Annotated in this window: 57 protein-coding genes, 1 other RNA gene and 1 pseudogene (1 of these 59 cut by a window edge); 33 read left to right on the forward strand and 26 right to left on the reverse strand. The window is 60.4% G+C overall.

The window, feature by feature from the left end; genetic code table 11:
- Positions 1-187: 187 nt before the first annotated feature.
- Entirely contained in the window at positions 188-682 is a 495-nt protein-coding gene (locus tag FHT97_RS11015) for an invasion associated locus B family protein (RefSeq protein WP_183862118.1), read from the forward strand.
- Between the two features lie 203 nt (positions 683-885).
- Here FHT97_RS11015 and FHT97_RS11020 read toward each other — a convergent pair whose 3' ends face one another.
- The 8 genes from FHT97_RS11020 to FHT97_RS11055 form a co-directional block, all read right to left on the reverse strand.
- On the reverse strand, positions 886-1,221 hold the full coding sequence (locus FHT97_RS11020) for a cytochrome C oxidase subunit IV family protein (RefSeq protein ID WP_183755716.1): 336 nt from the start codon (positions 1,219-1,221) through the stop codon (positions 886-888).
- 8 nt (positions 1,222-1,229) lie between these two features.
- Positions 1,230-1,958: a heme-copper oxidase subunit III family protein gene (locus FHT97_RS11025; protein WP_183862120.1), complete on the reverse strand. Its 729-nt coding sequence runs from the start codon at positions 1,956-1,958 to the stop codon at positions 1,230-1,232.
- Positions 1,959-1,968: 10 nt separating this feature from the next.
- A complete protein-coding gene (locus FHT97_RS11030; protein WP_183862122.1) occupies positions 1,969-2,679 on the reverse strand; it encodes a cytochrome c oxidase subunit 3 in 711 nt (236 codons plus the stop codon).
- Complete coding sequence (ctaD, locus tag FHT97_RS11035) at positions 2,676-4,451, reverse strand: cytochrome c oxidase subunit I (RefSeq protein ID WP_183755719.1); 1,776 nt, start codon at positions 4,449-4,451, stop codon at positions 2,676-2,678. Before ctaD ends, FHT97_RS11030 begins: the two co-directional genes overlap by 4 nt.
- A gap of 55 nt (positions 4,452-4,506) precedes the next feature.
- The gene (locus tag FHT97_RS11040; RefSeq protein ID WP_183862125.1) at positions 4,507-5,316 is read right to left on the reverse strand and encodes a cytochrome c oxidase subunit II; all 810 of its coding nucleotides are present in this window, start codon (positions 5,314-5,316) and stop codon (positions 4,507-4,509) included.
- Positions 5,317-5,459: 143 nt separating this feature from the next.
- Positions 5,460-5,846: a cytochrome c family protein gene (locus FHT97_RS11045; RefSeq protein WP_183862127.1), complete on the reverse strand. Its 387-nt coding sequence runs from the start codon at positions 5,844-5,846 to the stop codon at positions 5,460-5,462.
- A gap of 184 nt (positions 5,847-6,030) precedes the next feature.
- A complete protein-coding gene (locus FHT97_RS11050; RefSeq protein ID WP_183862529.1) occupies positions 6,031-7,032 on the reverse strand; it encodes an LLM class flavin-dependent oxidoreductase in 1,002 nt (333 codons plus the stop codon).
- A gap of 119 nt (positions 7,033-7,151) precedes the next feature.
- Positions 7,152-9,461 carry a methyl-accepting chemotaxis protein gene (locus FHT97_RS11055; protein ID WP_183862129.1) on the reverse strand — a complete coding sequence of 770 codons (2,310 nt, stop codon included), beginning with the start codon at positions 9,459-9,461 and terminating at the stop codon, positions 7,152-7,154.
- Positions 9,462-9,701: 240 nt separating this feature from the next.
- Here FHT97_RS11055 and ruvC point away from each other — a divergent pair, with 240 nt between their 5' ends.
- The 4 genes from ruvC (at position 9,702) to FHT97_RS11075 (ending at position 12,583) form a co-directional block, all read left to right on the forward strand.
- Positions 9,702-10,214, forward strand: coding sequence for a crossover junction endodeoxyribonuclease RuvC (gene ruvC / locus FHT97_RS11060; protein ID WP_088693257.1), 513 nt, complete (start codon positions 9,702-9,704; stop codon positions 10,212-10,214).
- Between the two features lie 34 nt (positions 10,215-10,248).
- Positions 10,249-10,866 (forward strand): Holliday junction branch migration protein RuvA, encoded by a 618-nt coding sequence (ruvA, locus tag FHT97_RS11065; protein ID WP_183755723.1) that lies wholly within the window; start codon positions 10,249-10,251, stop codon positions 10,864-10,866.
- 79 nt (positions 10,867-10,945) lie between these two features.
- The gene (gene ruvB, locus FHT97_RS11070) at positions 10,946-11,986 is read left to right on the forward strand and encodes a Holliday junction branch migration DNA helicase RuvB (RefSeq protein WP_007527359.1); all 1,041 of its coding nucleotides are present in this window, start codon (positions 10,946-10,948) and stop codon (positions 11,984-11,986) included.
- A 33-nt stretch (positions 11,987-12,019) separates the two neighbouring features.
- Entirely contained in the window at positions 12,020-12,583 is a 564-nt protein-coding gene (locus tag FHT97_RS11075) for a DinB family protein (RefSeq protein ID WP_183755724.1), read from the forward strand.
- Between the two features lie 21 nt (positions 12,584-12,604).
- On the opposite strand, the gene FHT97_RS11080 is transcribed toward FHT97_RS11075, so the two are convergent.
- The 8 genes and pseudogenes from FHT97_RS11080 to FHT97_RS11115 all read right to left on the reverse strand — a co-directional run bounded on the left by FHT97_RS11080 (position 12,605) and on the right by FHT97_RS11115 (position 21,219).
- Complete coding sequence (locus tag FHT97_RS11080) at positions 12,605-13,987, reverse strand: virulence factor family protein (RefSeq protein WP_183755725.1); 1,383 nt, start codon at positions 13,985-13,987, stop codon at positions 12,605-12,607.
- Positions 13,984-16,587, reverse strand: coding sequence for a bifunctional lysylphosphatidylglycerol flippase/synthetase MprF (gene mprF / locus FHT97_RS11085; RefSeq protein ID WP_183755726.1), 2,604 nt, complete (start codon positions 16,585-16,587; stop codon positions 13,984-13,986). The genes FHT97_RS11080 and mprF overlap by 4 nt, the downstream gene beginning before the upstream one ends.
- A 207-nt stretch (positions 16,588-16,794) precedes the next feature.
- Entirely contained in the window at positions 16,795-18,921 is a 2,127-nt protein-coding gene (locus tag FHT97_RS11090; RefSeq protein ID WP_183862531.1) for a mechanosensitive ion channel family protein, read from the reverse strand.
- Positions 18,922-19,027: 106 nt separating this feature from the next.
- Complete coding sequence (gene gnd, locus FHT97_RS11095; protein WP_183862131.1) at positions 19,028-20,047, reverse strand: phosphogluconate dehydrogenase (NAD(+)-dependent, decarboxylating); 1,020 nt, start codon at positions 20,045-20,047, stop codon at positions 19,028-19,030.
- Positions 20,048-20,197: 150 nt separating this feature from the next.
- Positions 20,198-20,281, reverse strand: a pseudogene (locus FHT97_RS11100) (ATPase); the annotation flags it as partial.
- A gap of 52 nt (positions 20,282-20,333) precedes the next feature.
- Positions 20,334-20,492: non-coding RNA, 6S RNA (gene ssrS / locus FHT97_RS11105), on the reverse strand.
- A gap of 60 nt (positions 20,493-20,552) precedes the next feature.
- A complete protein-coding gene (locus tag FHT97_RS11110; protein WP_183862132.1) occupies positions 20,553-20,930 on the reverse strand; it encodes a cell division protein ZapA in 378 nt (125 codons plus the stop codon).
- Between the two features lie 13 nt (positions 20,931-20,943).
- Complete coding sequence (locus tag FHT97_RS11115) at positions 20,944-21,219, reverse strand: DUF4164 domain-containing protein (RefSeq protein ID WP_114714520.1); 276 nt, start codon at positions 21,217-21,219, stop codon at positions 20,944-20,946.
- Between the two features lie 334 nt (positions 21,220-21,553).
- Here FHT97_RS11115 and tkt point away from each other — a divergent pair, with 334 nt between their 5' ends.
- The 8 genes from tkt to FHT97_RS11155 all read left to right on the forward strand — a co-directional run bounded on the left by tkt (position 21,554) and on the right by FHT97_RS11155 (position 31,065).
- Positions 21,554-23,527 carry a transketolase gene (gene tkt / locus FHT97_RS11120; protein ID WP_183862134.1) on the forward strand — a complete coding sequence of 658 codons (1,974 nt, stop codon included), beginning with the start codon at positions 21,554-21,556 and terminating at the stop codon, positions 23,525-23,527.
- A 62-nt stretch (positions 23,528-23,589) separates the two neighbouring features.
- Positions 23,590-24,600 carry a type I glyceraldehyde-3-phosphate dehydrogenase gene (gene gap / locus FHT97_RS11125; RefSeq protein WP_183862136.1) on the forward strand — a complete coding sequence of 337 codons (1,011 nt, stop codon included), beginning with the start codon at positions 23,590-23,592 and terminating at the stop codon, positions 24,598-24,600.
- Positions 24,601-24,761: 161 nt separating this feature from the next.
- On the forward strand, positions 24,762-24,902 hold the full coding sequence (locus FHT97_RS11130) for a hypothetical protein (RefSeq protein ID WP_183755976.1): 141 nt from the start codon (positions 24,762-24,764) through the stop codon (positions 24,900-24,902).
- A gap of 90 nt (positions 24,903-24,992) precedes the next feature.
- Complete coding sequence (locus FHT97_RS11135; protein ID WP_183862138.1) at positions 24,993-25,313, forward strand: hypothetical protein; 321 nt, start codon at positions 24,993-24,995, stop codon at positions 25,311-25,313.
- Between the two features lie 322 nt (positions 25,314-25,635).
- A complete protein-coding gene (locus FHT97_RS11140) occupies positions 25,636-27,486 on the forward strand; it encodes a potassium/proton antiporter (RefSeq protein WP_183862140.1) in 1,851 nt (616 codons plus the stop codon).
- A gap of 70 nt (positions 27,487-27,556) precedes the next feature.
- Positions 27,557-28,759 carry a phosphoglycerate kinase gene (locus tag FHT97_RS11145; RefSeq protein ID WP_183862142.1) on the forward strand — a complete coding sequence of 401 codons (1,203 nt, stop codon included), beginning with the start codon at positions 27,557-27,559 and terminating at the stop codon, positions 28,757-28,759.
- A 223-nt stretch (positions 28,760-28,982) separates the two neighbouring features.
- Complete coding sequence (locus FHT97_RS11150) at positions 28,983-30,008, forward strand: class I fructose-bisphosphate aldolase (RefSeq protein ID WP_183862144.1); 1,026 nt, start codon at positions 28,983-28,985, stop codon at positions 30,006-30,008.
- A 139-nt stretch (positions 30,009-30,147) separates the two neighbouring features.
- Complete coding sequence (locus FHT97_RS11155; RefSeq protein WP_183862146.1) at positions 30,148-31,065, forward strand: PhzF family phenazine biosynthesis protein; 918 nt, start codon at positions 30,148-30,150, stop codon at positions 31,063-31,065.
- Here the strand turns inward: FHT97_RS11155 and FHT97_RS11160 are convergent.
- On the reverse strand, positions 31,062-31,226 hold the full coding sequence (locus FHT97_RS11160; RefSeq protein ID WP_016557171.1) for a hypothetical protein: 165 nt from the start codon (positions 31,224-31,226) through the stop codon (positions 31,062-31,064). The genes FHT97_RS11155 and FHT97_RS11160 overlap by 4 nt on opposite strands.
- Positions 31,227-31,399: 173 nt before the next feature.
- On the opposite strand from FHT97_RS11160, the gene FHT97_RS11165 reads away from it, so the two are divergent.
- From FHT97_RS11165 to FHT97_RS11175, 3 genes are all read left to right on the forward strand, one after another.
- Positions 31,400-32,680: an MFS transporter gene (locus FHT97_RS11165; protein ID WP_183862148.1), complete on the forward strand. Its 1,281-nt coding sequence runs from the start codon at positions 31,400-31,402 to the stop codon at positions 32,678-32,680.
- 21 nt (positions 32,681-32,701) lie between these two features.
- A complete protein-coding gene (locus FHT97_RS11170) occupies positions 32,702-32,893 on the forward strand; it encodes a DUF1192 domain-containing protein (RefSeq protein WP_183862150.1) in 192 nt (63 codons plus the stop codon).
- A 375-nt stretch (positions 32,894-33,268) separates the two neighbouring features.
- Positions 33,269-33,784 (forward strand): DUF1465 family protein, encoded by a 516-nt coding sequence (locus FHT97_RS11175; protein WP_016557168.1) that lies wholly within the window; start codon positions 33,269-33,271, stop codon positions 33,782-33,784.
- Between the two features lie 81 nt (positions 33,785-33,865).
- On the opposite strand, the gene FHT97_RS11180 is transcribed toward FHT97_RS11175, so the two are convergent.
- On the reverse strand, positions 33,866-34,336 hold the full coding sequence (locus FHT97_RS11180; RefSeq protein WP_183862152.1) for a nucleoside deaminase: 471 nt from the start codon (positions 34,334-34,336) through the stop codon (positions 33,866-33,868).
- 166 nt (positions 34,337-34,502) lie between these two features.
- Complete coding sequence (gene rpmE / locus FHT97_RS11185; RefSeq protein WP_007527409.1) at positions 34,503-34,724, reverse strand: 50S ribosomal protein L31; 222 nt, start codon at positions 34,722-34,724, stop codon at positions 34,503-34,505.
- A 192-nt stretch (positions 34,725-34,916) separates the two neighbouring features.
- Between rpmE and FHT97_RS11190 the strand changes: the two genes are divergently transcribed.
- The 3 genes from FHT97_RS11190 to FHT97_RS11200 all read left to right on the forward strand — a co-directional run bounded on the left by FHT97_RS11190 (position 34,917) and on the right by FHT97_RS11200 (position 37,636).
- Positions 34,917-36,719, forward strand: coding sequence for an ABC transporter transmembrane domain-containing protein (locus FHT97_RS11190; RefSeq protein WP_183862153.1), 1,803 nt, complete (start codon positions 34,917-34,919; stop codon positions 36,717-36,719).
- Positions 36,720-36,867: 148 nt separating this feature from the next.
- On the forward strand, positions 36,868-37,311 hold the full coding sequence (locus FHT97_RS11195; protein ID WP_183862156.1) for a hypothetical protein: 444 nt from the start codon (positions 36,868-36,870) through the stop codon (positions 37,309-37,311).
- A gap of 136 nt (positions 37,312-37,447) precedes the next feature.
- Positions 37,448-37,636: a YegP family protein gene (locus tag FHT97_RS11200; RefSeq protein WP_007527415.1), complete on the forward strand. Its 189-nt coding sequence runs from the start codon at positions 37,448-37,450 to the stop codon at positions 37,634-37,636.
- Between the two features lie 29 nt (positions 37,637-37,665).
- On the opposite strand, the gene FHT97_RS11205 is transcribed toward FHT97_RS11200, so the two are convergent.
- Positions 37,666-39,306: an FAD-binding dehydrogenase gene (locus FHT97_RS11205; protein ID WP_183862533.1), complete on the reverse strand. Its 1,641-nt coding sequence runs from the start codon at positions 39,304-39,306 to the stop codon at positions 37,666-37,668.
- Positions 39,307-39,530: 224 nt separating this feature from the next.
- On the opposite strand from FHT97_RS11205, the gene FHT97_RS11210 reads away from it, so the two are divergent.
- Complete coding sequence (locus FHT97_RS11210; protein WP_016557162.1) at positions 39,531-39,869, forward strand: YciI family protein; 339 nt, start codon at positions 39,531-39,533, stop codon at positions 39,867-39,869.
- A 7-nt stretch (positions 39,870-39,876) separates the two neighbouring features.
- On the forward strand, positions 39,877-41,127 hold the full coding sequence (locus FHT97_RS11215) for a DUF6596 domain-containing protein (RefSeq protein ID WP_183862158.1): 1,251 nt from the start codon (positions 39,877-39,879) through the stop codon (positions 41,125-41,127).
- Positions 41,128-41,129: 2 nt separating this feature from the next.
- On the opposite strand, the gene FHT97_RS11220 is transcribed toward FHT97_RS11215, so the two are convergent.
- From FHT97_RS11220 to FHT97_RS11230, 3 genes are all read right to left on the reverse strand, one after another.
- On the reverse strand, positions 41,130-42,161 hold the full coding sequence (locus FHT97_RS11220) for a peptidoglycan -binding protein (RefSeq protein ID WP_183862160.1): 1,032 nt from the start codon (positions 42,159-42,161) through the stop codon (positions 41,130-41,132).
- Positions 42,162-42,164: 3 nt separating this feature from the next.
- Positions 42,165-43,265 (reverse strand): flagellar motor protein MotA, encoded by a 1,101-nt coding sequence (locus FHT97_RS11225; RefSeq protein WP_183862161.1) that lies wholly within the window; start codon positions 43,263-43,265, stop codon positions 42,165-42,167.
- Between the two features lie 100 nt (positions 43,266-43,365).
- Positions 43,366-44,166, reverse strand: coding sequence for an inositol monophosphatase family protein (locus FHT97_RS11230; RefSeq protein ID WP_183755743.1), 801 nt, complete (start codon positions 44,164-44,166; stop codon positions 43,366-43,368).
- Between the two features lie 213 nt (positions 44,167-44,379).
- Between FHT97_RS11230 and FHT97_RS11235 the strand changes: the two genes are divergently transcribed.
- Positions 44,380-44,958 (forward strand): TetR/AcrR family transcriptional regulator, encoded by a 579-nt coding sequence (locus tag FHT97_RS11235; protein WP_183862163.1) that lies wholly within the window; start codon positions 44,380-44,382, stop codon positions 44,956-44,958.
- 72 nt (positions 44,959-45,030) lie between these two features.
- Positions 45,031-45,771, forward strand: a complete 741-nt coding sequence (locus FHT97_RS11240; RefSeq protein WP_183862165.1) for a 3-oxoacyl-ACP reductase family protein — start codon at positions 45,031-45,033, stop codon at positions 45,769-45,771.
- Positions 45,772-45,877: 106 nt separating this feature from the next.
- Here the strand turns inward: FHT97_RS11240 and FHT97_RS11245 are convergent, their stop codons facing one another.
- Together FHT97_RS11245 and FHT97_RS11250 are read right to left on the reverse strand one after the other, a co-directional pair.
- Positions 45,878-46,960, reverse strand: coding sequence for a tetratricopeptide repeat protein (locus tag FHT97_RS11245; protein ID WP_183755746.1), 1,083 nt, complete (start codon positions 46,958-46,960; stop codon positions 45,878-45,880).
- A 10-nt stretch (positions 46,961-46,970) separates the two neighbouring features.
- The gene (locus tag FHT97_RS11250) at positions 46,971-47,624 is read right to left on the reverse strand and encodes a thiamine phosphate synthase (protein WP_183862167.1); all 654 of its coding nucleotides are present in this window, start codon (positions 47,622-47,624) and stop codon (positions 46,971-46,973) included.
- 108 nt (positions 47,625-47,732) lie between these two features.
- Here FHT97_RS11250 and FHT97_RS11255 point away from each other — a divergent pair, with 108 nt between their 5' ends.
- Entirely contained in the window at positions 47,733-48,497 is a 765-nt protein-coding gene (locus tag FHT97_RS11255; RefSeq protein WP_183862169.1) for a sulfite exporter TauE/SafE family protein, read from the forward strand.
- Positions 48,498-48,565: 68 nt separating this feature from the next.
- A complete protein-coding gene (locus FHT97_RS11260; protein WP_016557152.1) occupies positions 48,566-48,826 on the forward strand; it encodes a metalloregulator ArsR/SmtB family transcription factor in 261 nt (86 codons plus the stop codon).
- Between the two features lie 151 nt (positions 48,827-48,977).
- Here FHT97_RS11260 and FHT97_RS11265 read toward each other — a convergent pair whose 3' ends face one another.
- Positions 48,978-49,151 (reverse strand): DUF465 domain-containing protein, encoded by a 174-nt coding sequence (locus FHT97_RS11265; protein WP_016557151.1) that lies wholly within the window; start codon positions 49,149-49,151, stop codon positions 48,978-48,980.
- 229 nt (positions 49,152-49,380) lie between these two features.
- Between FHT97_RS11265 and FHT97_RS11270 the strand changes: the two genes are divergently transcribed.
- The 8 genes from FHT97_RS11270 to FHT97_RS30795 all read left to right on the forward strand — a co-directional run.
- Positions 49,381-49,584 (forward strand): DUF465 domain-containing protein, encoded by a 204-nt coding sequence (locus FHT97_RS11270; protein ID WP_016557150.1) that lies wholly within the window; start codon positions 49,381-49,383, stop codon positions 49,582-49,584.
- Between the two features lie 16 nt (positions 49,585-49,600).
- Positions 49,601-50,095, forward strand: coding sequence for a 5-(carboxyamino)imidazole ribonucleotide mutase (purE, locus tag FHT97_RS11275; protein ID WP_016557149.1), 495 nt, complete (start codon positions 49,601-49,603; stop codon positions 50,093-50,095).
- Positions 50,092-51,168 carry a 5-(carboxyamino)imidazole ribonucleotide synthase gene (locus FHT97_RS11280; RefSeq protein ID WP_183862171.1) on the forward strand — a complete coding sequence of 359 codons (1,077 nt, stop codon included), beginning with the start codon at positions 50,092-50,094 and terminating at the stop codon, positions 51,166-51,168. The genes purE and FHT97_RS11280 overlap by 4 nt, the downstream gene beginning before the upstream one ends.
- A gap of 164 nt (positions 51,169-51,332) precedes the next feature.
- Positions 51,333-51,458, forward strand: coding sequence for a type B 50S ribosomal protein L36 (gene ykgO, locus FHT97_RS11285; RefSeq protein WP_003582204.1), 126 nt, complete (start codon positions 51,333-51,335; stop codon positions 51,456-51,458).
- 101 nt (positions 51,459-51,559) lie between these two features.
- Positions 51,560-52,174, forward strand: a complete 615-nt coding sequence (locus FHT97_RS11290) for a hypothetical protein (protein ID WP_183755750.1) — start codon at positions 51,560-51,562, stop codon at positions 52,172-52,174.
- Between the two features lie 64 nt (positions 52,175-52,238).
- Positions 52,239-53,312, forward strand: a complete 1,074-nt coding sequence (locus FHT97_RS11295) for an alpha/beta hydrolase (RefSeq protein ID WP_183862173.1) — start codon at positions 52,239-52,241, stop codon at positions 53,310-53,312.
- 100 nt (positions 53,313-53,412) lie between these two features.
- The gene (gene ggt, locus FHT97_RS11300) at positions 53,413-55,152 is read left to right on the forward strand and encodes a gamma-glutamyltransferase (protein ID WP_183862175.1); all 1,740 of its coding nucleotides are present in this window, start codon (positions 53,413-53,415) and stop codon (positions 55,150-55,152) included.
- A gap of 123 nt (positions 55,153-55,275) precedes the next feature.
- On the forward strand, positions 55,276-55,642 hold the 5' portion of the coding sequence (locus FHT97_RS30795) for an AraC family transcriptional regulator (protein ID WP_259128927.1). 218 nt of this gene lie beyond the right edge of the window; 367 of the gene's 585 nt are visible here — the first part of the coding sequence; the start codon lies at positions 55,276-55,278; the stop codon falls past the right edge of the window.

Below are 55,642 nucleotides of genomic sequence, written 5' to 3' on the forward strand. Positions count from 1 at the left end.
TCCCGGAAACGTGGCCGGCTCTTTTGTTTTTGGGCTTTCCATTCACATCAGACGATCGATCGGTCACACGTTCGTTACCCCCAACCCGCCATTAAGGTCTCGGTAACCCTCTCCGCCTTGAATGCCCCGCGTTCGCTCCAGCCGGTCTGTTCCAAGGCCAGCACCTCTCACACTTTCGGCGGGGAAAATGCCCATGAAAAGAATAGCTCTCGTACTCTCCTTCACACTTGCCGGTGCAATCTCCGCCAACGCGCAGCCGACAATGGTCAAGCAGTTCGAGGATTGGGGCGTCTATTCCTACAGCAAGGGCGGGCAGACAGTGTGCTATTTGCTGACTGTTCCGACAACCAAGCAACCGGCAAGCGTCGATCATGGCAGCAATTTCTTCGTGATCGGCCGGGCGCCGAGTGCCGGGTATGAGCCGCAGGCAATCATGGGCTACGAACTGAAGCCGGGCTCGCGGGTCAAGGTCGCGATCGGCGACGAGACGTTCACGATGTTCACCAGGGGCAAGTCCGCGTGGGTGCTTGAAGAGTCCCGCGAACCTGACGTCATCGGCGCCATGCGCTCCGGTAGCGACATGACGGTCGAAGCCGTCTCCCAGCGCGGCACTGCGACGACCTACACCTATTCCTTGAATGGGGTGACCGCGGCCCTGAAGCGCATGGCAACCTGCAACTAAGCCATGTCACGATACCCCACAGCACGCCGGCTCGGCGTGCTGGCTGCGGGCTGCTTGCTCGGCATCATGCTCGCCAGCCAACCGACATCAGCCGCTCCAACCCCGCAACAGTCGATCAGGTCCAACGGTTCGTCGGGCGCGAAACGGGGCTTCGCGTGCCCCGTTTCCGAACGAGAAGATCATCTAACCCTCCCATGGTCCACCTAGGGACCAGCGCCGCCGAGGAATGTCAGCCGGGTGAAGATCGTATAATGCGACTCCGATGCCATCATCGCCACGAAGACCAGGACGAGCAGCGGTGGCAGCAAGATTGCGTAGACCAGCGCCAGCCGCTCCCAGGCCATATGCATGAAGATGGCAACGATCAGGCCGGCCTTCAGCATCATGAAAACGATGATGAGCGTCCAGCGCGGGTAGCCCTGGATGCCGAGATAATCGACCAGATAGGAGAACGTGCTGAGGACGAACAGCAACCCCCACACCACGAGGTAAAGCCTGATTGGATGCTGCTGGCCGGAATGCGCTTGTGCCTGTGCCATGATGCGCCTCACCACAGATAGAAGAACGCGAAAATGAAAACCCAGACGAGGTCGACGAAGTGCCAGTAGAGGCCCATGATCTCGACGATCTCATAATTGCCCTTGCGGCTTGTGAAGAAGCCCCGCCGGCCCGTATCGAAGTCTCCGCGCCATACCTTGCGCGCGGTAATCAAAAGGAAGATCACGCCGAAGGTCACGTGCGTACCGTGAAACCCGGTGATCATGAAGAAGGATGATCCGAACTGCGCCGCACCCCATGGGTTCTCCCAGGGGCGCACGCCTTCGGTGATAAGCTTTGTCCACTCGAAAGCCTGCATTCCGACGAAAGAGGCGCCGAGCAGCGCGGTCAAAAGCATCAACGCTGCCGTCTTCCCGCGCTCGCGGCGATAACCGAAATTGACGGCCATGGCCATCGTGCCGCTGCTGCTGATCAGGATGAAGGTCATGATGGCGATGAGGATCAGCGGAACCTGCTGCCCGCCGATCTCAAGTGCAAAAACCTCGCTCGGATTGGGCCATGGGATCGGCGTCGACATCCGAGCCGTCATGTAGGCAAGCAGGAAACAGCCGAAGATGAAGGTGTCGCTGAGGAGGAAGATCCACATCATGGCCTTGCCCCAGGAAACGTTCTTGAACGCTCGTTGATCCGAGGCAAAATCCGCAGCCACACCACTCAGACCGCCGGTATGGCTGCCATGGGCGACGGGTTCTGTTTCAACTCGGGTGAGTTCGGCCATTGTCTGCCCCTTAAGAAACGAGTTGACGGCAGAGGTCGACAAAGTCGTTTGCCCAGCCGGTAAAGAGCGCAAAGAGAAGCAGCCACACGACGAGCATGAAGTGCCAGTAGGTGGCGCAGAGCTCGATGCCGAGGCGCAGCCTGGCGGGCGCCGTGGCGCTGCCCGCGAGCAGCTTCACCCGCGTCCGTGCAAGGACCGCCAGCCCGCCGAGGATGTGGAGACCGTGCAGCCCAGTCAGCATGTAGAAGAAGCTGTTTGCCGGGTTATCGGCAAGCACATAACCGGCCGCAACGAGTTGCAGCCAGGCAACGATCTGCCCCGCAAGAAACAGCACTGCTGTCGCCAGTGCTGCATCGAGGCCCAGTCGTACACCGTCATCGGCGCCCCGCCGCGCTTGAACCACCGTCCACTGCAGCGCCGCGCAGCTCAAGATCAGCACCGCCGTATTCGCCCAAAGAAGCCGTGGAATGGGGATCGCCCACCAATCGGCGCCGCTCATCCGGGCGAGATAGGCGCTTGCCAGCAAGGAAAAGAGGGCCCCGACAACCGCAAGAAAAATACCGAGGCCGATCTTGGCCGTCGGGATCGGCGGCTTAGCCGGTTGGTGGATATCGTCGAGCGTGCCGACCTCCAACCATGGCTTCGACATCAACCGCTGTCCGGACATCCACCAAATGACGATGGCGGCAACGCCTGCGAGGAAAATCAGCACGACGCTCATGCTGGCGCCCTCGACAGTCCAGCCGTTGGCGGCTGGTTCTGCGGTATGAAGTCTTCGGCAGCGCCGGGGACACTATAGTCGTATGCCCAGCGGTAGACGACCGGCAGCTCCTTGCCCCAATTGCCATGGGCCGGCGGCGTCTCGGGCGTCTGCCATTCCAACGACGTCGCCCGCCACGGATTGCCACCCGCCTCTCGACCATGGAACAGGCTCCAGACGACATTGAACAGGAAAACGAGTTGAGCCGCGCCGACAATTAGCGCTGCGACAGAAATGAACATGTTCAAATCGTGCACTGACGGTGGAATGAATACCGTGTCGCCAAGCTCGAAGTAGCGGCGCGGCACGCCGACAAGACCGACATAATGCATTGGGAAGAAAATCGCGTAGGCGCCGATGAAGGTGACCCAGAAATGGATCCGCCCGAGAACCTCGTCGAGCATCCGCCCGGTAATCTTCGGGTACCAGTGGTAGATGGCGCCGAAGACCACCATGATGGGTGCAACGCCCATCACCATGTGGAAATGTGCGACGACGAACATCGTGTCGGACAGCGGCACATCAACCACCACATTGCCGAGGAAAAGCCCAGTCAACCCACCATTGACGAACGTCACGATGAAGCCGATGGCAAACAGCATCGGCAAAGTCAGGTGAATATCCCCCCGCCAAAGCGTCAAGACCCAGTTGTAGACCTTGATCGCCGTCGGGACGGCTATGATGAGCGTTGTCGTGGCGAAGAAGAACCCGAAATTCGGGTTCATGCCGCTAACATACATGTGGTGCGCCCAGACGATGAAGCTCAGCGCCCCGATGATCACGATCGCCCAAACCATCATGCGGTAGCCGAAGATGTTCTTGCGCGCATGCGTGCTGATCAGATCTGAGACAATGCCGAATGCCGGAAGCGCCACGATATAGACCTCCGGATGCCCGAAGAACCAGAAGAGGTGCTGGAACAGGATCGGGCTTCCGCCATCCGATTTCAGCTGTTCGCCCATCTCGACGATTGCAGGCATGAAGAAGCTGGTGCCGAGCAGCCGGTCGAACAGCATCATGACCGCGGCGACGAACAATGCCGGGAAAGCCAGCAGCGCCATGACGGTGGCGGTGAAGATGCCCCAGACGGTCAAAGGCATCCGCATCAAAGTCATGCCGCGCGCCCTTCCCTGCAGCACGGTGACGACGTAGTTCAGGCCGCCCATGGTGAAGCCGATGATGAAGATGATCAGCGATGAGAGCATCAGGATGATGCCCCAGTCGCGCCCGCCCGGCGTACCTGATGTCAATGCCTGCGGCGGATAGAGCGTCCAGCCAGCACCCGTCGGCCCGCCGGGCGCAAAGAAACCGGCGACAAGCACGATCACGGCGAGCAGGTAGAGCCAGTAGCTCAGCATGTTCGCATAGGGGAACACCATATCGCGAGCGCCCACCATCAGGGGAATGAGATAGTTGCCGAAGCCGCCGAGGAAGAGTGCGGTCAGCAGATAGATTACCATGATCATCCCGTGCATCGTGATGAACTGATAGTAGTGGTCGGCGTCGATGAAGGAGAAATAGCCGGGGAAGCCGAGCTGCAGACGTATCAGCCAGGAGAGGACGAGCGCCACGAAACCGATCGCGAACGCCGTCATGGAATACTGGATGGCAATGACCTTGGCATCCTGGCTGAAGACGTATTTCGTCCACCAGCTCCTCGGATGGTAAAGTTCTACATCCGCCACTTCGGCTGGCGGAATGACGTCGGCGGCACTGGTTGGAATATCAACCATCGCATGCTTTCCTTCCTCCTCCCGTTACGACCGCTCCCCCGGTCGCAACGCCGGCCTAGTTGGCCGGTTCAACCGCTGCCATCAGCTGCGAGAACGTCTGCTGCTGCGCGAGCCACGCCTGATAGGCGTTCGCCTCGTCGACAACGACAGTCCCTCGCATCTGCGGGTGTCCAACACCGCAAAGCTCCGCGCATAGCACTTCGAATGTGCCCGTCCGCGTCGGTGTGAACCAGAAATAGGTGACCGAGCCGGGGATCATGTCCATTTTCGCCCGGAACTCGGGAACATAGAAATCATGCAAGACGTCAACCGATCGCAGGTGCACGCGAACCGGTTTTCCGATCGGCAAATGCAGTTCGCCACCTGAAATGATGATGTCATCGAGGCCCGCCGGATCACTCCTGATGACGCCGAGCGGATTGTCTGCTGTCACCGCTCGATTGTCAGCCCTGCCAAGCTTACCATCCACTCCCGGCAACCGGAAATTCCACAGCCACTGCTGCCCGACGACTTCGATTTCCCCAGCATCCGCCGGGACAGTCACGAACTGGTGCCATACGAAGAGACCAGGTGCCAACATCGCACCCACCCCGAGAGCGGTGCTGCCGGCAAGCCACCATTCCAGACGCTTGTTTTCTGGTTCATAGGCCGCCCGGTTGCCCGGCCGATGGCGAAAACGAAAGATGCAATAGGCCATAAAGGAGATCACCGCGACGAAGACAAAGCCAGTGATCCAGAACGTGATGGTGATGGTGTGGTCGATGTAGCTCCAGTTCGAGGCGATCGGAGTCCACCACCACGGGCTGAGCAGATGGAATGCCACCGACCCGACGACGATCAGAACGAGAACCAGCACGACAACCATGCGTTCCTCCCAAACCGCCACAATGTGCGGAAATTACCCGCAATCGTCGGCAGTTGCGTTAGGACTATCTCATAAACAATGCATCACGGCAATGGCGCGAGCGAGCCTCCCAAATCAGTGGGCTCGGTCGCAATCGGCTGATTTCATTTCGAGAATTGTTTAAGGTAGGCGATCAGATTGGTGATCTCGCCATCATCCTTTAGGCCAACGAACACCATCTTCGTTCCCTTTACCTTCAACTTGGGGTCGTGAAGATAATCGCGCAGCGTCGCGTCATCCCAGACCAATCCGGCTGTGCCCGCAGCCTTCATGGCCGACGAATAGGCAAAGTTCGGATGGGTTCCGGCGGTGCGACCGAACACGTGGTTCAGCGACGGTCCGACCTTGTTCTTGTCGGTGTCGGCAATGTGACAGACCGCGCATTTCTTGAATACCGTTTCCCCGGCCGCCGCATCACCCTCTTGGGCAATGGCAGCCGAGGTGGAAAGACAGAGCAGTGAAATCAAAACAGCAAGACCACGGTAACGCATAGCAATCCTCATCCTCCAAAGGTTGCTCGAAACCGGCCGCGCCATTTTTGGCGCGCCGTCCCATCGCACCTGCATCGCCGCAACTCTACGAACGATAGTGCAATCAGACGAAGCTATGGTGCGACTGCGTTAAGTCAATTCGCACAAATGGCTGTGGGGCCCGGCCTGGCCGGGACGCGCGGCATTACGCCGCAGCGCGAAGGAAGTTTCCAAGCCCGGCAAAAAGCTCCACCGACGTCAATCTCGCCTCTATGTCGTGGATAGGCATCGAGATGATGACTTCGTCGGCCTGTGTCTCCGCCAGGAACTCGGTGAGCTTCGCCTCTGCCGTTTTCTGGGAACCGACGACGGCGTACCGCAGCGTATGTTCCACCGTCAGCTTCTCCATCGGCGACCAGAAGCTCTCCATGTCCTTGACCGGGCGCGGGAACTGGCCGCGCACATTTCGGCGCAGATTGACGAACTGCTGCTGGGCAGAGGTGAAATGATATTGTGCCTCCTCGTCCGTCGCAGCAACGGAACCCATGACTCCGACCATGACATAGGGCTTGTCGAGCACGGCGGACGGCGTGAAGCGGCTGCGATAGATATCGATCGCATCAAGCAGCGAATCCGGCGCGAAATGCGAAGCGAAGGCATAGGGTAGCCCGAGCATTGCCGCGAGCTGTGCGCTATAGAGGCTGGAGCCCAGCAGCCAGATCGGCACATTGGAATTCATGCCCGGGACAGCGAGGATCGCCTGGTTCTCGATTGGCGCTCCGAGTAGCTGCTGTAATTCGACCACATCATTCGGGAAGCTCTGCGCCCCGGCGTCCAGATTGCGGCGCAGCGCCTGGGCAGTTCGCATGTCGGTGCCGGGCGCGCGTCCAAGACCGAGATCGACCCGCCCTGGAAACAGCGCCTCCAGCGTTCCGAACTGCTCGGCAATGACAAGCGGTGAGTGGTTCGGCAACATGATGCCGCCGGAGCCGATACGGATGCGCTTGGTCGCCGCGCCGACATGGCCGATGACAACCGCCGTCGCTGCGCTGGCGATCCCCGGCATGCCGTGATGCTCCGCAAGCCAGAAGCGCTTGTACCCGAACTCTTCGGCCTTCTGCGCCATGCGCGCCGAACTCTCGAGCGACTGGCGGATCGTCCCGCCGTCTGGCACCGGAGCGAGATCGAGAATGGAAAAGGGAACCATGGCGAAGCCTGTCGGTGGTTGGAAGGACACGTCTATGTAGGTGTGCTCTTCTTCCATTCCAAACGGGCCGGCAAAGAAAAGGGCCGGTCACCCGGCCCCTTGTTTTGTCAACGCTCGGTTCAGGCCCGACGTCTTAGCCCGTGCACCTCAGCGCTCTGATGCTCATGCGCCAGTGTGAAATTCGCCAGTTGCCGATCCATTTCGACCGCTTCCGTAGCGAGCCGGTGAATAGCCGCGGTGGTTTCCTCGACCATTGCCGCATTCTGCTGCGTCATCGCGTCCAGCTCGGACACCGCCGTGTTGATCTGGCGCAGCGTGTCCGCCTCTTCACGAGTCGTTTCCATGATCTCGCTGATCTGGCCGTTGATCGCCTCGACGTGGCTGCCGATCCCGGTCAACGCGTCTCCGGCGCGCTCGACGAGCGATACGCCCAGCTCAACCTCATGCGTGGATTTTTGTAGCAGGCTCCCGATTTCCTTTGCTGCACTCGACGAACGCTGCGCCAGTTCGCGCACTTCCATGGCGACGACAGCGAAGCCCTTGCCGGACTCCCCTGCTCGCGCCGCTTCGACGCCCGCATTGAGCGCCAGAAGGTTCGTCTGGAAGGCGATCGAGTCGATCACGGCGATGATAGAGTTGATCTGGCGCGACGATGCCTGGATTGCTTCCATTGCAGCGATCGTCTCTTGCATGATCTGGCTGGAGCCGGCCGTTTCGCGCTTGGCGTCACGGGCAATGCGTTCGGCCTGCTCGGCGCGCTCGATCTGAACCCGGACAGACTGGGTGATCGCATCGATTGCGTTTGCAGTCTCGGTGATCGAAGCGGCCTGGCGCTCGGTACGACCGGCAAGCTCGTCGGCGCCGGTGCGCATTTCCTCGGAGCCCGCGCGTACCGCCATGGAGTTGCCGCCGATCGCCGTCATCGTTTCGCTGAGCGCTGCCAGCGCCTCGTTGAAATTGACGCGCAGGCCCTCGAGTTCGCTCGGGAAGCGTGTTTCGATCTGATAGGCAAGATCGCCATTGGCGAGATGGTGCAGACCCTCGTCGATCGCCTGGACGACTTCCTGCAGTGTCTGGGCCTCGGCCTCGCGCTCGGCCATATGTTGCTGGCGATCCCGCTCGGCGCGCGCCCGCGTTTCATTGCTGGCAGCTTCCAGCTCGCGGCCTTCGACCAGCGATTGCTTGAACCGCGCCAGGGCCTTGGCCATCGTGCCGATCTCGTCGCCGCGGTTCTGGCTGCCGATCTCGACGTCGAGGTTGCCATCGGCAACGTCGCGGGTGACGCCGGCAAGACGGGCGAGCGGCGAGAACAGCAGCTTGGTGATCATCCAGGTCGCCACCGCCATGACGACCAGAACGCCAAATGCGATCATCGTCAGCAGGGTCGCGATTTCGAGCGAGCCGGCGTTGAGCTCGCTGAGACGCACACTTTCCACGACGAGGAAACGGGAGCCCTGATAGTCGATGCCACGGACATAGGCGCGCGCCTGACCATCGGCGCGATCGAAGTCGTCGACCGTCATCCCCTTTGCCGAAAGCGCGTCCTTAGCGAACGTGAACGGCGCCGTATCCAGCATGACAAGCTGGCCAGCGCTGTTCACGCCAACAGCCGAGCCATCTTCCGAGATGATCGCGGCCTGTGCGGTGCTGCCGGCCACGATACCCTTGGCGAGGATACTGGTAATGATGTCATCGCGCACCTTGAAGAGCATCACGCCCTTGGGAGCGCCGAGCTTGACGATCGGCACGGCGTAGAAGATTGCCGACTTACCATTTGCTGCATCGACGCGAAGACCTGAAAAGCCGGTCGGCGCGGAATCGTCCTTCGCCTTGGCGGTGTTCTCGATGGCCTTGGCAAAGGCGAGACCGGCGCCGGTCGACTTCCACGCATCGGTCTTCAGGTTTTCGGCGAAGTCGTCGTTCTTCTTGTAGGAATAGAGAACGTTGCCATCGAGATCGGCAATCAGCAGGTCGCTGAAGGCGGTGTTCTCGAGGTCGCGGGCCACCTCGCCCTGCGTCGTTTCGTGATTGGAGAAGTAGAAGCCGCTCGGAGCTTCCGGCTTGATCAGTTTTTCGCGCTGGTCTGCCGGATTGGGATTGCTGGTGATGAACACCTTTTTCAATTCGGCGCGCGCATCGCCTGACGTCTTCTCGATTGTCTTCCAACCGCTCTTCAGGCTCGTGATCGACATCTGCAGCGCTTCGATGCGCGCAATCGAGTTCGCCTGGTTTTCCAGCTGCTGAAGCTGATCCTGCAGCATGTCGCCGCGGAAGATCAGCACGCTCTCCTTTGCCTTGAGCGCCTGCTCGCCGGATATGCGGCTGCTGGCGAAATAAGCGAGGACGTTGATGACCGCGATCGACAGCGCGGTGAGCAGAATGAATGTAGCAATGACCTTAAAGGACAGGGATTGAAATCTCTGAACCATGAACGACGAACCCTTCCGGAACGGCTCATACCGGCGGAACGGGAACGCCCTGCCGGCTGACCTGTAAACAGAACACGGGAGCCTTACCTCCTGAAGAAGGGAGCTCCTCTGACATTTTGTGGATCAAAAGTCGGCTACGGAGCTTAAATTGCCGTAAACAGCGCGGCTGAAAAACAAGGAATGTTTTTGTTTTGTTCACATATCGATGGCAGTTATTTTGCGAGTGCAATAGGGTGAAGCATGCAAAATACGATTCGCATCATCGGCGTTGATCCGGGCCTGCGCCGCACCGGCTGGGGAATTATCGACACACTCGGCAATTCCTTGCGCTTTGTCGCGTCCGGCACCGTCACCTCGGATGGCGACATGGACCTGGCTTCGCGCCTCTGCCAACTGCATGACGGTCTGGCGGATGTCGTCCATAGCTACAAGCCGGATGAGGCCGCTGTAGAACAGACCTTCGTCAACAAGGATGCCGTCGCGACGCTGAAACTCGGTCAGGCGCGCGGCATTGCGATGCTGGTCCCTGCCCGTGCCGGATTGCCGGTCGCTGAATACGCGCCGAACGCGGTCAAGAAGGCAGTCATCGGTGTCGGCCACGGCGAGAAGCAGCAAATCCACATGATGCTGAAAATCCTGATGCCCAAGGTCGAATTCAAAGGCAACGACGCCGCCGACGCGTTGGCGATCGCAATTTGCCATGCGCACAACCGCGGCAGCAACCGCATGCGGCAGGCAGCACTTGCCGGCTAATCTTCACTGACAACCCACCGAACGGACCATTTGCATGATCGGCAAGCTCAAAGGCACCATCGAAGAAATCGGCGACGACTATGTCCTCGTCGATGTCCACGGCGTGTGCTACGTCGCCTTCTGCTCGGCGCGCACCCTGTCTCGCCTCGGCTCGGTGGGCGAAGCCTGTGTGCTCTTCATCGAAACCTATGTTCGCGAAGACCAGTTGAAACTCTTCGGTTTCATGACCGCGCTCGAGAGGGAATGGTTCACCCTCCTGCAAAGCGTACAAGGCGTTGGTGCAAAGGTGGCTCTCGCCGTGCTCTCGACGCTGCCTCCAAGCGAACTGGCGAACGCCATTGCGCTGCAGGATCGCACGTCAGTCGCCCGCGCTCAGGGTGTCGGACCCAAGGTCGCAGTGCGTATCGTCACCGAACTGAAGAACAAGGCGCCGGCCTTTGCCGGTGAAGCGTCCGGTACCATCGGCCTCAAGCAGGAGTTGGGCGAAGGCGTCGCAGCTGCTCCGGTCGCCGACGCGGTCTCCGCACTGACGAATCTCGGCTATTCCCGCGATCAGGCGGCCAACGCCGTTGCAGCGGCCATGAAGACCGCCGGTGAAGGTGCCGACAGCGCCAAGCTCATCCGTCTCGGCTTGAAGGAACTGGCTCGCTGATCCAATTGCCCGAGCGGGTGCCAAAAGCGTTCGGCTTGGTGTATTGGTCACGAGCGTTTGAAGATTGGGAAATGCCAGCATGAGTGAAGCCGCGCGCCTGATATCGGCCGAGAAACGAGGCGAAGACCTGGATGTGACGCTGCGGCCGCAATCGCTGGACGAGTTCACCGGCCAGGCGGAAGCACGCGCAAACCTGAAGGTGTTCATCGAGGCGGCGAAGAACCGCGGCGAGGCGCTCGACCACGTCCTTTTCGTTGGCCCGCCCGGCCTCGGCAAGACCACGCTGGCGCAGATCATGGCCAAGGAACTCGGCGTCAATTTCCGCTCGACCTCCGGCCCAGTCATCGCCAAGGCGGGCGATCTCGCAGCCCTCCTGACCAATCTCGAAGAGCGCGACGTGCTCTTCATCGATGAAATCCACCGACTCAATCCGGCCGTCGAGGAAATCCTCTATCCCGCGATGGAGGACTTCCAGCTCGACCTGATCATCGGCGAAGGTCCGGCGGCGCGCTCCGTCAAGATCGACCTGTCCAAATTCACCCTCGTTGCCGCAACGACACGCCTTGGCCTTTTGACAACGCCGCTGCGCGACCGTTTCGGCATTCCCGTCCGCCTGAGCTTCTACACGGTAGAGGAACTGGAATTGATCGTTCGTCGCGGCGCGCGCTTGATGAACCTGCCGATGACCGACGAGGGTGCGCGCGAAATTGCCCGGCGCGCCCGCGGCACGCCGCGTATCGCCGGTCGCCTGCTGCGGCGTGTGCGCGACTTCGCCGAAGTAGCGAAGGCCGAAGCCGTCACCCGCGAGATTGCCGATGAGGCGCTGACCCGCCTGCTCGTCGACAACATGGGCCTCGACCAGCTCGACAAACGTTACCTCAACATGATCGCGGTCAACTTCGGCGGCGGCCCGGTTGGCATCGAAACCATCGCCGCCGGTCTTTCCGAACCGCGCGATGCGATCGAGGACATCATCGAGCCCTATATGATCCAGCAAGGTTTCATTCAGCGTACGCCGCGCGGTCGCGTGCTCACGGCAACTGCTTGGAAGCACCTCGGCATGCAGCCCCCAAAGGATCTCGAGGCCGCGCAGTTCCGCTTGTTTCAGGAAGACGACTGATGCTGCGGAAGGGCGTCAAAACGGAGTTAACCGATGCCCACGTTCGACCCCTGTAGAACCGCACGCAAGCTCGCTTACAACAATGCGCTTGCGAACCATCGCCTGCATGAAGCCTGTAGCAAGTTGATGCCGGGAGAGTTCGAGGCAACTCGGGTAAGCTTCTTCCCGTCGATCAAGGCAACGCTCAACCATATTCTGACCGTCGACTGGTTCTACGTCGATGCCTTAGAAGGCGGCACACTAGGGCCTGCCGCCTGGGACGTCGAGGAGCCATTCGGCGACATCGCGGCGCTTGCCGCAGAGCAGGCCAAGGTCGATTGTCGGCTGGTTGCCCTTTGCGAGGCGGCAACGCCGGAAAAGCTGGCATCGACGACCGAGCTCCATCGTTCTGGGCGCATTCAGCGCGAGCGGATGGAAGACGTTTTGAACCACCTGTTCCAGCACCAGACACACCATCGCGGCCAGGTCCATGCCATGTTGGCAGGAACGAGCGTATCACCACCACAACTCGATGAATTCATTGTCGCCGATGATGGCCGCTTCCGGAGCGCCGATATCGCCGCTCTCGGCTGGAGTGAAGACTATTTGATGCGCTAGCGGCAAGGCGCGGAGTGCAGCCTAGTCCTGAAGTCGCGCCTTCAGTCCGTCGATGATCGTCTTGCTCAAGAGTTCGTAATTCTCATCGAAGTGATGGTCGCCGGCAAGCGCGATCACATCGACACCGCTATCCTTGAGGTCAGGGCAAGCCACCTCGTCGTCGTCTTCCTTGCCGTAGATGCACTGGACGATCTTCGCGTCGACCTTTTTCAGGTCATCAACGGGATCGCCGCCTGCACCTTCCGTCTTCTGGCCGAGCCAGCCCATGACGGAGATCTGGTAATCCACCTCATGCGAGAGCGATAGGAGCGACATCTGCGCGATGGAACCCTTCGCAGCCGGCTTCAGTCGCGTATAGGCAGCAGGCACGACATCGGCACCGAATGAATAGCCGATCAGCAGAACATGCTTCACTTGCCACTGCTTGCGATAAAGCTCGATGATCTTGCCGAGATCGTCTGCCGTTTGCTGCGGCTGGCGCTCCGACCAGAAGTAATGCAGCGAGTCGATGCCAACGACAGGGACGCCCTGCTTCTGCAACGCCGCACCGACCTCCTTGTCGATATCGCGCCATCCGCCATCGCCGGAGTAAATGATCGCCATTGTGTCGAAGGCAGGCTTGGCATCGAGAATGGTGAGCGGCAAACCGAGCGGATTGTCGGCGCTGCCGGAGGCATCGATCAGGTCCGAGAGCGTATCGGCGAGCGTCGTCTGGGCATCGTCCCCGGAATCGCGGATATCGATGCCCGAGTGCTGCTTCTTGAGTTCTTCGACGTGCGCACGACCGTCCTTGTTCGCCGACGCTGTGAACGAAGCGATGATCGGGTCCGGAAGAGCTATATCGCTAAGCCCGTATACCATGCGATCGCCGACCGTCTGCTTCTTAGCCGGCGTGCATAGTTCCTTGGTGAGCGGAATGCCGGCAGCCGGATCGATCGCCAGCGTCTGGCCGATCGTCGCATCCGGGGTCTGCGCCGCAATCGCCAGTGCCAGCGCGCCGCCCTCGCCGACGCCGGCAACGATCGGCAGATGGTATGCGCTGTTGCCCGCCGCGCGCTGCACCTGCTGGCTCAGCGATTCAAGGTCGGACACCATGTAGATGCAGCCGTCATTCTGGCTGACGTCGTAATTCCTGAGCGCATCCATGTAGGTCGTAAAGTCGATGCCAATGACGACGGCGCCCTGTTGGACGAGCCGATCAGCCTCCGCTTTCTCGTTGTCGCCCCAGCCGGCGCCATCGGAAATCAGGACGACCGCCCCCTTCACATCTCCATCGGGCAGGAAGATGTGCGGGGAAGGAATTGTCCCTGTCTCAAAGCTCTGCGTCGTCTCGGTCGCGGCCATTGCCGCCGGGGCGGACAAAGACAGGGCGAAGACGGCTGCAAGAAGGTGTCTCTTCATCATTTTCTCACTACCCCTCTCAATCCGCCGCCGATCAGGAATGTCGCGTCCATGAGAGCGATCATCGGATTGCCTCCACCGGAAACCGCAAGATACCGCGGATGCCAGTGTGGATGGAACTTTGATTTGAAGGCCCGAAGACCCTTGAAGTTATAGAAGCGCTCACCGTGCTCGAAGACGGTGCTGCCGACACGGTCCCACACCGGCGCAATCTCGCGCTTCGACATGCCCGAGAGCGGCGCCATGCCGAGGTTGAAATGCGCAAAGCCTTCGCCGCGCAGATACTCCATGATCTGGACGAAGAGGAAGTCCATCGATCCTTTCGGCGCATCCGGAGAGAAGCGCATCAAATCGATCGTGCCCTCGTCCCTCGCGGCCGTTATCAGGATGTTGGCGAATGCCACGATCCTGCCCTCGAGCTTGAGAATGCCAACCGGCTGCGCAAGGATATAGTCCGGATCGAACGCACCGAGCGAGAAGCCCTTCTCCTTGGCATTGTGGTCCTCAAGCCAGGCATTCGAAACCGCAGCGAGCTCATCCATCGCTGCCGGAACGTTTTCCGGTGTGATCACCTCGAATTCCAGGCCGTCGCGTTGCGCACGGCTCGCGGTCTGCCGTAGGTTCGCCCACTTGCCGCCCTTCATCTCGAAGGTCTTCAGATCGGCGACGGCAAGCTCGCCAAGCTTGAAGGCCCGCAGCCCCGCATCAGCGCAGTGGGAAAGAAGCGCCGGGGAGATCTGATAGAACACAGCGCGACAGCCGGCTGCGCGCGCCGACTCCACGAAGCGCCAGACGAGTTCCGGAATCGCACTGCGCTCGCCGATCGGATCGAAGAGAGCGATCCAGGAGCGACCCTGCCGTCCGTACATGATGAAGGCGTCGCCCTTCTCAGAGAACATGATGCTTTTGTCGCCCATGCGCACGAGATTGGCGTCGGCATATCGCTGTTTTTCGACGATCTCGACCGCCCGCTGCAAAGAGTCCGCCGAAGCAGGCTCTGGCTTGATCGCTACAGGGCGAAGCAGGCTGAAGATCGCGATTGCCGAGGAAATGATCGTCAACCCGAGCACGGCACGCAGGCCGCGGGGCGCCTCGCCGGCAAATTCGAACTGCCACCACAGCTCGCTGCTGTACTCGACGTCCCGATAGACGAAGAGCAGGATGACGATGGCGCCGACGCAGATCACGGCAATGGCGGTCAGCCACGAGGCCGTCAGCGTCTGGTTGAGAAGGGACGCATGCCTACGGAACAGCCGGCGGCTGACGAAAAGGCCGAATATCAGGAAGCCAAGGAAACAGGCTTCGACCAGCGCGATCGCCTTCAGTAGCGACAAGGTGAGCGCGGCCGCGGCCGACAGAATCGATACCCACCAGGCGCCGTCAAGCTTCTGGCCGAGGCCGCGGGCGGCAACGACCAGCGCTAGCCCGAGCAGGCTCGACAAGAAATGCGCGCCTTCGACGATCGGCAGGGGAAGGTAGTTGGCAAGAAACTCGAGATTCTGGTCGGGTGTCGGGGTGACGCTCGAGAAGATGAGCATGACGCCGAGAAGCAGCGACAGCGTCGAGAGCAACTGCGGCATCAGCCGGATCCCGATCCGCCGGATACCCGAGGCAACCGGATGATCCGCGAACCGACGAAGTTCGGTCGCCGAAACGGCAAGGACCGCGATCAGCAGCGGCAGAACATTGTAGATGAGGCGATAGAGCACCAGCGAGCCGAGCACTGCGTCGATGTTCACCGCACTGCCAAGCGAGGCGATGATAATGGTCTCGAATACGCCGAGACCGGCCGGCACGTGGCTTAGGACGCCAAGCCCGACGGCGATCGCATAGACGGCCAGGAACACCGGCCAGCTGATCGCCGCCTGCGGCAGAAGGACGTAGAGGACCGTCGCCGAGGCGGCGATGTCGAAAGCGGTGACCAGGAACTGCCGGGACCATGTCCGCGAGTCCGGCAACCGGACCTCGACCGGACCGAGATGAATTACGCGCCCGTCGCGCCCCATGAACATTATGACGCCCAAGCCGGCGATCACCGCACCGGCCAGCAGCCGCAGCGTAAGGCTACCGACATCGATGAGAGGCGCAATCTCATCGGCGATGATCAGAAGCGCGATCGCCGCGACCCCCGCAAGCCCGAGCCCGAAAGACAGTGTCACGAAGGCGATGACGCGGCCGATCTCTTCCGGCGTCAGGCCAAGGCGCGAATAGGCACGATACCGGATCGCGCCGCCGCTCAACGCACCGAATCCCGCCGTGTTGCCAACCGCATAGGCGCTGAAGGCCGTCAGTGCCACCTGCGGAAATGGCAGCTTCCGGCCAACATATTCGATGGCATTCACGTCGTAGAAAACAAGGGCAAGGAAGCTCAGGCCAGTGAACACCAGGGCCAACAGGATCGAGCTGACCTTGGTGTCGGCCAGTGCCTGCACAACGTCGTCGTAACGCACTTCGTTCGTGAGCTGCACGATCGCGAAGCCGACGAGACAGAAGAGGGCGAGCGTCACCAGGGCCGTCAGGTGCGCGCGATAGCGCCTGAAGAACCCGCGTATTGCAGATTCGTCGGCGTCTTCGATTTCGTCTAGTTTGCCGTGCCCCGACATCTCGTACCGTCACAATTTCCTGTTTAGCGGATGATGTTCGAAGCACGTAACATAGGCGGCATGCAAGTTCTATGAATGCGCGTCTGCCCCGACCCAAGCCCGTCCGTTGTCGCCTCCTTCATCTCCAATTGGGGCAAATTTGGCGCAAGACGCAGCTCTGCGCATTGCAATTTCGTAAGGTTGATCGGACTGGGGCTGAGCGCCGGGCTATGCCGCTGGCTCACCCGAGCCCGAGAGCTGCGACAGATGGCGGGCAGCGGCCGCATGATCAGCCTCGTGGCTCTCGCTCGATACCTGCACGGTCGGCACAGCGAACTCGATGCCGTTTTCCTTGAAGGCGTTGCGGATCATTGCCAATGCGTTACGTCGTATGACGAACTGCTCGCCGGGCTTGGTCATCATTGCCAGCCGGATGACGATTGCGAAGTCGCCAAACTGCTCCACGCCCTTCATCTTCAACGTTTCGATGATGTGCGGGCTGTAATCGGGATTGTCCAGCAGTTGTTGCCCAATCTGTTTGATCACCTTCTTCACCTTCACGAGGTCGGTGTCGTAGGTCACGTTGAGGGTGATCTTGTCGATCGTCCAGTCGCGGTTCAGGTTCTTGACTGCGCCGAGCTCACCAAACGGTACCGTCGTCAGTGGTCCACGGTGATGCCTGAGCCGAACCGATCGCAGGCTGAAGGCCTCAACGACACCCTTGTGGCTGCCGCTTTCGATATACTCACCGACGCGGAAGGCGTCGTCCCACAGGTAGAACATACCGCTGATCACATCCTTCACGATGGTCTGCGCGCCGAAACCAACGGCAACGCCGACCACCCCGGCACCGGCGATCAGCGGACCGATCTCGACACCGAGGCCCGACAACACCATCAGCACAGCAATGACGGCGATGACGACGGCGAGAATATTCCGGAAGATCGGGAGCAGCGTCTGCAACCTCGCACGGCTGGCCTTGTCCTCATCTGTCAGCGCCCCGTCGATACGAGAGTCGTCGAGCTTGCCGTTAATGTAGGCCCGCGCCAGATGCCACAGCAGATCGGCAGCAAGCAGGATGACAATGCCACCGATCGCACCACGGGCGATCCGATCGATCATTGTTTCTCCCGCCGCCATCCTGTCGGCGGCAAGCCCGATCATGCGCCCCAGCCAGAAAGCTGCGACCGCGATGATGAGGGCGCGAACGCCGCGATCAAGCAGTACAGTAGCGATGCGTCGCCCTGCAAGAAAGCCTGCCTCCGCCTGATGTAGGGAACGAACGGCGAGCGTCGCAACACTAAGGGCACGCGGCAGAAGCACGACATAGATGCCGATCCAAAGCAGTACGTTGAATCCCGAAACCCACAGAAGCCAAAGCAGACCGAAATAGAGAGTCAGCCCCCAGGAAAGGGACAGGCTACGGTGCTCTCCCTCTTCCACAGGGCGGGACCAAACGGCCTCAACCGCGATAGCAAACAGTCCAAGACCGAGGATGTAGCCGACGAAATAGCGCGCGCCTTCGGAAAAGCCGAGCGGCGCCATGAGTTGGATCACTGCCCAGCCGAAGGCGAAGTAGATGACGAAGACCGCGCAGCGGCGGAACCAGAAAAGCGCCCGTGCCCGTGAGATCTGGCGTTCGCCATCCGCGCGTGGCAAGGTGACCAAAGCTACCAGCAGCCGCCCCAATGCGACGGTAAAGCGGGCGACGATGAGCGCGATCGCGATTGCGATCGCCATGGAGCGCGTGATCGGCGGCCAACTGAAGGCAAGCAGCGGAACAAGCGTCGCAATGGCAAAGACGATCGCCGGAACAATGCGATAAAGCAGATTTGCCGTTGCATGGTGGGCAACGGTCACAGCCCCGTCGTCTGTCTGCCGGATCCGTGGCTTGGGCACGATAAGGCGGAAGACCAGCTCGACAGCCAAGCCGGCAAGGAACAGAGCAACGACCTCCGCGGTTATCAGCAGCCAGCCGCTGGGAACGACCTCGCGTTCAACGACCTCAGAGGCGGTTTCCACTTCGCCAGGAAACTCCATCGCCGCGTCCGAGACCATCTCGACATGACGGCGGGCGTGACCGACAAGCTCGGAAAGCGCCGACATTTCGCCGGTCTGCGGCTGTGTGGGTGCGGTCGGCGCAGGCTTCGTCTGCGTCGCCATCCACTCTTTCACCTGCGGTTTCTGCATCAGTTCGAGTATTTGCCGCACTTCCGCCGGCGGTTCGGCAGCGGTCGCCGCGGAGGGTGTTGAAGCGGGAGCGGTCTGGGCGGCGGAGGCGCCGGCAAACGCGAACAGGAACATCATCGATACCAGCAGCTGCATCATGCCGCGTGCGCCAATTGCAGGACCCATCATTCCTTGCCCCCTCGATGCGATCCCCCGACAATATATCGTGCTGTTTAAAAGAAAAGCCCGCACAGGCATCGCTGCGCGGGCGTGGAAAACGAAAAGTTGCGACCTAGCTCTTCGGCTTCTCGACGTGCCCGCCGAAACCTGCGCGCATAGCGGAGAGCACCTTGTTGGCGAACTCGTCATTGTCGCGCGACGAGAACCGGCCGTGCAGCGCGGCGCTGAGCACCGGCGTCGGCACGCTTTCATCGATTGCCGCCATGATCGTCCAGCGGCCCTCGCCAGAATCGGAAACGCGACCGGCATACTTGGTGAGGACCGGATCGGCATGCAGCGCGTCGGCGGTCAAATCGAGCAGCCAGGATGTGATCACGCTGCCACGACGCCATACTTCGGCAATATCAGGCAGGTTGAGGTCATAGCGGTAATACTCGGGGTGGGCCAATGGGGCGGTTTCCGCGTCAACCTCGTGGGTCGTCGCACCGATGTTCGCATGTTTCAGGATATTCAGCCCTTCCGCATATGCGGCCATGAGGCCGTATTCGATGCCGTTATGCACCATCTTGACGAAATGACCGGCGCCGTGCGGACCACAATGAAGGAAGCCTTGTTCGGCAGTGCTCTCCGGATGCGCGCTGCGCCCCGCCGAAGGAGCAATATCTCCCTGCCCGGGCGCCAGGGATGCAAAGATCGGCGACAGCGACTGGACGATTCCTTTCTCGCCGCCGATCATCAGGCAATAGCCGCGTTCGAGACCGAATACGCCGCCGCTGGTGCCGACATCGACATAGTGGATGCCCTTGGTGATGAGTTCGGCGCCACGTCGGATGTCGTCGTGATAGTACGAGTTGCCGCCGTCGATGATGATGTCGTCGTCGTGCAGCAACGGCACGATCTGGGCGATGACCTTGTCCGTGATCGCCGCCGGCAGCATCAGCCAGATCGCGCGCGGGCGCGACAGCTTCGAGACGAATTCCTCAAGCGAGGCTGTCCCGACAGCCCCCTTGCCAACGAGATCGGCAACGCTCTCCGGCTTGGCGTCGTAGACGACGCATTCATGGCCGCCGCGCATCAATCGCTGAACCATGTAGTTGCCCATGCGGCCCAAACCTACCATCCCAAGCTGCATCTCAAATCTCCTGGAAATTAAATCGATATGATGCGGAAACTAGCACTCGCTATGCAGCAAGCAAGCGAACTCTCTGTCGCATGGATCAGACAATTCGGGCGACCGACCTGAAACAACAGAATTCCAAGGCGGGAGGCACGGTCTCGCCGTTCAATATTCCGGCGCGGTCGCCTGCTCGCCCCGCATCTCACTGAGGAAGAAACCTTCCCGCAGATTGATGCCGTATTCGACGAACGGGTCTGCCGTGCGGGCACACGCGCAAAAAGCAACGGAGATGGAGAGGGAAGCGCGATCCACGGCAACCGATGGATGTTTACGATCCTGGGTGCCTACAAACGTAGGTGGGCACCGTGTGTCCAGGCCCACGAGCCTGGTCAGGGACAGCTCCCTTTGGATCGAGTATGGCCCCAGGGATTGTGGTTCCTGTCGAGAGGCGCAGACCGCACCCGATATATAAGACTGATTTCCGCGGCGCGCCAGAGGGGACCCGGAGCGCCCTTCCGATTTAATTGAGCTCGGCTGGCGCTCTGCCGTTCAGCTTGTCGGTGATACCGCGAATGCGGCTCGTCACCTCGCCGAGCGCGGCCGCAAGCGTCTCTTCGGTGCGGGCGTTCGTCGCCAGCACCGTATCGCTGCTGTTGCGCAAGGCGCCCAGTTCGGATTCAAGGTCCGCAATCCGGCGGGTCAACTCGGAGATCTCGTCCATGACCATGATGCCTGCCATGACGGTGATGCGCAGGTCGCCGATTTCACCGAATTGGCCTTTGAGGTGGCCGACGTAATTGTCGAAGCGCGTTGCGAGATCCGTCAGGTGATCTTCCTGCCCTTCCTCGCAAGCCATCCGGTAGGCCTTGCCGTCGATCGTTACCGTTACCTGCGCCATCTGCCGCGCCTTTCTATCGGTCGAGAACCGCGCGAATAGTCTCCATGGCCGTCACCAGCCGCCGCGAGACCTCGCGATTGACTTCTTCCAGCCGGTTCGCGCGGAATTCGGCTTGGTCCAATTCCTGGGCAAGCTTAGAGCGATCCGCGTGGATCCGGCGAACCTCGCCTTCGACCTCGCCCTGCTCTCGCTGGTGCTCGATACGCATGTCGACTGCGTTCTCGAGCCCCGATATCGCTTGCCGCAGCTCGTTCAGTGCCGCTTCCATGATTTTGCCTGTAGGCGTCATGTCTCTCCGGTTCCCCGCGCAAGACCCGCGAATCGGCGCGTGCGCCCGATTCAGTATTTTCAAAAGGATACGCACCTCGCCAACGGCGCGTCAATAAAGCCGGTACCGCAGCCGCAGACCTATTCTGTGGATGACAAAAATCAATCGCTGCCGCGTGTGGCATTCAACTTTTGTAAAAATTGATGGTCAAATGTCTAAAATCGATTGGAGCAGCTTTTGCTACGCCTTCATTTTATTGACTTGGCCGTTCCAACTGCTATGTGTCACCCGCTCTCATTGATGGTCTCCACAGGCTTGAGGCCATCCCCCGACACCGGAACCCCGTGGAACAGCCATGACCTCTCCTGAACAAAACGACCGGATGGCAAATGCGATCCGTTTCCTCGCCATGGATGCAGTCGAAAAGGCAAATTCCGGGCACCCAGGCATGCCGATGGGCATGGCCGACGTAGCGACCATCCTCTTCACGAAGTATCTCCGGTTCGACCCGAAGAAGCCGCATTGGCCAAACCGCGACCGCTTCGTGCTGTCGGCCGGCCACGGCTCGATGCTGTTGTACTCGCTGCTCTATTTGACCGGGTATCCCGACATGACGGTCGAAGACCTGAAGCAGTTCCGCCAGCTCGGCTCGAAGACCGCCGGCCATCCGGAATATGGCCATGCGACCGGCATTGAGACGACGACCGGACCGCTTGGCCAGGGCATTGCCAATTCCGTTGGCATGGCGATCGCCGAGCGCAAGCTGCGCGAGGAGTTCGGGGCAGAACTGCAGGATCACTACACCTATGCGATCTGCGGCGACGGCTGCCTGATGGAAGGCATCAGCCATGAAGCGATTGCGCTTGCCGGCCACCTGAAGCTCAACAAGCTCGTTCTCTTCTGGGACAACAACTCGATCACCATCGACGGCGCTGTCTCGCTCTCTGACTCGACCGACCAGATTGCCCGCTTCAAGGCCGTTCACTGGAACACGATCGAGATCGACGGCCACGACCAGGCTGCCATCTCCGCCGCCATCGAAGCCGCCCACAAATCCGACCGTCCGACCTTCATCGCCTGCAAGACGATCATCGGCTTCGGCGCTCCGAACAAGCAGGGCACTCACAAGGTCCACGGCAACCCGCTCGGCGCCGATGAAATCGCAGCCACCCGCAAGGCGCTGAATTGGGAATACGAGCCCTTTGTCATTCCCTCTGACATCCTCGACGCATGGCGCGCAGCCGGCAGCCGTTCGGTTGACCTTGTCAAGTCGTGGGAAGACGGTCTCGCCAAATCCGCACACAAGGCTGAGTTCACTCGCCGCTTTGCCGGCGACCTGCCGGAAGGCTTCGACGCAGCGATCAGCGACTACAAGAAGAAGCTCATCGAGACCAAGCCAGTCATCGCTACTCGGAAGGCATCGGAAGACGCCCTCGAAGTTATCAATGGCTTCCTACCGGAAACGCTCGGCGGTTCGGCCGATCTGACGCCGTCGAACAACACCAAGACCAGCCAGATGCATTCGATCACGCCAACGGATTTCGCCGGACGCTACATGCACTGGGGCATCCGCGAGCACGGCATGGCTTCGGCGATGAACGGCATCGCGCTGCACGGCGGTCTCATTCCCTATGGCGGCGGCTTCATGATCTTCTCGGATTATTGCCGCCCGCCGATCCGCCTCGCCAGCCTCATGGGCATCCGGGTCATCCACGTCCTGACGCACGACTCGATCGGCGTCGGCGAAGACGGCCCGACGCACCAGCCGGTCGAGCAGATCGCCGGCCTGCGTGCCGTTCCGAACCTGCGGGTCTTCCGTCCGGCCGACCCGACCGAGACGGCCGAGTGCTGGCAGATCGCCATCAAGACGAAAGACCACCCGTCCGCCCTCGCGCTGACCCGCCAGAATCTGACGCCGGTGCGTACCGAGTACAGCGAAAAGAACCTCTGCGAGTTGGGTGCCTACACGCTGGCTGGTAATGCCGACGCGAAGGTGACGATCTTCGCTTCGGGCTCCGAAGTCGAACTGGCCGTTGCGGCCCGCGCAACGCTCGAAGGCAAGGGTGTTTCCACCCGCGTCGTCTCGGTTCCCTGCACGGAACTGTTCTTTGACCAGCCGGCGGCCTACCGCAAGGAAGTCATCGGCAACTCGCCGGTCAAGGTCGCCGTTGAAGCCGCCGTCCGCGAAGGCTGGGATGCGTTCATCGGTCCGGAAGGTAGCTTCGTCGGCATGAAGGGCTTCGGCGCATCGGGCCCTGCAAAGAAGGTCTTCGAACATTTCGGCATCACCGCGGACGCCGTGGTCGCGGCCGCAGAAGCAAAGCTATAAAGGGAGCGCACAAGCGCTCTCCAATTCAATCCGCAAGCCCCATCTCTAGGGAGTGAATGCACATGACTGTAAAGGTTGCCATCAACGGCTTCGGCCGCATCGGCCGCAACGTTCTCCGCGCTATTGTCGAATCTGGCCGCACCGACATTGAAGTCGTCGCGATCAACGACCTCGGCCCGGTCGAGACCAATGCCCACCTGCTGCGCTACGACTCCATCCACGGCAAGTTCCCAGCCGAGGTGAAGGTCGAAGGCGACACGATCACTGTTGGCGGTGGCAAGCCGATCAAGGTGACGGCGATCAAGGACCCGGCGACGCTGCCGCACAAGGAACTCGGCGTCGACATCGCGATGGAATGCACCGGCATCTTCACTTCGCGTGAAAAGGCTGCCCTGCACCTGGCTGCAGGCGCCAAGCGCGTCATCGTTTCGGCCCCTGCCGACGGTGCTGACCTGACCGTCGTTTTCGGCGTCAACCACGACCAGCTCACCAAGGAGCACCTGGTCATCTCCAACGCATCCTGCACGACGAACTGCCTCGTACCGGTTGTGAAGGTTCTCGATGACGCGGTCGGCATCGACCACGGCTTCATGACCACGATCCACTCCTACACCGGCGACCAGCCGACGCTCGACACCATGCACAAGGACCTGTACCGCGCCCGCGCCGCAGCCCTGTCCATGATCCCGACGTCGACGGGCGCAGCCAAGGCCGTTGGCCTCGTCATGCCGCATCTGAAGGGCAAGCTTGACGGTACGTCGATCCGCGTTCCGACCCCGAACGTCTCGGTCGTCGACTTCAAGTTCGTCGCCAAGAAGGCCACGACGGTCGGCGAAATCAACGAAGCGATCAAGGCGGCCGCAAACGGCAAACTGAAGGGCATTCTCGGCTACACCGACGAGCCGCTCGTTTCCCGCGACTTCAACCACGACAGCCACTCCTCGATCTTCGCGACCGATCAGACCAAGGTCATGGAAGGCAACTTCGTGCGCGTCCTGTCCTGGTACGACAACGAGTGGGGCTTCTCCAGCCGCATGTCCGACACGGCCGTCGCTTTCGCGAAGCTCATCTAACAGCCCTGCCGAATTATCTCGGAAAGCGGCCCGGACAATCGGGCCGCTTTTCTTATGGCCAGTCCGATGGCCGTGGCGAGTGGGTCCTTCCGCTTGCGTCCCATCGTCAAACTGGCTAGCGTCACAGGCATAAGAGATGCCGGATTGCCGACGAGTCCCCCATGAAAATTCTCATGACGATCATTGTTGTTTGTATGATCGCGAGCGTGTTGAGCTTGAGCCTCGTTGGCGGTCGCAGTTCCAAGCAGATCGCGGAGGGGCAACCGCTGCTGGCGTCCACGCAGGTCATGGGACCGCGATAATCGTTATCCTTAAAGGATAGTGCTGGCGCGGGGTGTTCGATCACCGTACTGTCGCTGTCAAGCGGATGGTGCGCAGGCGAAGGAATTCTGATGGACTACTTTACGATCGAAATCGATGGACAACCAGTCGCAAGCTTCCGCTCCGAGGACGCCGACGATGCCAAGACCTTCTTCGAGGCTGAGGATTTCCGGGAGGATCTCACGGTCCTGCAATCTCAAGGCAAGCCGGTTTGGGACGGAGTTGCTCCGCTCAGCCTGCGCAAGGCAACCGCCGAAGAGGCGAGCGAAGTCGAGCACGCCTACGAGTTCGACGACGATCCGGAGCGCACCATCGATGACGAATTCGTCGTCTTCCTGGTCCCAATTTCCGACATCGGCGATGACGAAGGCGATGAGGACGACGACATCTGATCTGAGGCCTCGACGCGGTTCACTTCCGACAAGAAACTGATCGCCAGGAAAAGCGCGCGAGCGCCGCTTCTGCCCTGCTATCGCCCGATTTGCTCATACACTCTTTCAAGCTCCTTCGTGAGCGCTCATCCAGCTTTGCCGTTCGGCACGCCAAAACAGCAGCATGAAGCCGCAAAACAGCAGGGGTTCGACCGCAAGGCCTACCCATCCCGTTTGTTTTGCCGTTTACTCGCAGCAAGCTTGGATGACGACGAAAGGGTGACTGGGAATGGGCTGCGGGACCGGGGGTGGTCTGCATTGAATTGCAGGTAAGGGGATAGGCATGGAAGCGTTCTATATCGTCGTACTGGTGTCGACGACGCTCGTGCTCCTCGCCGCGTTCTCCAGCCTGCTCGCGTTCCGCTTCGGCGCGCCCCTCCTCCTGCTCTTCCTGGCGATCGGATTGCTTGCCGGAACGGATGGCCTGGGCATCGAATTCACCAACAACTATCTCGCCTATATCCTCGGTTCCATCGCGCTCGCGATCATCTTGTTCGACTCCGGCTTTGGAACGCCAGTGCAGTCGTTCAAGCTCGCCGCCATGCCCTCGCTGACACTCGCCTCGGTCGGTGTCCTGATAACGGCGGCATTGGTTGGCGTCGTCGCCATGTGGTTGCTGAACTTTACGTGGCTGGAAGGTCTGCTGCTCGGCTCCATCGTTGCCTCTACCGACGCGGCAGCGGTCTTCTTCCTGCTGCGCATCGGCGGCATCAATATCCGCGACAAAGTGCGGTCGACCCTTGAAGTGGAATCCGGCTCCAACGACCCGATGGCGATCTTCCTGACTATTGCGCTCGTTGAGGTTCTTGCTAGCGGCGAACGGTATCACGGCATCAACATCGGCATGCTTGCCATGTTCGTGCAGCAGATGGGCCTCGGCGTCATCCTCGGCCTGCTCGGCGGCATGATGATCGTTTTGATCGTCAGCAGGCTGGAGACGGATCGCGGCCTGACACCGATCTTCGTGCTGGCCCTGGCGCTGCTGGTCTTTTCAGCGACAGGCGCAGTCGGCGGCAGCGGCTTCCTCGCCGTCTACGTTGCCGGCATCTACGCGGGCAGCCGCAAACTCCACGGTTATGCCGCCATCAAGCGCTTCCAGGACGGCATGACCTGGCTTGCACAAATCATTATGTTCCTCGTTCTCGGGCTCCTTGCAACACCGTCGCAGTTTCCGTCGATCGCCATTCCAGCGATACTGCTTGCCCTGTTCCTGATCTTCGTTGCGCGCCCGCTTGCCATCTGGTTGTCTCTGCTGCCCTTCGACTACACGCAGCAAGAGATTGGCTTTGTCGCATGGGTCGGGTTGCGTGGCGCGGTGTCGATCCTGCTTGCGATCATGCCCATCCTTGGTGGATTGGAGAATGGCCAGGTCTATTTCAATACCGCCTTCATCATCGTGCTCGTCTCGCTGCTCGTACAGGGGTGGACGATCAAACCGGTTGCCAAGAAGCTCGGGCTCATCACCCCACCGCGGATGGGTGCCGTCGACAAGGTGGAAGTAGATCTGCCGGGCGCGGCAAACCATGAGCTTCTCTCCTACCGCGTCGTCAAGGATAGCCCGGTCTTGCGCGGTGAGCGTATCCCGCGTTGGGCAACGCCCTCGCTCGTCATCCGAGATGGCAAGTCGATGCGCTATCAGTATGCCGGACGGCTGCGCGAAAACGATCTCGTCTATCTCTTCGTAGTTCCCTCCTATTCGCGGCTGCTCGACAAGCTCTTTGCCAGCCGAGTTCCTGTCGAGGAGGACGATGCGGATTTCTTCGGCGCCTTCGCACTTTCACCGGCTCGCCCCGCCGCAGATCTCGACGCCGCCTATGGCCCTGGACTGCTGAACGAATCCGAGAAGGGACTGACGATCGCCGAGTTGATGAAGCATCGTCTCGGTGGCAAGGCCGACTATGCCGACCGGGTGCGCCTCGGCTCCATTATCCTGATCGTCCGCGATCTCGACGACCAGGACCACATCACTTCGGTCGGCATGTCGCTCGAGGCTCTCGAGCCCGCCACCGCCCTGCCGATCTTCCTTAATCTGCATGACATCATCGACCGCGTCCGTGACCGCTTTAAAGGTCGCAAGAACCGTGAAGCAGCCGCCGCAGCGACGTCCGGCAAGGGTGATGAAAAGCGGCAATGACCGCCTTGCGTCTCCAGTCATCCTTGGTATGGTCCCCGCATCTTTTGGGCAATAACGAACGGACTTCTCCATGCCTTCCTTCAAGACCCTCGACGACCTCAACGACATTGCCGGCAAGCGCGTCCTCGTTCGCGTTGACCTGAACGTCCCGGTCAAAGACGGCAAAGTGACCGACACCACGCGCATCGAGCGTGTTGCCCCGACGATCCTGGAACTGTCGAAGAAGGGCGCCAAGGTCATCCTGCTCGCGCATTTCGGTCGCCCCAAGGATGGCCCGTCGCCAGATCTTTCGCTGTCCCTGATCGCGCCCTCCGTCGAGGAAGTCCTTGACCACTCGGTCTCGACCGCCGACGACTGCATTGGCGCCGTGGCTAGCGACGCCGTTGCGGCGATGAAGAACGGCGACATCCTGCTCATGGAAAATACGCGCTTCCATAAGGGCGAAGAGAAGAACGACCCGGATTTCGTCAAGGCGCTAGCCGCGCAGGGAGACATCTACGTCAATGATGCCTTCTCCGCCGCCCACCGTGCGCACGCCTCGACGGAAGGCCTCGCCCATCATCTTCCCGCTCATGCCGGCCGCACCATGCAGGCTGAGCTCGAAGCACTTGAGACCGGCCTCGGCAATCCGGCCCGACCGGTCGTTGCCATCGTCGGCGGCGCTAAGGTCTCGACCAAGATTGATCTCTTGATGAACCTCGTAAAGAGGGTCGACGCGCTGGTAATCGGCGGCGGCATGGCAAATACCTTTATCGCCGCGCGTGGCACGAATGTCGGCAAGTCGCTCTGCGAGCACGACCTTGCCGACACCGCAAAGCAGATCATGATCGAAGCGGCCACGGCGGGCTGCGCCATCATTCTCCCCGAAGACGGCGTTGTTGCCCGCGAGTTCAAAGCAAACGCCGCCAACGAGACGGTCGCGATCGATGCGATCCCCAGCGACGCGATGGTGCTGGACGTCGGTCCGAAGTCGGTCGAGGCGATCAAGGCCTGGATCGAGCGCGCCAATACGCTCGTCTGGAACGGTCCGCTTGGCGCGTTCGAGATCGAACCGTTCGACAAGGCAACCGTCGCGGCAGCGAAGTTTGCGGCCGAGCGCACCAAGGCTGGCAAGCTGACTTCGGTCGCCGGTGGTGGTGATACGGTCTCCGCGCTGAACCATGCCGGCGTTGCCGATGATTTCAGCTATGTATCGACCGCGGGTGGTGCCTTCCTTGAATGGATGGAAGGGAAAGTCCTTCCGGGCGTCGCGGTCCTCAACAAGGCCAAATGATCCGAACAGTCGAATTTAACAGATTTTACATGTAGATAGACCGTGGCGCGGAAGCGCCGCGGTCTTTTGCTCAAAGCAAGAACAAAAGCCCGAACTTTCAAACGATTAAAAAAAATTCAAACGTTTCAAAGAATTTTGCTGCCGTTTTCCCGACCATAAACTTCTGTTATCCGCGACCTATATTCACCGGTTGACGATTTTTCTTTGCTGTGGAGAGAACGATATGAGCGAACGTTTGGAAGACATTGCCGTGCGTATGGTAACTGGTGGCCGTGGGCTGCTTGCAGCGGATGAATCGACGAGCACAATCGGCAAGCGGTTCGATACGATTGGACTTGAATCGACAGAAACGAGCCGCCGTGACTACCGCGAGATGCTGTTCCGTACCGACGAGGCGATGCGTCAGTATATTTCCGGCGTCATTCTCTACGAAGAGACCCTCCACCAGAAAGCCGCAGACGGCACGCCCTTCGTTGACATCATCCGCGCAGCAGACAGCATTCCGGGCATCAAGGTCGATATCGGCGCAAAACCGATGGCAGCCTATCCCGGCGAAACCATCACCGAAGGTTTGGACGGCCTCGCAGATCGCCTGGCGAAGTATTATGAAGCCGGCGCTCGCTTCGCCAAGTGGCGCGGCGTCATCGCAATTTCCTCCTCGCTGCCGACTTGGGGCTCCATGAAGGCCAATGCGCACGCGCTTGCCCGCTATGCCGCACTCTGCCAGCAGGCCAACATCGTTCCGATTGTCGAGCCGGAATGCCTGATGGATGGCAAGCCGGGCGACCACAACATCGACCGCTGTGCGGAGGTCACAGAATGGACGCTGCGCACCGTCTTCGAGGAACTGGCCGATGCCCGTGTAAGCCTCGAAGGCATGATCCTGAAGCCGAACATGGTCATCGACGGCAAGAACGCCCGCAAGGCGTCTGTCGCCGAAGTCGCCGAGCGTACCGTCGAAGTTCTGAAGCGCACCGTTCCCTCCGCCGTTCCCGGCATTGCCTTCCTCTCCGGCGGCCAGTCGACCGAAGAAGCGTCGGCGCATCTATCTGCGATCAACTCGGGCTACGACCTGCCCTGGGCGGTCACCTTCTCCTATGGCCGCGCCCTGCAGGATACGGCCCTCAAGGCCTGGGGTGGCAAGGCGGAGAATGTCGCCGCCGGACAACGTGCCTTCGCCCACCGCGCCGAGATGAACAGCCTCGCTGCCAAGGGCAGCTGGAAGAAGGACCTCGAACAGGCCGCTTAAGCCCTTCTCGGCTTACAAGACAAACAGAACCGGTCGCCCAAAGCGGCCGGTTTTTCTATTGTAACAGCGACAAGTTTCCAGCTTCTGCAGCCAGCCGTTCGCAAGTAAGGATCAAGGCATCAGCCCGTTCGGAGCCGCCATGAAAACCGTTGCCTTCACGACCGTCGATGTTTTCACCTCCACCCGTTTCGAAGGCAATCCGCTGGCTGTCATGAGTGACGCGCGTGGTCTGACCGATACCGACATGCAGAGCATCGCCGCGGAGTTCGGCTATTCGGAAGTCACCTTCGTGCTGCCGCCGGAGGATCCCGCCAATACCGCCTGTATCCGTATCTTCACGCCGACCATGGAGGTGCCCTTTGCGGGCCATCCGAACGTTGGTACCGCCTATGTGCTTGGGCGGCAGGGCGAGGTGTTCGGTCGGCCCACCGGAGACAAGCTGCGCTTCGAGGAGAAGGCGGGACTCGTCGAAGTTGACCTCAAGCGGGACCGTGGCGAGGTGCTGTCCGCATCCATTCGCGCGCCGAGACCGCTTGCTGTCGGCGACACAATCTCGGGGCACACCGTTGCCCGCTGCATCGCCATCGAACCAGACGAAATCCGCGTGTCCACGCATGGACCTGTTGTCCTATCGGTTGGGCTGAGTTTCGTAGTCGCCGAACTCGCGGACCTTGCCGCCCTCGGCCGCGCCCGACCGAACCTTTCATATTTTCAGGATGCGGCAGGGTCGACCATTGAAGGCAACCACGACTTCTCGCTGTTCGTCTACGTCCGCTCGCAGGAAAACCCGTGGATGATCCGCGCACGGATGTTTGCGCCGCTCGACAACGTGCCGGAGGATCCGGCAACCGGCAGCGCCTCGGCAGCCTTGGGCGCCTACCTCGTTTCGCTGGAGCCGGATGCGACTATGAGCGTTTCGCTGACCATAGAGCAAGGCGTCGAAATGGGACGCCGCAGCCTCATCGGGATCGACGTGGTCAAGCAGGAGGGGACGGTCACCGACGTCACGATTTCCGGAAGCTGCGCGCCAGTCATGCGCGGCGAAATCGCGTATTAGACGAAGAGGTCGCGGCCGATCAGCGCCAGCGCCCAGATTGCGAAGGCGATCAGCGCGATCTTCCAGAAATCCATGCGCCGACGCAGCCCTGGGACACCCAGCGGCTTGATCAACTGGATCGCCATCGCCAGGATGAGCAGCAGGGCGATCAGCTTGGTCATGTCTTTATTTTTCCATCTCTTCTGATTGTCACAGGACCGACATTTTTTCGCGTCACGACTGCATTTATTCATGCCGTAAAGGCATTTGGGGGCACAATCAATCTTCTCGAGGCTGGGCGACACCCGTGTGTTGCCATATGTCCTTTGACATTCAACGCATAGAGTCTGGGTATATGAAAAGAAATCTGCTGTCCGTCGCCTCACTTCTTTTCGGGACGCTCTTTCTCTTCATGGGCAACGGCTTGCAGGGCATCCTGCTTCCAGTGCGTGGCAACCTGGAAGGTTACGCAACGACCACCCTTGGGCTGCTCGGCACCTCCTGGGCGGCCGGCTTCGTCATCGGCTGCCTCGTTGCCCCCAAACTGGTGCGCCGTGTCGGCCACGTTCGCGCCTTCTCCGGCTTCATTGCGATTATCGCGATTATCGCGCTCGTAAGCGGTATCATCATCCATCCGGTCTGGTGGGTCCTGTTGCGCGCCGTAACCGGCTTTGCGACAGCCGGCACGTCGATGATCATCGAGAGTTGGCTGAACGAGCGCGCCACCAACGAAAGCCGCGGCGCGATCTTCTCGCTTTATATCTCCATCACGCTCTTCGGCGTCGTGGCCGGCCAGATGATGATTCCGCTGGAGGATGTGCGCACGCCCGTGCTCTTCATGATCTGCGGCATCTTCTACTGCATCGCGATGCTTCCGACGACGCTCTCGACCGCGGCCTCCCCGCAGCCGCTGAAGGCCGTCAAGCTCGATCTGCCGGCCCTTTACCGCAACTCTCCCGTCTCTTGCCTTGGCATTCTCCTCGTCGGTATCGCCAACGGCGCCTACGGTACGCTGGGCGCCGTCTTTGGTGCTGGCGCTGGCCTGTCCGATACGAGTATCGCGATCATGATGAGTTCCACGATCTTCGCCGGCGCCGTGATGCAACTGCCGGCCGGCCGCCTCTCGGACCGTATCGACCGTCGCTATGTCTTGGCGGCAATGTCGGCGATTGCCGCTCTCGCCGGCCTGCTGCTGGCGATCCTGCACCCCGACTCGCCCTACTTCATTATCGGTCTCGTCGTGCTTTATGGCGCTGTTGCCAACACGCTCTATCCGATCGCCGTTGCGCACGCGAACGACTTTGCCTCCGCAGAGGACTTCGTAAAAGTCTCCGGCGGGTTGCTGCTCCTTTACGGCATCGGCACGATCATCGGCCCGACCATCGGCGGGCCCGTGATGTCGATGATCAACCCGCATGCCCTCTTCCTAGTGACGGCGATCGCCCATGTGCTGATCACCGCCTATGCCATCATCCGCAGCCGCATGCGCGCCGCCGTTCCGGTCGGCGACCGCGACGCGTTTACGACTCTTTCGACTGCCACCTCACAAACGCTAACGCCCGAAAGCATGTCGCTTGCCGACCGCGGAACCGCCAAGACTCCCGAAACCGGCGATCCTGCCCTAAAATATAACTGAGGCAGACAAGGGAGGATTGAGATGAGCTTCATCGATGACGACCGGCCGCAGAAGAAGGTTGCGCATGAGATCGGTGGCGATCTTTCCGCCGTCTCGGTCGACGAATTGAGATCGCGCATTGAGCTGCTCAAGGCCGAGATCGCGAGAATCGAAGCTGAGGTGGCCAGCAAGACCTCGACAAGATCAGCGGCCGAAAGCCTCTTCCGCTCCTGATCGCCGGTTGGCTAAAGCAGCAAATCATGCCGCCGGAAAGGACTAAACCGGGACAGGTTTAAGCCGCGATTAAGCTTTATAAGGTATTACTGTACTCATCCAGATCTTCTCTGGATCTCAGACAGTTTTCCATGCGGTGAATTGGTCTGATTTTTCTCCCTGTTTTACCTTGAGAGCCGCTTTTGCGGCTCTTCTTTTTTATTGCGTTGGGGACCATTTCCATGAAACTGTGGAAGTTAACCCTTTCTTAAGAAACGCCTTGCGCAATTCCGCTAAAGCTACCATCTTAAAAGCATAAAGAGCGGCCGGAGAACCTTTTGCCTTCGGTCGACGTTACCTGACCATAAGTAGATGCGTGCAACAGGGACTATTTAAATGTCAGAGCTTGGATTGAACACGATCAGTTTTGCAGGTCGCGCTGCCTCATCCTCGCAGTTCAAGACACTGTATTCGGAAGGCATGTCGCTGGTTGAAGAAACCGCCGCCTATCTCGATGGCCAGGGCCGCGCAGCCTCGAAGGTTCTGCCGCGCATGGCATCCGTCCTCTATGCCGCTGAATCGATGCGCCTCACCACCCGCCTGATGCAGATGGCGTCCTGGCTGCTTTTGCAGCGCGCCGTCAACAACGGCGAGATGTCGCGCGATCAGGTTTTGGCCGAGAAGAACAAGGTTCGCCTCGACGGTTTCAACGTCGATCGCAACGCGCCGGGCTGGGGCGACCTGCCGGAATCCTTCCGCGATCTGATCGAACGCTCGCTGCGCCTGCAGAACCGCGTCGCCCTGCTCGACCGCGAAATCTACCGTCCGGCCGAAGCCCCGATCGTTCCTGACAACCAGAATAGCGTCCAGGCTCAGCTTAGCTTGCTGCAGACGGCTTTCAGCAACAACTAAGCCGCCTCGATACCGCATTCATGAAACCGGCTGCGTGGTGCGCGGCCGGTTTGTCTTTTGCGCGCCACGAGCTTTCAGCCGCTACGCTCTACCCAGATGCTTTGGCCAGAATTCCTGATGGACGGCAGCAGCTTCGTCTTCGATGTTCGGGCCATCGACGACGACGATGCGCGCGCCGGTTTCCAATATTGCCCGGCTCGGAACGTTCAGGCCGATCCCGGCAATCTCACCAAGTCGCGTCTCGGAGCACGCAAACACCATGCGCCCGATCCCCGACCAGTAGATCGCCCCGGAACACATCGCACACGGCTCGGTGCTGGTATAGAGAGTGCAATCCGACAGGAAAGCAGCATCGTACTTCTGCGCAGCGAGCTTGATCAGGTTCAACTCGGCGTGGTTCGTCATGTCGCGGCCGGTGAATACGCTGTTTTCGGCGCGCAGAATGACCGTCCCGTCCTTGACCAGCACTGAGCCAAACGGCTCGTCACCCCGTTCCATCGCAGATTTCGAAAGCGCGATCGCTTCTCTTAGAAACGGCTCGTGATTTTCCATCCCAGTCCCCTTCAAAGCTGGAGCTGGATGATCTTGTCTTGGATCGAACGGATTTCCAAGAGGCCGTAACGCGGGTTCAAGAAAGCAAACAGTCTCGCGGGCAGAAAGCACGCAACAAAAAACCCCGCCGAAGCGGGGTTCTTTCAATTCCACCAAGCGGCAGCGATTAGAGGCCGAGGCCGCCGAAACGCTTGTTGAACTTGGAAACGCGGCCGCCGCGGTCCATGAGCTGCTGGTTGCCACCAGTCCATGCCGGATGCGACTTGGAGTCGATTTCGAGGTTCATGACTGCGCCTTCAGAACCCCAGGTCGAGCGGGTTTCGTATTCGGTGCCGTCGGTCATGACTACCTTGATCGTGTGATAGTCGGGATGGATATCTGCCTTCATAACAATCTTCCTGCCATGCAACGTCCAATTTGACGCATATTCGTTGCGACAAGAGGACCGATTGAATAAATGAAGCCGCAGACGCAAAGGCTACGGCTTCCCATTAGGATGGGCTGCCTATACATGAAGGCCGGCAGGATAACAAGAGCCATCAGCCGCGGATGAGCGGTGTTGTAGGGGATCGGAGACGAATTGGCATACGCGGGTCAAGCAGGGGAAAAGAAGTCGCGATCGCTGAAGCCGCTAGGCCGGCTGACGCCCTATGTCGTGCGCTATCGCGGCCTGGTCGCCGGCGCTCTCGCGTCGCTTGCGCTTGCGGCCGTGACCTCGCTCGCCCTGCCGCTCGCCGTACGCCGCATGATCGATCACGGCTTCACGCAGGCCGATGGCAGCTTCATCAACAGCTATTTCCTCATGCTGATGATCATGGCGGTCGTGCTAGCCGTTGCGAGCGCCCTTCGCTATTACTTCGTCATCACGCTTGGCGAGCGCGTCGTCGCCGACCTTCGCCGCGACGTCTTCAGTCACGTGACGCGGCTGTCGCCGGCGTTCTTCGACGTCAACCAGTCGGGCGAGATCGTCTCGCGCCTGACGGCAGATACGACGCAGATCAAGTCGGCCGTCGGTGCAACGGCCTCTGTGGCCCTACGCAACCTCATCCTCTGTCTCGGCGCGATGGGCATGATGATCGTGACCTCTCCAAAGCTGTCCAGCCTGGTGATCGGTGCGATCCCGCTGATCGTCTTCCCGCTCGTCGGCTTCGGCCGCTCGGTGCGGAAACGCTCGCGTTTTGCCCAGGATACACTGGCCGATGCCTCCGCCTTCGCCAACGAGACCATCGCCGCCAGCCGCACCGTCCAGGCTTTTGGCGGAGAAGACGCTGCGGCGGACCGTTATGGATCGGCCGTCGAAACGGCCTATGCTGCCGCCCGCGCCGCGATCCGCTCGCGCGCCCTGCTGACGGGAATCGCCATCACCCTTATCTTCGGCAGCGTCGTCGCTGTTCTCTGGGTCGGAGCCCACAACGTTCTCGCGGGCACGCTCTCTGCGGGCACGCTCGGCCAGTTCCTTCTCTACGCAGTTATCGCCGCCGGCTCGCTCGGCGCTCTGTCGGAAGTCTGGGGCGAGCTTTCGCAGGCCGCGGGTGCGGCCGACCGGCTGACGGAACTGCTCGACGAGGTTTCCCCAATCGCGGCGCCGGCCGCGCCTGTTGCGCTGCCTGCTCCTGCGCTTGGCCGTGTGCAGTTCAGTGACGTGCACTTCGCCTATCCATCACGCCCCGAACGATCCGCGCTGCATGGCCTGAGCTTCGACGTCGCTCCCGGCGAAACCGTTGCGATTGTCGGCCCCTCCGGCGCCGGCAAAAGTACAGTCTTCTCGCTGCTGCTCCGTTTCTACGACCCGCAACAGGGCGCGGTGAAGATCGACGGTATCGAAGCGACGAGCACCGATCCCGACGAACTGCGCAAACGCCTCGCGATCGTGCCGCAGGATGTCACCATCTTTGCGGCTTCTATTCACGACAACATCGCCTTCGGGCGCCCCGAGGCTACGCGCGAAGAGGTGCGTGCCGCTGCGATCGCTGCCCAGGCCGACGAATTCGTTGCCCGCCTGGAGAAGGGATATGACACGGAAGTTGGCGAGCGCGGTATCACGCTCTCCGGCGGTCAACGTCAGCGGATCGCGATCGCCCGTGCCATTCTGAAAGATGCACCAGTGCTCCTGCTCGACGAGGCGACGTCGGCGCTGGACGCCGAAAGCGAAACACTTGTGCAAAAGGCCCTCGATGGGCTCATGACCGGGCGCACGACGCTTGTCATTGCCCATCGCCTCGCCACCGTGCTGAAGGCTGACCGGATTCTCGTTATGGATCAGGGCCGTGTTGTCGAAGAGGGAACGCATCAGACCCTCATTCGAGATGGGGGCATCTACGCCAAGCTCGCCAAGTTGCAGTTCGAAACTGGCGCCGGCGACTTTCTTGCCGCCGTGAAGTGATCATCGAATTACACGTCCCTTCTCAGCGAGCAGCCTGCGACGGTTGCATCGGCGTGTAATCTTTGCGTGTATATTGACATAATACACGCAAAGATTACACTCGGTTTCATGGACAGATTCATGTCGCAGCGCTCTGAGGGAGGCTCTGGTGAATTTAATAAGCTTTGCCAATATGTTGGTTGTGCTCGTCGCCATCGCCGTGGTGATATCGATGCTGCTGTGCTACCGCTCGCTCCGGGAGGCCCACGATTGGTCGCTGACCGACGCCCTGTCTGAGGAAGTCGAGTTGACGAAAACTGACGCAGCCGGAACCCCCATCGACGCCGCTGAAATCCCCCTCGCCGCCGGGCAGCTCCCACTAACCGTCACGATGATGAAAGCGAGTTCGAGCCGTTTCATCGCCCTTGTCGGAACCGTCGCGATACTGATGTTATACGTCGGCTTCGGCCTTGCCTGCCTTTATCGCTTTGCCAGCGTCAACGAGATACCCGACATGACGAAGGCGGCGAATTTCTTCTATTCCGGCCTCGTGCTTTTCGCGCCATACCTGATTAACAAGTTCTCGTCGGTCTTCTCGATCTTCAAGCCGTGATACCAGCGATTTCCTTTTCAGACCCGTCAGTCGCGTCGGTTGCAGAGCGCGCAAATATCCCGATGGAATAGTTGCGTTTTTTGTTCTACGCTGCGGCTGTAGATAGGACAACATCCTGATTCCGGGAGAAAAATCGATGTATAAGTTCGAAGTTTACAAGGACAAGGCTGGCGAGTTCCGTTTCCGTTTCAAAGCGCCGAACGGCGAATCCATGTTCGGCTCCGAAGGCTATAAGGCCAAGGCATCGGCGCTGAGCGCCATCGAATCCATCAAGAAGAATTCTCCCGGCGCAGAAGTCGTCGACACGACGAAGGCTGAGGCCTGACCCATCAGGCGGCGCTAAAAGCGCCGCCTCTACACTGCTCGTCCGGCGACCCTGCCGGAAAAGATGCAACCGCCGAGGAAAGTTCCCTCGAGCGCATTGTATCCGTGCATACCTCCACCACCAAAACCTGCTACTTCGCCCGCGGCATAAAGCCCTGGAACCGGATCGCCGCCATGGCCGATCACGCGCGCGGATAGATCCGTCTCCAGACCACCCAGCGACTTGCGTGTCAGGATGTGCAGTCGCACGGCAATGAGCGGCCCAGCCCGCGGGTCAAGCAGCGCGTGCGGCTTCGCCGTCCGCATCAGCTTGTCCCCCAGATATCGTCGCGCACCGCGGATGGCGGTGACCTGGGCGTCCTTGGAAAAGGCATTGGCGATCTCCCGGTCACGCGCCTCGATCTGCGTCCTGAGGCGGCTCGCGTCCACACGCTTCTCGCCGGTCAGTCCGTTCATGCCATCAACAAGCGCTTCGAGCGTGTCGCGAACGATGAAATCCTCGCCCCTATCCATGAACGCCTGGACCGGCCCTGGCGGCTCCTTGCCCAACCGCTTGAGAAGCAGGCGAATGTCCTTACCCGTAATGTCAGGATTCTGCTCGGAACCAGAAAGGGCAAACTCCTTCTTGATGATCGCCTTGGTGAGGATGAACCAGCTGTAGTCATGCCCAGTCGCGCAGATGGCTTTGAGCGTCGCCAGCGTATCGAAGCCGGGCATGGCAGGCGCATCAAAGCGGTTCCCATTGGCATCACACCAGAAGGAGGACGGACCCGGCAGGATACGTATCCCGTGATTGCGCCAGATGGGATCCCAGTTCTTCAGCCCCTCCGTATAGTGCCACATCCGGTCCGAATTGATCTCGCGGCCACCTGCGCGTTCGGAGATCTCGATCATTCGACCATCCACATGGGCAGGCACGCCAGCGACCATATCGGCCGGGGGCCGCCCCAGCCGCTCGACCGGCCATCTCCGGCGCACCGCGTCGTGATTACCCCCGATACCTCCTGATGTGACGATCGTCACATCGGCCCGAACCTCGAAGAGCCCCGAAAAAATGCGGTTCGTCTCCCGCCCTCGCACGGAGGCGTCGGACTGAAGGACGGTGCCGCGGGCGCCGCAGACAATGCCGTCCTGAACAAGGAGATCATCCACCTGATGCCGGAACAAAAGCGTCAAAAGACCCTTCGCTTCCGCTTCACGCACCCGACGGACAAATGGTGCAAGCACAGCAGGCCCGGTTCCCCACGTCACATGGAAGCGTGGCACGGAATTTCCGTGGCCATGCGCCAACCCGCCTCCCCGCTCGGCCCAGCCGACGACCGGGAACCAGCGCATGCCGTGCTGATGAAGCCACGAACGCTTTTCGCTTGCGGCAAATTCGAGATAGGCTTCCGCCCAGCGGCGCGGCCAATAGTCTTCCGGCCGGTCAAACGACGCTGACCCCATCCAATCCTGGCGTGCCAGGCCAAGGCTGTCACGGATCCCCATCAGCCGCTGTTCCGGGCTGTCGACGAAAAACAATCCGCCCAACGACCAGAAGGCCTGCCCGCCGAGGCTTTGTTCGCCTTCCTGTTCAACGATGCAGACCTTCCGCCCGCGATCCGCCGCTTCCGCCGCCGCCACCAAGCCGGCAAGTCCCGCGCCGATGACCAGCACATCGCATTCAATCAAAAGCATTCTCCCCCAAATCTCCGCGAGCCTACGCGGAGCCCCGCTTGGCGACAACGCCACTTTCTTGTCACCGAGATTTTTTTGGCCGGATGTCGAAATGGGCTGATGTCACGTCTCATTGTATCGGAACGGTCTTCCGCCGATCCCCGAACGTTGCAGCTTTTCAGTTTTGGTTCTTAGATGCCTGCACGCCGGTCAACGCAACGAATCTGGAGGAACGCCACATGCAATATGCGCTCATCGTTCGTGAATCATCGCGGGATTTTGCCCGCCGCACCGATCCCACCTATCGCGACGGCTGGATCGCCTACACGCAGGCTCTGATTCAGGCCGGCATCATGACCGGCGGCGCCGGGCTGACCGCACCCGAAACCGGCACGGTGGTGCGACGCAAGGGCGAGGACCACGATGTCCAGGACGGCCCCTATCCCGAAGGTAAGGAACAATTGGGTGGCTTCTATCTGATCGACGTTCCGGATTTCGACACGGCGCTCGAATGGGCGACCCGTGTTCCGGTCTCCGCAGAAGGCTCGGTCGAGGTGCGCCCTCGCCTTCAAATGTGAGGTGGGCATGACCGCCGAAGCCGAGCGCGCCGCCGAAAGGGTGGCGCGCCAATCCTATGGCAAGTTGGTTGCCTTTCTGGCGGCCCGCTCCCGTGATTTGCCGGCCGCCGAGGATGCGCTGTCGCAAGCGCTCGTCGATGCCCTGCGGGTCTGGCCGGAGCGCGGCATTCCCGACAGGCCGGAGGCGTGGCTGCTGGTCGCCGCGCGGCGCAATCTCATGCAGGGGGCGCGCCACCGAAGTGTCCAGGAAAATGCTCGCCCGACCATCGCCCTGGCCTTCGAGGAGGCGGAGGCGAGGATGAACGACGCTGCTGCCGATGCATTTCCGGACGACCGCCTGAAGCTGCTTTTCGTCTGCACCCATCCGCAAATCGATAAGAGCATCCACACCCCGCTGATGCTGCAAGTCGTGCTAGGTATTGACGCAAAAGCCATCGCGCAGGCCTTCGTCGTTTCTCCTGCTGCAATGGGGCAGAGGTTGGTCCGGGCCAAGGCGAACATTCGCGATATCGGCATTGGATTTGCGATACCCGATCGACGCTCGCTGCCCGAGCGTCTGTCCGCCGTGCTCTCTGCAATCTACGCCGCCTACGGGCTTGGTTGGGACGATCTCGATGGTGCCGATGGCGGTCGCAGTGCACTTTCCAGTGAAGCCATCTGGCTCTGCCGCGCGCTGCTTTCGATGCTTCCCGACGAACCGGAGGTTATCGGGTTGCTTGCCTTGATGCTCTATTGCGAAGGTCGGCGGGCCGCGCGGCGTAATGCCGAGGGTGACTACGTCGCGCTGGAACAACAGTCGACGGACCGCTGGAATGCGATCATGCTTGCCGAAGCTGATGCGCTGCTCCGCAAGGCAGGTGCGGTCAACCGCTTCGGTCCGTTCCAATGCATGGCCGCCATTCAGTCCGTACATACTGCGCGTCGTCTGACCGGCACGACGAATTGGGATGCTCTCCTAACCTTCTATGATGCCCTGCTGATGATGCAGCCGACGGTCGGCGCCCGCGTCAGCCGTGCTGCCGTCCTCAGCCGCACCAAAGGTGCCCAAGCCGGACTGGATTGCCTGGCCAGCATGGACGCAAAGGAAATCAAAGCCTATCAACCCTATTGGGCCGTTCGCGCGCATCTGCTGACGGAAGTCAGGAACTATCGGGAAGCGGAGACCGCCTATCTCTCGGCAATCGGCCTCAGCGACAGCCCCGCTGTGCGTGGCTTTCTCCTCGATCGCCTCGCGAACGTTCGAACGGGCGTCGCATAAACCTACTTTTCGGTCAGCTTCAGCTCGATACGACGGTTGGTGGCGCGCGCCTCCGGCGTATCGCCTGGCGTGATCGGCTGGAACTCGCCGAAACCGGCGGCGACGAGACGGTCGGCCGGCACGCCGCGGGAGATCAGGAACTTGACGACCGAGATCGCACGCGCGGACGACAGCTGCCAGTTGTCGCCATAACGACCGGTGCCGGCGAGCGGGACGTTGTCGGTATGCCCGTCGACACGCAGCACCCAGTTGATCTCGGGCGGGATTTCCTTGGCGACGTCGAGAAGCGCGGTCGCAAGCTTTTCCATCTCGACCTGCCCATCCGGATTGAGGTCCGCGCCGCCGGAAGGAAACAGTACTTCCGACTGGAAGACGAACCGGTCACCGACGATCCTGATGTTTTCGCGATCGGACAGAATTTCGCGCAGGCGCCCAAAGAAATCGGAGCGGTAGCGGTTGAGCTCCTGCACGCGTTGCGCGAGCGCGACGTTCAGGCGACGGCCAAGATCCGCGATCTTCGTCTGCGAGCTCTGGTCCTTCTGCTCGGAGGCCTGCAGCGCGGCTTCAATGGCGGCGATCTGGCTACGCAGGGCAGCAATCTGCTGGTTCAGCAACTCGACCTGGCTCATCGCCCGGTCGCTCATCTGCTTCTGTTCGTCGAGCTCTTTTGTCAGATTACCGACACGCGCTTCCGCAGCGCTCTGGCCGCCCGAGCCGGCATCAAGCAGCGCTTTCAACCGCGATCGCTCACCTTCAGCCGACGACAGGGCCGCCTGCAGATTGGCGACACTGTCCTCAAGATCCTGATTGCTTCCCTTCTCCAGCGCCAGAAGCTGCGTCAACTCGTTGATCTGGCTGTTCAGACGGTTGAGAACCTCGTCCCGGCCGGAGATTTCACGACTCAGGATATACTGGCCGACCACGAACACGGTCAGCACGAACATGATGGAGATCAGCAGCGTCGACAATGCATCGACGAAACCTGGCCAATAGTCTATCACGCGCTGAGGGCGACGATTGCGGGCGAGAGCCATGGGTTACTTGCCCTCGGTCTTTTCGGTTTGCGGCACGCGTTGAGAGCGTTCGCTCGAACCGTGCTTTTCTTGGGCGCCGATCCGCTCGGCTAGGCGATCGAGAGTGCGACGCATCGCTTTCGTCTCGTCTTGCTGGGCCTCGATCCAGTCACGCAGCATTTGCTGCTCATTTCGCATGTTCTTGACCAAACCCTGAATGCCTTCGGCAAGGTTCGCCATTGCCGCGACCGACCTCTGCGTGCCGCCGCTGCCCTCTTCCGAGATCCTGCGCATATATTCGGAAAGCGCGCGAACGTCGTCCGGCGAGACTGCCGAGTTGGGACTGATCGCGGGCATGGCCACATCCGAGCCGACATCTGTCACCGACGAAAGCCAGTTCTCCAGTTCCATGTAGAAGCGGTTCTGCGCACGGCCTGCCTGCAGATCGAGGAAACCCAGGATGAGCGAGCCGGACAGACCAAGCAGCGAAGACGAGAACGCCTGGCCCATGCCGGAAAGCGGCATCGACAGCCCTTCCTTCAGTGCACCGAGAACATCGGTCGAACCATTCGAACCCGCGTCAAGCGTCTGAATGACCGAACTGATCGAGCCGATCGTACCGATAAGACCCCAAAAGGTGCCGAGCAGACCGAGGAACACCAGGAGGCCGATCAGATAGCGCGACACGTCGCGCGATTCATCGAGACGGTTGGCAATGGAATCGAGAATGGAGCGGAATGCCGCGGTCGAAATGCCTGCCGAAGCGCTGCGGTTGCCAATCAGAGTCCGCATCGGCGCGAGCAGCTTCGGGTTGCGGCCGACCTTGTCGGCGCTGCCCGCAGCACGGAATGAATTGAACCACCGCACTTCCGGCCTGAGCGACAGCACATGGCTGAAAACCAGGATGATGCCGACGGCCAAGACCCCGAGGATCAAACCGTTGAGGCCGGGATTGTGCATGAAGGCAGTCTGGGCTTGCCGGAATAGAATGGCGGCAATGAACCCGACGATGATCAGAAACAACACCATCGTCCAAAGAAACGGCATCGGACTGGAAAGTTTATAGCTGTAATTGCCCGTGGTTTTTTCGGTCGAGCCGAACTCCGCCACATTCACATTTTCCATAGGTTCCGCAGCCTCCGGATTCATTTCAGCCGGAGACTAGAGCAACATTGCGCCGAATTGAAGTATGCGGGAACGAAAACCGTGTCTTTACAACAGCGATTTACCGTGCGGGAACCGGACGCTTGGCTACTTCAAGTAGTGCCTTCTGGATATATTCGTTGCCCGCGACAACCGAACCGGTTTCGAGAATGGACGAACCGCCATCCCAATCCGAGACATAGCCACCGGCTTCGCGGATAAGGAGGATGCCCGCCGCAATATCCCAGGCCGACAGCCCCGTTTCCCAGTAACCGTCGAAGCGACCCGCCGCCACGTAGGCAAGATCCAGCGACGCCGCGCCCATGCGGCGAATGCCGGCAACTTCACCCATCACGTGGCGAAGCTCAACGAGGAACTTGCCGTGATTGCCGCGACCGAGATGAGGGACACCGCAGGCAATGACGGAGTCCGAAAGCACGCGCCGAGCGCCGACGCGCAGCCGGCGATCGTTCAGGAAGGCGCCACCGCCGCGCTCGGCGGTATAGAGTTCGTCGGTTGCAGGATTGAAGACGACGCCGGCGACGATCTCATTGTTGCGCTCGAGCGCGATCGAGACTGCAAACATTGGAATGCCGTGCAGGAAGTTGGTCGTGCCGTCGAGCGGATCGACGATCCAGCGATGCGCGCCGTCCGTGCCCTTGATCTCCTCGCTCTCCTCGCCGAGAAAGCCGTAGGTGGGGCGCGCCTTCAGGAGCTCGTCCTTGACGATCTTCTCCGCCTTGCGGTCGGCATTGGAGACGAAGTCACCCGGGCCCTTCACCGAAACCTGCAGGTTCTGTACTTCCCCGAAATCACGCCCCAGCGATTTGCCTGCCTTGATGGCAGCCTGAACCATGACATTGAGGAGAGCTGAACGAGCCATGTGAGCACTTTTCCTTGAGCGATAATACGGTACGCGCTGTCAGGGCGGGGTGGGTCCCTGATCGCCAGATAGGGCAGCGCTTATAAGATTGGCGGCCTCAAGACCACAAAATAGGGAAAATTTCAAGAGGAGACCGCCGCGCCGCCCTTCACTCGCACAAATGACCGCAATAATATTCTGGACAGAACGATCTAAAATCGCTATTTGTACGTCATGGCAAGACACAAGGAATTCGAAAAGGACAAGGCTCTCGACGCCGCGATCGGCGTCTTCGCTCAGCATGGCTATGAGGGAAGCTCCACAGACGCGCTGCTGTCAGCGATGAAGATCAGCCGCCAGAGCATGTACGATACGTTCGGCGACAAGCGCAGCCTCTATCTGCAGGCTCTGAAACGCTACAATACCGCCAGCATTCAGCAGATCATCGCCGACATGCAGGACAGCGACCAGCCGCTTGACGCGCTGGAGGGCGCCCTCTTTGCCTTTGCATCGAGACCAACATCGGAGGCGTCGAAAGGCTGCCTTGGTGTCAGCGCGATTTGCGAGTTCGGCCGGACCGATACCGAGGTGTCGCTTCTGACCGACAGCGCCTCCACCGTGCTGGGCAAGGCAATCCATGCGCTCCTCCTGGACAGCCGGACGAAAGGGCAGCTGTCCACCGAAATTGACCCAGAGGCCGCCACCCAGTTCCTTGGTGCTACTCTCTCCGGCATGAAGGTCAGCGCCCGCAACGGTGCCAGCACCGAAACGCTGCGCGCCATCGCCGGTCTCGCTATCCGCAGCTTACGATAACAGATCAATCGAAGAAGGATGACTTCCCATGTTCGATTCTAGACTAAACAGTCCAATAAGGAGAAAAACAAGATGACCAAACCACTTGAAGGAAAAGTCGCAATCGTGACAGGCGGCTCGCGCGGCATCGGCGCGGCGATCGTGCGGAGACTGGCTGCGGATGGCGCCTCGGTCGCCTTCACCTTTGCCAACTCGAAAGACAAGGCCGAGGCGATCGTCAGTGAAATCAAGGCGAAGGGCGGCAGGGCATTTGCAATTCACGCCGACAGCGCGGACGCGGCGGCGGTGCAAAGGGCCATCGACACGGCCGTCGACCATTTCGGCACGCTCGACATTCTCGTGAACAATGCAGGAATTCTGTTGCTGAATAGCCTGGAAGATTTCCCGCTTGAGGACTTCGATCGTATGTTTGCAGTCAACGTCAGAGCGGTCTTTGCCGGCACGCAGGCGGCGGCAAAATACATGCAAACCGGCGGCCGCGTCATAAACATCGGTAGCGTGGTTGCCGAGCGCAGCGGCTTTCCGACATCCGCCGTTTACAGCATGACCAAAGGCGCTGTCGCCGCCATGACACGTGGCCTCGCACGCGATCTCGGTCCGCGAGGCATCACCGTCAACGCCATCCAGCCCGGCCCCACAGAAACCGACATGAATCCTGACCCGCACTCAAACGACATGTTGAAGGGCTTGATGGCACTCGGCCGCCTCGGGGAGGATCGAGAAATCGCAAGCTTCGTGGCCTACCTTGCAAGCCCGGAAGCTTCCTTCATCACCGGCGCCGGCCTGACGATCGACGGTGGCTATCTGGCCTGAGCAATGCCGGCGGCCCGGGCCGTCGGACGTTCAAAACTTCTGCTGCGTGATCAGGACCTCACGGGCAATCTGATCGAAGACCTCTTCGCAGACGCCCTCTTCTAAATTATTGGAACCGGCGGAACTTGTTGGCGGCATCGATGGCCGCCTTCTGCTGGTCTTCCTCGATGCCGAGGTAGAAATCTTCGAGGGCCGGGTCAGGCAGGCCGGCGCGACGCGATAGCACATACCATTTCGCGGCCTCGACCGGGTCCGGCTTGGTACCGAGGGCGTTGATGTAGAGGTGCGCCAGCTTGTTTTGAGCCACCACGTTGCCGCGATTGGCCGCAAGCCGCAACCATTGGAAACCCTTGACGAAATCGCGCGGCCCATTCTGGCCGTTGACCAACCAGATGCCAAGATCGACCTGGGCGGTGTCGTAGCCCGCATGCGCAGCGCGCGCCATCCATTCGCGCGCCAGCTGCTTCTTTTCGTCCGGCAGGTCGGGCAGCGAGGCGTAAATCTCGGCCACCGCATACTGCGCGTCGGCGATGCCCTGTTCGGCAGCCCTCTCGTAGTACGGCAGCGCGAGCTTCAGTCCCTTGTCACCCGGATTGTCGGCCGTCAGGATCTGGCCCCAATTGAACTGTGCAGACGAATTTCCGGCGTCGGCCGCCTTGTGCATATATTCGTCGGCCTTGGCCTTGTCGCGTTTGACGAACCGCCCCTCGATCAGCATCAGCGAATACTTGAACATCGCCGCAGGGTCGCCGCCTTCCGCACCCTTGCTGTACCAGAAAGCCGCGTTCTTCATGTCGCGCTTGACACCCAGGCCGTCCGCCAGGAGTTCACCCATCAGCGTCTGCGCGGCCGGATCGCCAAGCTGGGCGCGCGGCAGAGCTCTTTCCATCGCCGTCAGATAGTAGCCACGCTGATAGGCTCCGTAGGCCTCGTCAACCTGTCCCTTATAGTCCTTTTCCGGCGGCAGATCGGGCAGCTTGGCGCCCATGCGGTCAAAGACCCCGACGCCGGTCGATGGACCAGTGCCGTCTGCCTGGGGCCGTCCTGTTTTCAGTGTCTCCGGGGCGGTCGAGAGCGGCCGCGTCACGACGTTGTCGACCGTCTGGGCGAAAACGCCATGCGTCAGCCCCGCCAGGATGACGACGGCAAAGGCAGCGGAAACGCGCAGGGAGCGGGACAGGATCGGCATGTGCGCGATATCAATCCTCAAACCGTGGCGCTTTTTCGTCCAACAGCGCATTGACCTCGGCGACGATGATTGGCGCACGTCCGGCGTCGCCGAAAACCGCAAGCCGCAACGCCACGAACTCAGCCCCAGTCTCCGCCACCGCGAGCGCGGAAGCCGGATCCGTTCCACCCATCACGATGCAGGGGATCTCGATCATCGAAGCCCACCACTCACCGAGTGCGAGGTTTTTGGGATGCGCCTCCGGCTTGATGTCGCCGTCGAGCTTGCCGAAGAAGATATAATCCGGGCGTTCCTCGCCAATTTCCAGTGCATGATGGCGGTCGGCGGCATTGCCGCCGCCGACGATCAGCTTATCGGCATACTTGTCGATCGCCTCAGAAATTTCGCTGGCCGGACCGGTCAGATGCAGGCCATCCGCCTTGGTGCGCCCGACAACGCGGCTGTCGCCCGCAAGTAGCGCTGCAGCGCCCGCGTGCTGGATGATTGGAACCAGCTTTTCGGCATGCTTCTGAAACTCGCCATCGTTGAGAGCGTATTGCGGCACGATCACCGAGGCGACGTCACCGCCCTTCAAGGCATCGCCGACGACCTTTGCCTGCTCATCAGCATCGGCAAGGTCGGGAGCAATCAGAACTAGGCGGCAGCGGTTTTCCGGTTCGGTCATGAACTCTTTCCATTTACAGCGGAACAGGCCGTTTTGCGGCCGATCTGCACTCGTCCTGTGTGAGTAATTCCGTTAGACGGGGCTGGCAAGGGGAGGATTTTCAAAAGCATGCCGATGGACCTGTCATTTTATTACGCCGCCGTTCCCGCTGTCATTCTGGTTGGACTTGCAAAGGGCGGCATGGGCGATGCGCTGTCACTGATCGGACTACCCTTTCTCGCCCTCGTTGTCTCACCCGTTCAGGCGGCTGCAATCCTGCTTCCGATCCTCATTTTCATGGACATGATCTCACTCGTGATCTGGCGCAAGCACGGCGACTGGACAACGCTGAGGATCATGCTGCCGGGAGCGCTGTTCGGGATCGCCCTCGGCTGGGCAACCTCCGCCCTCGTGCCGGGCAATGTGCTTCGCGTCGTCATTGGCGTCGTCACTATCCTCTTTTGCCTGCGCTATTTCTGGAACAACTTTGGCCCCGCCGCCGGAAAGAACACACCACCCCACGGCCAGCGACCGCTGCTGGCGACGATCTGGGGAAGCCTCTCAGGCTATGGTAGTTTCGTCGCCCATGCCGGCGGCGCGCCGTTCCAGATCTATGCACTGCCGCTGCAGATGCAACCCCGCGAATATACCGGCACGAGCGTCCGCTTCTTCGCGATCCTCAATGCCGTAAAGCTCATTCCGTACTTCGCGCTTGGCCAGCTCGACACGCAGAACCTCGCCACATCCGCCACGCTTCTGCCGTTTGCCCCGCTTGCGACAATTGCCGGCGCCTGGTGCGTGCGTCGTATGAAGCCGGCGATCTTCTATCCTTTCATGTATGCGATGGCCCTCGTTGCGGCGGTTTTGATCGCTAAGGAAGGCGCCGGTTTCTAACAATTTTGGGTTTCGTTGCGCCGCACAATTTCCTTGCCCGATTGCGCCGTTTGACGTAGCTTTCCGGCATGTCGAACACGGATCCCTTCACTGCGATAGCCGATCCCCACCGGCGCTTCCTGCTGGAAGAACTTCGACGTGCGCCGAAGACCGTGAACGAGCTTGCCGAGGGGCTTCCCATCAGCCGCCCTGCCGTCTCCCAGCACCTCAAGGCGCTGCTGGATTGCAATCTGGTTTCGGTCACCGCAGAGGGCACGCGACGCATCTACGCCGTCAACAATCGTGGTTTTGACAAGCTCAATCTCTGGCTCGATCAGTTCTGGGCCTGACAGCTCCCTCAAACGAAAAACGCCGGCTCGCGACTTTCCGTCGGAACCGGCGTATATTTGCCTGTCGAGCACGAACTCATCTAAACTTCTGATGAAATTGGACTTTTGCCTTCTCCGTTTAGGACCGCACTCGGTAATTCATGCATCGTTCTCAATGGAAAGATGATTTCAGGCGCTCAATCTCGTCCTTGATCCGCAATTTTCTGCGTTTGCACTCAGCAACTTCATTATCGTTTCGGGAGGGGGATATCATAAGCGTATGCAACTCCTCCTCGAGAGCAACATGCTTTTTCTGGAGTGACTCAAGATGAGCTTGAACAGTCATTTGACCCTTCCTTCCTCTTACCTCTCCCCGGCCAACACCGCCGGAGATCCAAGGCGTCAACCTTTTGACTGTGACATATTTTTGAAGGCTTGTCGAAGGTGAAAACAAGGAGAACACGTGGCAAAATCATGACGAACAGCCGCTAGCCGTTACCTCCATTTGGTGATAGGAGCTTGCGGAAATCATCGGCAAAACGGACGATGTCCGAAGACGGTTATGGGGAATGCATATGGCCGATCAGGAACAGGCAGAAATCAGGCTCATAGTGGCGCGACTGCGCCAGGAGCACGAAGATTACGATGCCGCGATCAATGCCATGATTGCCACCGGATGTGATGCATTGCGCGTCCAGCGTATGAAAAAGAAGAAACTGGTGATCAAAGACAAGCTGACGAAGCTCGAAGACCAGATCATCCCTGATATCATCGCCTGAGGGGAACGCCGTGACGATGACAGACAGACCGCCCGTTGCCATCATCATGGGAAGCCAATCCGATTGGGAGACCATGAAGAATGCTGCGGACACGCTTGAGGCGCTCGAAATTCCCTATGATGCGCGCATCATATCGGCCCATCGCACGCCGGATCGCCTGGTAAACTTCGCCAAGACCGCACGCGATGAAGGCTTTAAGGTGATTATCGCCGGCGCGGGCGGCGCAGCTCATCTGCCGGGCATGGCCGCAGCCATGACGCCGCTTCCCGTTTTCGGCGTCCCCGTTCAATCGAAGGCGCTGTCCGGTCAGGATAGTCTCCTCTCCATCGTCCAGATGCCGGGCGGAATTCCGGTCGGTACACTTGCCATCGGCAAGCCCGGAGCGATCAATGCAGCGCTTCTGGCTGCTGCAGTCCTGGCATTGTCGGATGAGGACATTGCCGAGCGGCTTGACGACTGGCGCGAGCGCCAGAGCGCGGCCGTTGCCGAATATCCAATGGACGACCTATGACTGTAAGAACAATCGGCATCATCGGTGGCGGTCAGCTTGGCCGCATGCTTGCCATGGCCGCAGCGCGACTGAACTTCCGCACCGTCGTTCTGGAACCGCAGCCCGACTGTCCGGCAGCGCAGGTCGCCAACGAACAGATTGTCGCCGCCTACGATGATCCTGCCGCGCTCACCGAGCTTGCGACGGCGTGCGAGGTCGTCACATACGAGTTCGAGAACGTCCCGGTTGCCGCGGCGGAAGCGCTTGCGAGCACGGTCCCGGTTTATCCACCGCCGAAGGCGCTCGAGGCTGCCCAGGACCGCCTGGTCGAAAAGCGCTTCATCAACGGCTGCGGCATCCCGACAGCGGGCTTTCACGCCGTCGACAGTCAGGCCGACCTCGAGGCGGCGCTCAGCGATTTCGGCGGCCGCGGCGTCCTGAAGACCCGTCGGCTTGGCTACGACGGCAAGGGGCAGAAGGTATTCCGCTCTGCGGCTGACACGCCGGATGGCGCCTTTGCCGCCCTCGGCAACGTGCCACTCATTCTCGAGAGCTTTGTTTCATTCGAGCGCGAGATCTCGATCATTGCAGCGCGTGCAACCGACGGCACTATCGTTTGCTACGATCCCGCCGAAAATGTTCACCGCGACGGCATCCTGCACACCTCAACGGTGCCGGCTTCCGTCCCGGCGACTGCGGCAGCCGACGCCCGCGAGGCGGCCGGAAAGATCCTGACGGCCCTCGGCTACGTCGGTGTTATCGGCATCGAATTCTTTGTGCTAGCGGACGGCAGCCTGATCGCCAATGAAATGGCGCCTCGCGTCCATAATTCTGGCCACTGGACGGAAGCTGCTTGCATCATCTCGCAGTTCGAGCAGCATATCCGGGCGGTTGCCGGCCTGCCGCTAGGCAATGCCGACCGCCACTCGGACTGCGTGATGCAGAACCTGATCGGCGACGATATTCTGGCGCTCCCGGACTGGCTGCGGCGGGCGGATACGCTGGTGCACCTCTACGGCAAGACGGAATCGCGTCCTGGCCGCAAGATGGGGCACGTCACGACGTTGACCGCGAAATTGCCGGTTTTCCCCTGACAAAAGCCGCTTCGGCCATGGGAAAAACACGGTCATGTGGTTGACACGGGGAAGTCGTCGGGTTATCTGCACGCCCAACCTGAAGAGCGCGCCCTGAGCGCGCTTTTGAATGTAATAGATACGGGCGAATGTGAATTCCCCCTCAAACATCGCGGATCAAAACAATGAAGATCAAGAATTCGCTCAAGTCGCTCAAGGCTCGTCACCGTGACAACCGCCTGGTTCGCCGCAAGGGCCGCATCTACATCATCAACAAGCTGAACCCGCGCTACAAGGCTCGTCAGGGCTGATTTAGCGCGTCTGGACGTTCGTGGCATTTGCCCGCGACTGCCCAGGGATTGCCTCGGCAATCAAATCAAATTGCTTTGATCTTCAGCGATGGCGGGCTACTATGCCCGCCATGCGCTTTTTTGCTATGACGTGCGCGGCGCTGCCGCTATCCCTCGTTCTGCTCGCTCCCGTTGTTCCTGCCGCCGCCGCGGAAAAGGAAGTCATTGTCGAGCAACCGGACGCAAACCTCACACCCAGGCAGCATCTGGATCAGCTCTATGCACAGCTGAAGCGGGAACGCGATCCGGACAAAGCGAGCGGCATTGCCAATGAAATCCGTACCGAATGGAACGACTCCGGCAGTGCGACCGTCAACCTCCTGATGCAATGGGCCGACAAGGCGATCGAGGAGAAGCGCACTGCCGCCGCCCTCGATTTCCTCGACCAGGCGATCGCCCTCAAGCCAGATTACGCCGAAAGCTGGAATCGCCGCGCGACCCTCAACTATGCCAATGACAGCTATCGCAAGTCGATGTCTGACATCGAGCATGTGCTTGACCTCGAGCCACGCCATTTCGGCGCGCTTTCCGGCATGGCCGCCATTCTTACGGAAACCGGCAACGACCAGTTGGCCCTGAAAGCCTGGGAACGTTTCCTGGAGATCTATCCAGCCAATCGAAGCGCCCAGGAGCAGATGAATACGCTCTCTGAAAAGCTGGCCGGCAGCCGCACCTGATCTTGACGCCAGCGCCGGCAGCCCAATCTTACGCGTCGGTTACGTGATCTCAGCAGATATTGCCATGCTTGCCGAAGCTTCCGTTTTCATTGCCTCTGTTGCCGCCGCTCTTGGCTACTCCGCCTACAAGGAACGGCGGTTCGAGGCTGATTGTCCGAACATCGGCCAACTGACGGATATCGGCGGATATCGGCTGAATGCCTTTCACGTCCCTCGCCCCAAAACTGCCGATCTGCCGCCGCTCGTGTTCATCCACGGTGCGGCCGGAAATCTGCTTGACCAAGTCGGTGCCTTCCTGCAGCCGTTGGGGGGCCGCGCGGAAATGCTGTTCGTCGACCGCCCGGGTCATGGTTATTCGGAGCGCGGCGGTTCCGAGAATGCCCTGCCCTCGGGGCAGGCGGACGCGATCGCGAAACTGATGAAAAAACGAGGCATCAAGCGGGCCATTATCGTCGGTCATTCCTTCGGCGGCGCCATTGCCGCCGCTTTCGGCGTCCGCCACCCCGAGATGACCGAGGGCCTGCTCTTCCTCGCTCCAGCGACGCATCCCTGGCCTGGCGGACTGGACTGGTACTATAATGTCGCGGCGATGCCCGTGCTTGGCTGGCTCTTCAACCACACAATCGTCGTGCCGCTCGGCCTGCGGCGCCTCGAACAAGCGACATTGAATGTCTTCCGGCCCAATCCACGCCCGGATGATTACATCGCAAAGACGGGACCGACCCTGGTGCTACGCCCAACTGCCTTCTACAACAACGCCGTCGATTGCATGCGCCTCCTGCCTTATCTCAAGGCCCATTCTCCGCAGTACGCCAATATCACCGCGCCAACCGTCATCGTCACCGGTGACAGCGATGCCATCGTTTGGGAACACCTTCATTCGCAGGGTCTGGCCCGTGATATCGCCGGTTCCGAGCTGGTTAGAATCCGCGGCCTCGGCCATAAGCCGGATTACGTGGTCACCGATGTCGCCGTTGCCGCCATGGAGAAGATCGGCGGCGCTGCTCGCGACCTGCAGGCCCTCGCGCGCCAGGCAGAACGTCGCCTGATCGTTGAAGAACCTGCACAATTGGCGGACACCGTTGCGCCTTTCGGCCACCCGGCGGGGCTGACGCCGCCGGTAACAACGGGAAACTGATAAACAGCACGTTCTTATGTACCAACCTCGGCGGTTGCCCACATTGCCGAGCGCTGGCTGCGTCCCATATCCATTGCACTATCATGCTTTGAGGGAAGTCATGGATCACCCCTATTTTCGGATATCTGCCGTCGTCGCGGCGTTCTCATTTGTTCTCGCGCCATCGGCGTTCGCCGCTTCACCGGCGCCGGTCGAGGCCGAGCACGGTATGGTCGTAACCGCCCAGCACCTAGCGACCGATGTCGGCGTCGATGTGCTGAAGAATGGCGGCAATGCCGTCGATGCCGCGGTCGCCGTCGGCTACGCGCTCGCCGTCGTCTATCCGACGGCCGGCAATCTCGGTGGCGGCGGCTTCATGACAATCCGGCTGAAGGACGGCAAGACGACATTCCTCGATTTCCGCGAGCGCGCGCCATTGGCAGCCACCAAGGCCATGTATCTTGACGGCAAGGGCGATATCGTTCCCCGTGCCAGCCTTGACGGCTATCTTGCCGTCGGCGTGCCAGGATCCGTAAAGGGCTTCGAGATGGCCCGCGAGAAGTACGGCACCAAGTCGCGGCAGGATCTGTTGGCGCCCGCCATCCGCTACGCCAAGGAAGGCTTCACGCTGGAACAGGGCGACGTCGCCAGCATTGGCGGTAGCGCGAAGCGGCTCGCGAAGGACGAGGCCGCGGCAAAGATCTTTCTGAAAGCGGAGGGCAAACCGTACGCCGTCGGCGAGAAGCTTGTGCAACCCGACCTTGCCGCCGTTCTATCCAGCATCGCTGACACAGGACCCGACGCTTTCTACAAGGGCACGCCCGCAGAGGCGATCGTCAAGGCGAGCCAGGCGAAGGGCGGCATACTCGCCAAGGAGGATTTCGAGCAATACGCGGTGCGTGAACTGAAGCCGGTCGAGTGCAGCTATCGCGGCTACGACATCATCTCGTCGCCTCCTCCCTCCTCGGGCGGCGTCATCATCTGCGAAATCCTCAACGTTCTGGAAGACTATCCTCTTTCCTTCCTCGGCTACGGCTCGGCCGAGACGGTGCACCTGATGGTCGAGGCGATGCGCTACGCCTATGTCGATCGCAACGCCGCCCTTGGCGACCCTGACTTCGTCGACAACCCCGTCTCGACAATGCTCGACAAAGGTTACGCCAAGGCGATCCGCGCCAAGATCGATCCCTACAAGGCGGGCACCTCCGCCAACCTGAAACCTCTGGGCGCTAAGGAAAGCGTCGAAACCACGCATTATTCGATCATCGACGACGAAGGAAATGCCGTCGCCGTCACTTACACGCTGAACGGCAACTTCGGCGCCGGCGTCGTCGCTCCCGGTACCGGCGTTCTGCTCAACAACGAAATGGACGATTTCACTTCGAAGCCCGGCGTTCCCAATCTCTACGGGCTCATCCAAGGCGAGGCCAATGCGATCGCACCGAAGAAAACGCCGCTCTCCTCCATGAGCCCGACGATCGTGACCAAGGACGGCAAACCCTTCATGGTCATCGGCAGCCCTGGTGGCTCGCGCATTATCACTATCACGCTGGAGACCATCCTCAACGTGATCGATTTCGGCATGGACATCAGTCAGGCGGTCAACGCCCCGCGCATTCACCATCAATGGCAACCGGACAAGATCTACTTCGAGCCCTACACTTTGTCGCCCGATACGATCCGGGCATTGATCGCCATGGGGCACACGCTGGACGATGGCAGCGGCCCGCCGCAATGGGGACAGGCCGCTGGTATCCTTGTCGGCGGCAAGAGCCTTGCCGATATCGCGAAGGGCGGCGGAGCACGCTACTACGGCGCGATGGACAGCCGCGCCGCCGAAGGTTCCGCCAGCGGATACTGATCACGGATACGCGCGTGGACGAAATCGCCTTCGATGCTGACGCGCGGCCGGGCGCCGGGCACACTTGGTTCCAGGCTATCGACGTAAGAAGCTTTGGCGATGACGGAATAGTGGATCACTGGCGTGGCGCTGATCGCCTCGGCAACGGCCGATATCGCCATCAGTCTCGACCTCGAGCAGAGCGGTGGTCTCCATGCCGGCGCGATTGTCACGCTTGGCAACGTGATCACGCTCCTGATTCTCGGCACCGCGGCGTCGATCGCGAGCGGCAGTCAGTCGATCGCCGCGACCCCTTCGGAACCGCCCGCCCCACCCGCACCGAGTCAGGAAGACGATACGATTGCCAGCGCGCTCGAAAATCTGATGCGCTCCCGAGAGCTCTACCGTGATCCCGACCTCAATCTCGGCCGCATCGCCCGCAAGATGAGTCTTCCGGCCCGGCGCGTTTCGATGGCGGTCAACCGCGTCCATAGTGTCAGCGTCTCGCAAT

The organism is Rhizobium sp. BK399, from assembly GCF_014194695.1.
Lineage (GTDB): Bacteria > Pseudomonadota > Alphaproteobacteria > Rhizobiales > Rhizobiaceae > Rhizobium.

Bases quoted from the DNA above. Each gene is read 5' to 3' on its own strand.
- FHT97_RS11225 (WP_183862161.1), bottom strand. From the start codon at position 43,265: ATGGAAAATGTGAATGTGGCGGAGTTCGGCTCGACCGAAAAAACCACG.
- FHT97_RS11240 (WP_183862165.1), top strand. From the start codon at position 45,031: ATGACCAAACCACTTGAAGGAAAAGTCGCAATCGTGACAGGCGGCTCG.
- mprF (WP_183755726.1), bottom strand. From the start codon at position 16,587: ATGTCGGGGCACGGCAAACTAGACGAAATCGAAGACGCCGACGAATCT.
- rpmE (WP_007527409.1), bottom strand. From the start codon at position 34,724: ATGAAGGCAGATATCCATCCCGACTATCACACGATCAAGGTAGTCATG.
- FHT97_RS11145 (WP_183862142.1), top strand. From the start codon at position 27,557: ATGCCTTCCTTCAAGACCCTCGACGACCTCAACGACATTGCCGGCAAG.
- ruvC (WP_088693257.1), top strand. From the start codon at position 9,702: ATGCAAAATACGATTCGCATCATCGGCGTTGATCCGGGCCTGCGCCGC.
- gnd (WP_183862131.1), bottom strand. From the start codon at position 20,047: ATGCAGCTTGGGATGGTAGGTTTGGGCCGCATGGGCAACTACATGGTT.
- FHT97_RS11160 (WP_016557171.1), bottom strand. From the start codon at position 31,226: ATGACCAAGCTGATCGCCCTGCTGCTCATCCTGGCGATGGCGATCCAG.
- FHT97_RS11090 (WP_183862531.1), bottom strand. From the start codon at position 18,921: ATGGGTCCTGCAATTGGCGCACGCGGCATGATGCAGCTGCTGGTATCG.
- FHT97_RS11130 (WP_183755976.1), top strand. From the start codon at position 24,762: ATGAAAATTCTCATGACGATCATTGTTGTTTGTATGATCGCGAGCGTG.
- ruvA (WP_183755723.1), top strand. From the start codon at position 10,249: ATGATCGGCAAGCTCAAAGGCACCATCGAAGAAATCGGCGACGACTAT.
- FHT97_RS11020 (WP_183755716.1), bottom strand. From the start codon at position 1,221: ATGGCACAGGCACAAGCGCATTCCGGCCAGCAGCATCCAATCAGGCTT.
- FHT97_RS11075 (WP_183755724.1), top strand. From the start codon at position 12,020: ATGCCCACGTTCGACCCCTGTAGAACCGCACGCAAGCTCGCTTACAAC.
- FHT97_RS11280 (WP_183862171.1), top strand. From the start codon at position 50,092: ATGACTGTAAGAACAATCGGCATCATCGGTGGCGGTCAGCTTGGCCGC.
- FHT97_RS11025 (WP_183862120.1), bottom strand. From the start codon at position 1,958: ATGGCCGAACTCACCCGAGTTGAAACAGAACCCGTCGCCCATGGCAGC.
- FHT97_RS11110 (WP_183862132.1), bottom strand. From the start codon at position 20,930: ATGGCGCAGGTAACGGTAACGATCGACGGCAAGGCCTACCGGATGGCT.
- FHT97_RS11260 (WP_016557152.1), top strand. From the start codon at position 48,566: ATGTCGAACACGGATCCCTTCACTGCGATAGCCGATCCCCACCGGCGC.
- FHT97_RS11250 (WP_183862167.1), bottom strand. From the start codon at position 47,624: ATGACCGAACCGGAAAACCGCTGCCGCCTAGTTCTGATTGCTCCCGAC.
- FHT97_RS11115 (WP_114714520.1), bottom strand. From the start codon at position 21,219: ATGACGCCTACAGGCAAAATCATGGAAGCGGCACTGAACGAGCTGCGG.
- FHT97_RS11080 (WP_183755725.1), bottom strand. From the start codon at position 13,987: ATGATGAAGAGACACCTTCTTGCAGCCGTCTTCGCCCTGTCTTTGTCC.
- FHT97_RS11135 (WP_183862138.1), top strand. From the start codon at position 24,993: ATGGACTACTTTACGATCGAAATCGATGGACAACCAGTCGCAAGCTTC.
- FHT97_RS11270 (WP_016557150.1), top strand. From the start codon at position 49,381: ATGGCCGATCAGGAACAGGCAGAAATCAGGCTCATAGTGGCGCGACTG.
- FHT97_RS11220 (WP_183862160.1), bottom strand. From the start codon at position 42,161: ATGGCTCTCGCCCGCAATCGTCGCCCTCAGCGCGTGATAGACTATTGG.
- FHT97_RS11215 (WP_183862158.1), top strand. From the start codon at position 39,877: ATGACCGCCGAAGCCGAGCGCGCCGCCGAAAGGGTGGCGCGCCAATCC.
- FHT97_RS11295 (WP_183862173.1), top strand. From the start codon at position 52,239: ATGCTTGCCGAAGCTTCCGTTTTCATTGCCTCTGTTGCCGCCGCTCTT.
- FHT97_RS11165 (WP_183862148.1), top strand. From the start codon at position 31,400: ATGAAAAGAAATCTGCTGTCCGTCGCCTCACTTCTTTTCGGGACGCTC.
- tkt (WP_183862134.1), top strand. From the start codon at position 21,554: ATGACCTCTCCTGAACAAAACGACCGGATGGCAAATGCGATCCGTTTC.
- FHT97_RS11170 (WP_183862150.1), top strand. From the start codon at position 32,702: ATGAGCTTCATCGATGACGACCGGCCGCAGAAGAAGGTTGCGCATGAG.
- FHT97_RS11245 (WP_183755746.1), bottom strand. From the start codon at position 46,960: ATGCCGATCCTGTCCCGCTCCCTGCGCGTTTCCGCTGCCTTTGCCGTC.
- ruvB (WP_007527359.1), top strand. From the start codon at position 10,946: ATGAGTGAAGCCGCGCGCCTGATATCGGCCGAGAAACGAGGCGAAGAC.
- FHT97_RS11235 (WP_183862163.1), top strand. From the start codon at position 44,380: ATGGCAAGACACAAGGAATTCGAAAAGGACAAGGCTCTCGACGCCGCG.
- gap (WP_183862136.1), top strand. From the start codon at position 23,590: ATGACTGTAAAGGTTGCCATCAACGGCTTCGGCCGCATCGGCCGCAAC.
- ctaD (WP_183755719.1), bottom strand. From the start codon at position 4,451: ATGGTTGATATTCCAACCAGTGCCGCCGACGTCATTCCGCCAGCCGAA.
- FHT97_RS11050 (WP_183862529.1), bottom strand. From the start codon at position 7,032: ATGGTTCCCTTTTCCATTCTCGATCTCGCTCCGGTGCCAGACGGCGGG.
- FHT97_RS11210 (WP_016557162.1), top strand. From the start codon at position 39,531: ATGCAATATGCGCTCATCGTTCGTGAATCATCGCGGGATTTTGCCCGC.
- FHT97_RS11290 (WP_183755750.1), top strand. From the start codon at position 51,560: ATGCCCGCCATGCGCTTTTTTGCTATGACGTGCGCGGCGCTGCCGCTA.
- FHT97_RS11140 (WP_183862140.1), top strand. From the start codon at position 25,636: ATGGAAGCGTTCTATATCGTCGTACTGGTGTCGACGACGCTCGTGCTC.
- FHT97_RS11155 (WP_183862146.1), top strand. From the start codon at position 30,148: ATGAAAACCGTTGCCTTCACGACCGTCGATGTTTTCACCTCCACCCGT.
- FHT97_RS11150 (WP_183862144.1), top strand. From the start codon at position 28,983: ATGAGCGAACGTTTGGAAGACATTGCCGTGCGTATGGTAACTGGTGGC.
- FHT97_RS11030 (WP_183862122.1), bottom strand. From the start codon at position 2,679: ATGAGCGTCGTGCTGATTTTCCTCGCAGGCGTTGCCGCCATCGTCATT.
- FHT97_RS11265 (WP_016557151.1), bottom strand. From the start codon at position 49,151: ATGACTGTTCAAGCTCATCTTGAGTCACTCCAGAAAAAGCATGTTGCT.
- FHT97_RS11045 (WP_183862127.1), bottom strand. From the start codon at position 5,846: ATGCGTTACCGTGGTCTTGCTGTTTTGATTTCACTGCTCTGTCTTTCC.
- FHT97_RS11055 (WP_183862129.1), bottom strand. From the start codon at position 9,461: ATGGTTCAGAGATTTCAATCCCTGTCCTTTAAGGTCATTGCTACATTC.
- FHT97_RS11180 (WP_183862152.1), bottom strand. From the start codon at position 34,336: ATGGAAAATCACGAGCCGTTTCTAAGAGAAGCGATCGCGCTTTCGAAA.
- FHT97_RS11040 (WP_183862125.1), bottom strand. From the start codon at position 5,316: ATGGTTGTCGTGCTGGTTCTCGTTCTGATCGTCGTCGGGTCGGTGGCA.
- ggt (WP_183862175.1), top strand. From the start codon at position 53,413: ATGGATCACCCCTATTTTCGGATATCTGCCGTCGTCGCGGCGTTCTCA.
- FHT97_RS11175 (WP_016557168.1), top strand. From the start codon at position 33,269: ATGTCAGAGCTTGGATTGAACACGATCAGTTTTGCAGGTCGCGCTGCC.
- ykgO (WP_003582204.1), top strand. From the start codon at position 51,333: ATGAAGATCAAGAATTCGCTCAAGTCGCTCAAGGCTCGTCACCGTGAC.
- FHT97_RS11015 (WP_183862118.1), top strand. From the start codon at position 188: ATGCCCATGAAAAGAATAGCTCTCGTACTCTCCTTCACACTTGCCGGT.
- purE (WP_016557149.1), top strand. From the start codon at position 49,601: ATGACAGACAGACCGCCCGTTGCCATCATCATGGGAAGCCAATCCGAT.
- FHT97_RS11230 (WP_183755743.1), bottom strand. From the start codon at position 44,166: ATGGCTCGTTCAGCTCTCCTCAATGTCATGGTTCAGGCTGCCATCAAG.
- FHT97_RS11200 (WP_007527415.1), top strand. From the start codon at position 37,448: ATGTATAAGTTCGAAGTTTACAAGGACAAGGCTGGCGAGTTCCGTTTC.
- FHT97_RS11255 (WP_183862169.1), top strand. From the start codon at position 47,733: ATGCCGATGGACCTGTCATTTTATTACGCCGCCGTTCCCGCTGTCATT.